The sequence below is a fragment of the Neobacillus niacini genome (assembly GCF_046591715.1).
Taxonomy (GTDB): domain Bacteria; phylum Bacillota; class Bacilli; order Bacillales; family Cytobacillaceae; genus Neobacillus; species Neobacillus niacini_L.
The window spans coordinates 1-57,671 of sequence record NZ_JAWVNQ010000016.1 but is presented as its reverse complement, the minus strand read 5'-3'; the positions used below and the strand labels follow the sequence as shown (position 1 = coordinate 57,671).

Annotated in this window: 49 protein-coding genes (1 of these 49 running past the window's edge); 13 read left to right on the top strand and 36 right to left on the bottom strand. The window is 39.0% G+C overall.

Annotated features, from left to right (window positions below):
* The 3 genes from SFC47_RS22930 to SFC47_RS22920 form a co-directional block, all read right to left on the bottom strand.
* Positions 1-443 carry the start of a carbohydrate ABC transporter permease gene (locus SFC47_RS22930; protein ID WP_411256906.1) on the bottom strand. The gene continues 469 nt to the left of window position 1, outside the view, so only the first 443 of its 912 coding nucleotides appear in the window; it begins with the start codon at positions 441-443; its stop codon lies off the left edge, out of view.
* Between the two features lie 63 nt (positions 444-506).
* Complete coding sequence (locus SFC47_RS22925; RefSeq protein WP_411256886.1) at positions 507-1,760, bottom strand: ABC transporter substrate-binding protein; 1,254 nt, start codon at positions 1,758-1,760, stop codon at positions 507-509.
* Position 1,761: 1 nt separating this feature from the next.
* Complete coding sequence (locus SFC47_RS22920; RefSeq protein ID WP_411256885.1) at positions 1,762-2,835, bottom strand: glycoside hydrolase family 43 protein; 1,074 nt, start codon at positions 2,833-2,835, stop codon at positions 1,762-1,764.
* Between the two features lie 235 nt (positions 2,836-3,070).
* On the opposite strand from SFC47_RS22920, the gene SFC47_RS22915 reads away from it, so the two are divergent.
* Positions 3,071-4,291 (top strand): ROK family transcriptional regulator, encoded by a 1,221-nt coding sequence (locus SFC47_RS22915; RefSeq protein WP_411256884.1) that lies wholly within the window; start codon positions 3,071-3,073, stop codon positions 4,289-4,291.
* Between the two features lie 78 nt (positions 4,292-4,369).
* Here the strand turns inward: SFC47_RS22915 and SFC47_RS22910 are convergent, their stop codons facing one another.
* The 8 genes from SFC47_RS22910 to SFC47_RS22875 form a co-directional block, all read right to left on the bottom strand.
* The gene (locus SFC47_RS22910) at positions 4,370-6,151 is read right to left on the bottom strand and encodes an ABC transporter ATP-binding protein (protein WP_411256883.1); all 1,782 of its coding nucleotides are present in this window, start codon (positions 6,149-6,151) and stop codon (positions 4,370-4,372) included.
* Positions 6,138-7,907 carry an ABC transporter ATP-binding protein gene (locus SFC47_RS22905; protein ID WP_411256905.1) on the bottom strand — a complete coding sequence of 590 codons (1,770 nt, stop codon included), beginning with the start codon at positions 7,905-7,907 and terminating at the stop codon, positions 6,138-6,140. The genes SFC47_RS22910 and SFC47_RS22905 overlap by 14 nt, the downstream gene beginning before the upstream one ends.
* Before the next feature lie 158 nt (positions 7,908-8,065).
* Positions 8,066-9,478: a sigma-54 interaction domain-containing protein gene (locus SFC47_RS22900; protein WP_411256882.1), complete on the bottom strand. Its 1,413-nt coding sequence runs from the start codon at positions 9,476-9,478 to the stop codon at positions 8,066-8,068.
* Between the two features lie 109 nt (positions 9,479-9,587).
* The gene (locus tag SFC47_RS22895; RefSeq protein WP_411256881.1) at positions 9,588-10,364 is read right to left on the bottom strand and encodes a 3-hydroxybutyrate dehydrogenase; all 777 of its coding nucleotides are present in this window, start codon (positions 10,362-10,364) and stop codon (positions 9,588-9,590) included.
* Between the two features lie 52 nt (positions 10,365-10,416).
* Positions 10,417-11,853, bottom strand: coding sequence for a GntP family permease (locus tag SFC47_RS22890; RefSeq protein ID WP_411256880.1), 1,437 nt, complete (start codon positions 11,851-11,853; stop codon positions 10,417-10,419).
* Positions 11,854-12,648: 795 nt separating this feature from the next.
* Entirely contained in the window at positions 12,649-14,121 is a 1,473-nt protein-coding gene (locus tag SFC47_RS22885; protein ID WP_411256879.1) for an ATP-binding protein, read from the bottom strand.
* 300 nt (positions 14,122-14,421) lie between these two features.
* A complete protein-coding gene (locus SFC47_RS22880; protein WP_411256878.1) occupies positions 14,422-16,530 on the bottom strand; it encodes an MMPL family transporter in 2,109 nt (702 codons plus the stop codon).
* A gap of 113 nt (positions 16,531-16,643) precedes the next feature.
* A complete protein-coding gene (locus SFC47_RS22875) occupies positions 16,644-17,213 on the bottom strand; it encodes a TetR/AcrR family transcriptional regulator (protein WP_411256877.1) in 570 nt (189 codons plus the stop codon).
* 147 nt (positions 17,214-17,360) lie between these two features.
* On the opposite strand from SFC47_RS22875, the gene SFC47_RS22870 reads away from it, so the two are divergent.
* From SFC47_RS22870 to SFC47_RS22860, 3 genes are read left to right on the top strand one after another with little or no spacing between them, the layout of a single operon-like run.
* Positions 17,361-18,083, top strand: a complete 723-nt coding sequence (locus tag SFC47_RS22870; RefSeq protein ID WP_411256876.1) for an ABC transporter ATP-binding protein — start codon at positions 17,361-17,363, stop codon at positions 18,081-18,083.
* Positions 18,080-19,180 carry an ABC transporter permease gene (locus SFC47_RS22865; RefSeq protein WP_411256875.1) on the top strand — a complete coding sequence of 367 codons (1,101 nt, stop codon included), beginning with the start codon at positions 18,080-18,082 and terminating at the stop codon, positions 19,178-19,180. The genes SFC47_RS22870 and SFC47_RS22865 overlap by 4 nt, the downstream gene beginning before the upstream one ends.
* A gap of 36 nt (positions 19,181-19,216) precedes the next feature.
* Positions 19,217-19,864: a TetR/AcrR family transcriptional regulator gene (locus tag SFC47_RS22860; RefSeq protein ID WP_411256874.1), complete on the top strand. Its 648-nt coding sequence runs from the start codon at positions 19,217-19,219 to the stop codon at positions 19,862-19,864.
* A gap of 47 nt (positions 19,865-19,911) precedes the next feature.
* Here the strand turns inward: SFC47_RS22860 and hflX are convergent, their stop codons facing one another.
* The 3 genes from hflX to SFC47_RS22845 all read right to left on the bottom strand — a co-directional run bounded on the left by hflX (position 19,912) and on the right by SFC47_RS22845 (position 23,600).
* On the bottom strand, positions 19,912-21,177 hold the full coding sequence (gene hflX, locus SFC47_RS22855) for a GTPase HflX (protein ID WP_411256873.1): 1,266 nt from the start codon (positions 21,175-21,177) through the stop codon (positions 19,912-19,914).
* Between the two features lie 432 nt (positions 21,178-21,609).
* Complete coding sequence (locus SFC47_RS22850) at positions 21,610-21,972, bottom strand: VOC family protein (protein WP_411256872.1); 363 nt, start codon at positions 21,970-21,972, stop codon at positions 21,610-21,612.
* A 245-nt stretch (positions 21,973-22,217) separates the two neighbouring features.
* On the bottom strand, positions 22,218-23,600 hold the full coding sequence (locus SFC47_RS22845; protein WP_411256871.1) for an L-cystine transporter: 1,383 nt from the start codon (positions 23,598-23,600) through the stop codon (positions 22,218-22,220).
* Between the two features lie 183 nt (positions 23,601-23,783).
* On the opposite strand from SFC47_RS22845, the gene SFC47_RS22840 reads away from it, so the two are divergent.
* Complete coding sequence (locus tag SFC47_RS22840; RefSeq protein WP_411256870.1) at positions 23,784-24,641, top strand: hypothetical protein; 858 nt, start codon at positions 23,784-23,786, stop codon at positions 24,639-24,641.
* Between the two features lie 128 nt (positions 24,642-24,769).
* Here SFC47_RS22840 and SFC47_RS22835 read toward each other — a convergent pair whose 3' ends face one another.
* On the bottom strand, positions 24,770-25,183 hold the full coding sequence (locus SFC47_RS22835; RefSeq protein ID WP_411256869.1) for a DUF1761 domain-containing protein: 414 nt from the start codon (positions 25,181-25,183) through the stop codon (positions 24,770-24,772).
* 288 nt (positions 25,184-25,471) lie between these two features.
* Between SFC47_RS22835 and SFC47_RS22830 the strand changes: the two genes are divergently transcribed.
* Entirely contained in the window at positions 25,472-26,668 is a 1,197-nt protein-coding gene (locus SFC47_RS22830; protein ID WP_411256868.1) for an MFS transporter, read from the top strand.
* A 38-nt stretch (positions 26,669-26,706) separates the two neighbouring features.
* Here SFC47_RS22830 and SFC47_RS22825 read toward each other — a convergent pair whose 3' ends face one another.
* Both SFC47_RS22825 and SFC47_RS22820 read right to left on the bottom strand, forming a co-directional pair.
* Positions 26,707-27,705, bottom strand: coding sequence for an HAAS signaling domain-containing protein (locus SFC47_RS22825; protein ID WP_411256867.1), 999 nt, complete (start codon positions 27,703-27,705; stop codon positions 26,707-26,709).
* Positions 27,692-28,039 (bottom strand): PadR family transcriptional regulator, encoded by a 348-nt coding sequence (locus SFC47_RS22820; protein ID WP_411256866.1) that lies wholly within the window; start codon positions 28,037-28,039, stop codon positions 27,692-27,694. The genes SFC47_RS22825 and SFC47_RS22820 overlap by 14 nt, the downstream gene beginning before the upstream one ends.
* A 183-nt stretch (positions 28,040-28,222) precedes the next feature.
* Between SFC47_RS22820 and SFC47_RS22815 the strand changes: the two genes are divergently transcribed.
* Positions 28,223-28,723, top strand: a complete 501-nt coding sequence (locus SFC47_RS22815) for a DinB family protein (protein ID WP_411256865.1) — start codon at positions 28,223-28,225, stop codon at positions 28,721-28,723.
* A 96-nt stretch (positions 28,724-28,819) separates the two neighbouring features.
* Here the strand turns inward: SFC47_RS22815 and SFC47_RS22810 are convergent, their stop codons facing one another.
* From SFC47_RS22810 to SFC47_RS22765, 10 genes are all read right to left on the bottom strand, one after another.
* A complete protein-coding gene (locus SFC47_RS22810; protein ID WP_411256864.1) occupies positions 28,820-30,436 on the bottom strand; it encodes a glycoside hydrolase family 43 protein in 1,617 nt (538 codons plus the stop codon).
* Positions 30,437-30,461: 25 nt separating this feature from the next.
* Positions 30,462-31,445: an aldo/keto reductase gene (locus tag SFC47_RS22805; protein ID WP_411256863.1), complete on the bottom strand. Its 984-nt coding sequence runs from the start codon at positions 31,443-31,445 to the stop codon at positions 30,462-30,464.
* A 49-nt stretch (positions 31,446-31,494) separates the two neighbouring features.
* Positions 31,495-32,112, bottom strand: a complete 618-nt coding sequence (locus SFC47_RS22800) for a YesL family protein (protein WP_411256862.1) — start codon at positions 32,110-32,112, stop codon at positions 31,495-31,497.
* A gap of 29 nt (positions 32,113-32,141) precedes the next feature.
* Positions 32,142-33,032, bottom strand: a complete 891-nt coding sequence (locus SFC47_RS22795; RefSeq protein ID WP_411256904.1) for a carbohydrate ABC transporter permease — start codon at positions 33,030-33,032, stop codon at positions 32,142-32,144.
* 17 nt (positions 33,033-33,049) lie between these two features.
* Complete coding sequence (locus SFC47_RS22790; RefSeq protein WP_411256861.1) at positions 33,050-33,925, bottom strand: carbohydrate ABC transporter permease; 876 nt, start codon at positions 33,923-33,925, stop codon at positions 33,050-33,052.
* A 77-nt stretch (positions 33,926-34,002) separates the two neighbouring features.
* Entirely contained in the window at positions 34,003-35,313 is a 1,311-nt protein-coding gene (locus SFC47_RS22785; protein WP_411256860.1) for an extracellular solute-binding protein, read from the bottom strand.
* Positions 35,314-35,412: 99 nt separating this feature from the next.
* Positions 35,413-36,204 carry a response regulator transcription factor gene (locus tag SFC47_RS22780; RefSeq protein ID WP_411256859.1) on the bottom strand — a complete coding sequence of 264 codons (792 nt, stop codon included), beginning with the start codon at positions 36,202-36,204 and terminating at the stop codon, positions 35,413-35,415.
* Positions 36,183-37,961 (bottom strand): sensor histidine kinase, encoded by a 1,779-nt coding sequence (locus SFC47_RS22775; RefSeq protein WP_411256858.1) that lies wholly within the window; start codon positions 37,959-37,961, stop codon positions 36,183-36,185. Before SFC47_RS22775 ends, SFC47_RS22780 begins: the two co-directional genes overlap by 22 nt.
* A gap of 117 nt (positions 37,962-38,078) precedes the next feature.
* Complete coding sequence (locus SFC47_RS22770) at positions 38,079-39,176, bottom strand: amidohydrolase (RefSeq protein WP_411256857.1); 1,098 nt, start codon at positions 39,174-39,176, stop codon at positions 38,079-38,081.
* 132 nt (positions 39,177-39,308) lie between these two features.
* Positions 39,309-40,736, bottom strand: coding sequence for an alanine/glycine:cation symporter family protein (locus tag SFC47_RS22765; protein ID WP_411256856.1), 1,428 nt, complete (start codon positions 40,734-40,736; stop codon positions 39,309-39,311).
* Positions 40,737-41,077: 341 nt separating this feature from the next.
* On the opposite strand from SFC47_RS22765, the gene SFC47_RS22760 reads away from it, so the two are divergent.
* Positions 41,078-41,614 carry a ribonuclease H-like YkuK family protein gene (locus SFC47_RS22760; RefSeq protein ID WP_411256855.1) on the top strand — a complete coding sequence of 179 codons (537 nt, stop codon included), beginning with the start codon at positions 41,078-41,080 and terminating at the stop codon, positions 41,612-41,614.
* A 59-nt stretch (positions 41,615-41,673) separates the two neighbouring features.
* Here the strand turns inward: SFC47_RS22760 and SFC47_RS22755 are convergent, their stop codons facing one another.
* Positions 41,674-42,768 (bottom strand): cytochrome-c peroxidase, encoded by a 1,095-nt coding sequence (locus SFC47_RS22755; RefSeq protein WP_411256854.1) that lies wholly within the window; start codon positions 42,766-42,768, stop codon positions 41,674-41,676.
* 189 nt (positions 42,769-42,957) lie between these two features.
* Positions 42,958-44,298, bottom strand: a complete 1,341-nt coding sequence (locus SFC47_RS22750) for an alkaline phosphatase (protein WP_411256853.1) — start codon at positions 44,296-44,298, stop codon at positions 42,958-42,960.
* A gap of 245 nt (positions 44,299-44,543) precedes the next feature.
* Between SFC47_RS22750 and SFC47_RS22745 the strand changes: the two genes are divergently transcribed.
* From SFC47_RS22745 to SFC47_RS22735, 3 genes are all read left to right on the top strand, one after another.
* On the top strand, positions 44,544-46,049 hold the full coding sequence (locus tag SFC47_RS22745) for a sodium-dependent transporter (protein ID WP_411256852.1): 1,506 nt from the start codon (positions 44,544-44,546) through the stop codon (positions 46,047-46,049).
* Between the two features lies 1 nt (position 46,050).
* The gene (locus SFC47_RS22740) at positions 46,051-46,158 is read left to right on the top strand and encodes a methionine/alanine import family NSS transporter small subunit (RefSeq protein WP_411256851.1); all 108 of its coding nucleotides are present in this window, start codon (positions 46,051-46,053) and stop codon (positions 46,156-46,158) included.
* A gap of 166 nt (positions 46,159-46,324) precedes the next feature.
* Positions 46,325-47,101 (top strand): GNAT family N-acetyltransferase, encoded by a 777-nt coding sequence (locus SFC47_RS22735; RefSeq protein ID WP_411256850.1) that lies wholly within the window; start codon positions 46,325-46,327, stop codon positions 47,099-47,101.
* Positions 47,102-47,441: 340 nt separating this feature from the next.
* Here SFC47_RS22735 and SFC47_RS22730 read toward each other — a convergent pair whose 3' ends face one another.
* Positions 47,442-49,817 carry a M14 family zinc carboxypeptidase gene (locus SFC47_RS22730; protein ID WP_411256849.1) on the bottom strand — a complete coding sequence of 792 codons (2,376 nt, stop codon included), beginning with the start codon at positions 49,815-49,817 and terminating at the stop codon, positions 47,442-47,444.
* Between the two features lie 482 nt (positions 49,818-50,299).
* Complete coding sequence (locus SFC47_RS22725; RefSeq protein WP_411256848.1) at positions 50,300-51,763, bottom strand: PAS domain-containing sensor histidine kinase; 1,464 nt, start codon at positions 51,761-51,763, stop codon at positions 50,300-50,302.
* Positions 51,764-52,006: 243 nt separating this feature from the next.
* Here SFC47_RS22725 and SFC47_RS22720 point away from each other — a divergent pair, with 243 nt between their 5' ends.
* A complete protein-coding gene (locus SFC47_RS22720; RefSeq protein ID WP_411256847.1) occupies positions 52,007-52,495 on the top strand; it encodes a hypothetical protein in 489 nt (162 codons plus the stop codon).
* Between the two features lie 63 nt (positions 52,496-52,558).
* On the opposite strand, the gene SFC47_RS22715 is transcribed toward SFC47_RS22720, so the two are convergent.
* From SFC47_RS22715 to SFC47_RS22695, 5 genes are read right to left on the bottom strand one after another with little or no spacing between them, the layout of a single operon-like run.
* Entirely contained in the window at positions 52,559-52,870 is a 312-nt protein-coding gene (locus SFC47_RS22715) for an antibiotic biosynthesis monooxygenase family protein (RefSeq protein WP_411256846.1), read from the bottom strand.
* A 50-nt stretch (positions 52,871-52,920) separates the two neighbouring features.
* Positions 52,921-53,877 (bottom strand): siderophore ABC transporter substrate-binding protein, encoded by a 957-nt coding sequence (locus SFC47_RS22710; protein ID WP_411256845.1) that lies wholly within the window; start codon positions 53,875-53,877, stop codon positions 52,921-52,923.
* A gap of 18 nt (positions 53,878-53,895) precedes the next feature.
* Positions 53,896-54,657 carry an iron ABC transporter ATP-binding protein gene (locus tag SFC47_RS22705; protein WP_411256844.1) on the bottom strand — a complete coding sequence of 254 codons (762 nt, stop codon included), beginning with the start codon at positions 54,655-54,657 and terminating at the stop codon, positions 53,896-53,898.
* On the bottom strand, positions 54,654-55,604 hold the full coding sequence (locus SFC47_RS22700) for an iron chelate uptake ABC transporter family permease subunit (RefSeq protein WP_411256843.1): 951 nt from the start codon (positions 55,602-55,604) through the stop codon (positions 54,654-54,656). Before SFC47_RS22700 ends, SFC47_RS22705 begins: the two co-directional genes overlap by 4 nt.
* A complete protein-coding gene (locus SFC47_RS22695; RefSeq protein WP_411256903.1) occupies positions 55,597-56,547 on the bottom strand; it encodes an ABC transporter permease in 951 nt (316 codons plus the stop codon). The genes SFC47_RS22700 and SFC47_RS22695 overlap by 8 nt, the downstream gene beginning before the upstream one ends.
* Positions 56,548-56,928: 381 nt before the next feature.
* Here SFC47_RS22695 and SFC47_RS22690 point away from each other — a divergent pair.
* Positions 56,929-57,671, top strand: a 743-nt coding sequence (locus SFC47_RS22690) for a C39 family peptidase (RefSeq protein ID WP_411256842.1), incomplete at its 3' end; no start/stop codon positions are given.

Genomic DNA, 57,671 nt, shown 5'->3' with positions numbered 1-57,671 from the left:
CCATAGGATACACTCAAAAGGAATTGCCAAATGATCATGACCGCTGAAATCGCAAATAAAGATGGTAAATAAAATAGCGATTGAAAAATTCGATTCATTCTTGGCTTTGCGGCTAACGCTGTTGAAATTAATAATGGGACAATAATACAAAAGGGAACGGATATTAGCACAAAAATAAACGTATTGCCTAATCCATTATAAAACTGAGTATAAAAACTGGAATCTTGATTAAAAAGCATGGTTTGGTAATTTTCCAAACCAACAAATTCAGGGGAAGAAAACAAGTCCCATTTTGTAAAGGATATGTAAATACCAAAAACAGATGGAATGAGGAAAAACAGAATAAATAAAAGTAGATGTGGTCCTACGAATAATAGGGGCCATAGATTTAGGAAGCTCCGTTTTTTCCCTGTATGATTTTCACTAAGCGGTTTTTCAACCATGGTTGCCATTTGCTTTCACCTCATTTTTAAAGAAGAAAAGGAGGAATAAATTCCTCCCCCATCTTATTGATTCATTTTGTCATTTACTGTTTGCTGAATCTTCTTCAGCTGCTCTTTTGTATCAACCTTACCTTGGATGATATCCCATGCAGCTGTGTCCACTTCACCGAAGATGTAAGAACTTCCTGGATCCGTGATAATCGTAACAGCTTGACGTGCCTCAGGAGTTTTCAATAGGAATGATTGCGGCATTTTTGTATATTCTTCATTTTCAAGCATTCCTAATGAAGTTGGGTTTGAACCTGATTTAACCCATTCTAAAGTATTGCCTTGAAGCCATTCAACGAAAGCTACAATACCCTTGATTTTATCCTCCGAACGCTCTTTGCTCTTAAACATTGCAAATTGGTCAGCACCGCTTCCTTGGATTACATTTGCAGCATCCCATTGTGGAGTAAATGTCTCTGCCCATTCGAAGTCAGTAATTTTGCTCATTTGTGATAGCATCCAAGTGCCTTCAGGTAAGAAGATTACCTTACCGTTATTGAACAACTTATTCATATCTTCGCCTTTTTTGTTCATATAACCAGCATCATGCAGCTTCTTGAATTGTTCAAATGTTTTTACAGCCGTTTCGTTATCAATGGTCGGTTTCCCATCCTCAGAGAATTTGCCGCCCATTTGTAAATATAGATTATTAAAGTTCTGCATTGGCCATGTGAAACCGTAAGCGTAAACACCGTCTGGTTTTGCAGCAGCCCCTGCTTTTTCAATTTCTTCGTACGTGATAATGTTATCATCAGCTGCACCTGGTACGTATTTGTCAACTAAATCTTTATTGTAATACATTACCCAGCTGCCCATTGTAGCAGGTAAACCATATTGACTGCCTTCAACGGTTCCAACTTTCCAAGCTTCTTCAATATAATTCTCGCCCTTAACTTCTGTACCCTCAATGTATTTATCCCAAGGCTCCAACATACCTTGTGAATGGTAAGTTGATACAGCTTCAGAAGCTATAAGTGCAATATCAGGAACACCTTTACCAGAACGAGTAACAGTGGCTAGTTTATTACCAAGTACGTCACCCTTCATAGCTACAATTTTCACCTTATAATCTGGATTAGTTGCATTGTACTGGTCAATATTTTTTTGAATAAGGTCAGCATCAGGACCGGTTGTACTGCTCCACAATAAGATTTCTTTATTACCCTTATCACCAGAAGCGTTTTCATTGCCCTCGTCTTTCCCGCCGCATGCACTTAATAACAAGGCTGCAATGATTGATAGAACGATTAGTAAATTATACTTTTTCAATTTATTTTCCCCCTAACATAATTTTTTGTTCTGTGTATGTTGGACCATCAATTTTCAACTTGCCATTTTCGAAGTATAACCGATCCATATTCATTAGCCTGTCCCCGCTTGGATCATCGGGATAGGTGTGTGTATGGTAGACGGTATATAATGTTTTTCCATCAAGACCAGTTGTTACACTATTGTGCCCTGGTCCTGAAATACCATTCGATAAATCCTTTGATAAAATGGGATTTTCATTCGCTTTTTTAAAAGGACCCATAGGATTGTCAGCTATAGCATATCCTACCCCATAATCTGAGCTGGCGTAGAAGTTGGAAGAATACATAAGGTAGTATTTACTCTCATGTTTCAATACGAAAGGGCCTTCATTCCATTGATAGTCTCCATTCAAACCTTCCCATTCCTGATCGGGCTCAAGCAGCAGCTGTGGTTGGCCAATCAAAGACGTTAGTTCATTATTCATTTTTTGAACGAATATCTGACTCACATGATACCCGTCAATAATATTTTCGGAGCAGTCCTTAACATAATAGAAATAAGAGGTTCCATCGTCTTCAAAGAATATGTGTCCGTCAATGTAAGATCCAGATTGTTTGATGATTTCAGTGCTGACATCCTTAAAAGGTCCCAAAGGTTCTTGACTAACAGCTACTGAAATTTGTAAATGACCTTCCTTGTTACGCGCACTGTAAGTCATATAATACTGGCCGTTGTGCTTAACTACTTCAGGAGCCCAGAAATCACCTGTTGCCCACTGATCTGTCTGCTGTTCAATATCGTAAACCAGTCCTTTTTCTTCCCAGTCCACCATGTTATCCGACTGCCAGGCTCTAAATCCTATTGTTGCAGCGGAAGTAGCATACATAAAGTATTGATCGCCATCCTTTAACACGAATGGGTCTCCTATATTCGTCATTCCACCGATAGGGTTTGTATAAGTGATTGATTTTTCTTCCTTCATTGAAATGAATAGCACCCCAATCCCTGCCAAAAGTATAGTAAAAACAAATGCTATAAGGATTTTTGTTTTTTTCGTGCCCTTTTCTAACAAGACCTCATCCCCTAATGCCATTTTGTTATTTGGTATCTCCTCCTAATTTTGGCAGTTTCCAACCCTTCAACTCACTTGTTCGCGCTTTCACTGAAATTTTTTAACACAATATGAATATATATCCAAAAATTTTTACTGTCAACGATTATTAATTAATTTAATTAATTAATGTTTTGTGTCTTTACTCTTGTGGGCATTTTAATGATATTATGATTGTAACTAATCTATAAATTTGAAAAAGTAACGGAGTGTGTGGATGATGAACGTTACCAAGACTGGCAGTTTTGAAAGAATGAAGTCACTAAATCAGTCAACGGTTTTAAATATGATACGTCTTAAAGAACCTATATCAAGAGCCGAAATAGCAAAACAAACTAACTTAACCCCGCCGACAGTAGGTTCCTTAGTCAGTGAATTGATAGATAAAAACTTACTCAAAGAAGAACAATCCACTATCTCAAAATCAGGCGGCAGAAAGCCTATCATGCTCCGAATAAATTATTCTGCTCATTATATTATCGGCGTATATGCTGCATCAGAGGTTGTTCGTGTCGTATTAACTACTATGGACGGAAAGATTATTGAGAATTATGTAAAGGATATCCAAGACCTCCCTACTAAAACTGAATTTATGCATCTGCTTATTGAGAGTATCGATTGGATATTAAAGAAAACGGATGTCCAAAAAGACTTAATTCTTGGAATCGGCTTTGCTATGCACGGATTGGTTGATTCAGAACAAGGTTTGGCTATTTTTTCTCCTCACTTACAACTTGATAATATACCAATCAAAGAATGTTTAGAAAAAGAATTCGATATTCCCGTTATTGTAGAAAATGATGTTCGTGCCTTGGCTTTAGCAGAAAGCTGGTTTGGGCAAGGACAAAATGTATCCGATTTTATTTGTATTAGTGTTGGACGGGGAATTGGTTCCGGTATCTTTATCAAAAATGAAATCTACAAAAGCTCCTTTCATTCAGCAGGTGAAATCGGACACACGATTGTAGATGTGAATGGGCCTAAATGTCAGTGTGGAAATCATGGTTGTTTAGAAGCCTACTCTTCTGAATCGGCTATTATCGATAAAGTCAAAAAGGAACTTAAAAACCAACCCAACACATTTAATCTCCAATGGTTGAAGGATAGCAAAAATGATCTTAATATCAAGGAGTTATTTAGAGCGGCCAGCGAAGGAGAGCCTTTAGTTGTATCAATCTTGGAAACGAGCGGCGAATCGCTTGGATTAGCTACAGCCAATATGGTAAACATTCTTAAGCCATCAAAAATCATATTAGAAGGAAGCATTTTCGAAGAAGGCGATTTTGTTTTAACACCGCTCATAAAAATGATAGAGAAATATAATTTTAATAATTCGAATGAGGAAATACAGATTGTTTGTTCACAATTAGGGAAAACAGGCATGGTTTTAGGAGCTGTTACTTTAGTACTAAGGAAATTGTTTAGCACAGAAGGCTAGGAGTATATATATAAAAAGAGGCTCCTAAAAAGTCTGTTTATCGGACCTTTTTAGACAGCCTCTTTTTTTATCTTTTAATTAACTCACTTCTAATGATTGATACTGTGATTGATGCAGTTTCCAATAGAAACCTTTTTGATTGATCAATTCGTTATGAGAACCTTCCTCGATAATTCTGCCTTTATCGATCACAAGGATCCGGTTTGCATTTTGGATGGTGGAAAGACGATGTGCAATAATAAAAGATGTTCTTCCTGCTAACAACGTTTCCAGCCCTTTTTGCAAAGCAATCTCCGTTTCTGTATCGATGGATGATGTGGCCTCATCAAGAATTAAGATCTTGGGATCTGCTAAAAGCGCTCTTGCAAAAGAAATCAGCTGTCTCTGCCCAGTAGAAAGTCTTGTGCCTCTTTCATTCACCTCTGTCTTATACCCCTCAGCCAAGCTCGAAATAAATGGATGAGCCTGCACAGCTTTGGCTGCTTCAATGACTTCTTCATCTGTCGCATCAAGCCGGCCATAACGGATATTATCCATAATCGTACCTGAGAAAATAAATGGGTCCTGAAGCATAACACCCATCTGCTTTCTAAGAGAGGCTATGGTTACAGATTGAATATCCACTCCATCTATTTCAATTTTGCCGCTAGTAACATCATAAAAACGGCTAAGAAGACTGACGATTGTGGTCTTTCCTGATCCCGTAGCTCCAACTAGGGCAATAGTTTCACCGGGATTTACATTTAGATTTATGTTTTTAAGGATTTTCTCCCCATCTTCATATCCAAACGTGACATCTTTAAACTCTACTTTCCCCTTTATTAAAGGCAGCTCTGACGCAATCGGGAGATCTTTGACGGTCGGTTTTTCATCAATCATTTCAAATATTCTCTCTAAATAGGCCGTGGCATTAATGATTGCATTATAAAAATTCCCTATATTCGCTATTGGCGCCCAGAACATTCCAATATACCCAACAAAGGCAACCAAAGCACCAACAGTTACTCCATCACCAAGGAGAGAGATTCCGACAACATAAATGAGTGAGGTGGTAAGGATTGAGATATTTTCAATTGAAGGCCATAGCAGGAACTGAATCCTCACTGCCCTCATCCATGATGTTCTATAACTATCAGATACTTCACTAAATATCCGTTTATTTTCTTCTTCTCTTGTAAAAGACTGTGTCACTTTAATGCCATTAATACTTTCATGTATATATGCATTCATGTTCGACTGCTTGTTACTTAAAATCTGCCACGCCTTCCGCTGGGCATTTTTAATAAGCAGAATCACACCTGCAAGGATTGGAAACCCAATCATTGCCATAAGCGTTAATTTTACGTCAATCGCTAACATAAACCCTAGAATCACGAGCAGACTGAAAAGGTCAGTAATCAGATTGATTAATCCATTCGATAGTAAATCACTCAGGGAGTTTACGTAGTTTACCACCCTAACCAAAATCTTCCCATGAGGTCTGCTGTCATAGAAGGTGAAGGATAACTTTTGTAAATGAGTAAACAAGTCTTCCCGAATCTGGAGAATAACACTTTGCCCTATTTGGGACATCATTCTGATTTTATATCTCATACAGATCCCAGTGATGATAATGGCAAATAAATAAATACCTGCAAGAACCATCAAGCCTGCTGCATCCTTGTCTGGGATTTTATCATCAATGGCCTTACTAATTAGATACGGTCCGATTAAACTTGCCCCGCTTGCAATTAACATGATCAATACAGTGGAGAAGATCTTTTTCTTGTAAGGCTTTAAATAAACCATCAGCCTCTTAAGCTGAATAAAACTAAATGGTGATTCCAGCTCTTCATCCACATCAAATTTATTGCGCGCCATTGAGATAATTCACCTCCTTTTGGTCATGCACTCCATCAAAGTTTCCAACTTGATTTCTAAACACTTTAAAGTAACTTCCTTTTTTGGCAAGCAGTTCTTTATGATTTCCTCTTTCAATGATTCTGCCATTTTCCATGACAAGTATTAAATCAGCATCTTTTACGGAAGAAATACGATGCGCAATTATAAAACAGGTCTTATCCTTAAGAAATGATTTTAAGGTCTTTTGGATGCGCATCTCTGTTTCCATATCCAACGCTGATGTTGTATCGTCCAAAATTAAGATCGATGGATTTTTTAATATTGCACGCGCTAAAGCAATCCGCTGCCGCTGTCCTCCGGAAAGACCTACTCCCCGTTCTCCAATAATCGTATCGTATCCTTCTGGCAGCTTGGCAATAAAGTCATCTGCTTCTGCCATTTTGGCAGCAGTTTGAACGTCCTGAAAGGAGGCATTTGGGTTTCCATACGCGATGTTTCCTTCAATCGTATCTGAGAATAGAAATATATCCTGCATTACGGCTGCCATACTATTTCTCAATTTATGAATATCCCAATCTTTCACATTAAGTCCATCTAATCTTACTTCTCCTTTGGAAACGTCATAAAACCTGCTCAGAAGATTTACAAGTGTCGATTTACCAGCACCAGTAGGCCCAATAATGCCCACTGTTTGCCCCTGCCTAATCTTGAAGCTTATATCATTCAATACCTGTTCGTCACCATAGCTAAACGATACTTGTTCAAATTCCACAACACCTTTGAAATTTTTAATATTGTACCTTTTGGTTTCATTCTTAATTTCTGGATTTGTATTCAGTAATTCCTCTACTTTTTCTGCTGAGGCTACAAATCTTTGAACATCATTAATCAACCATCCAGCCATTCGCATTGGATTATTTAAAGCCCAAATTAATGAATTGAACATGACCAGCTCACCCATTGTCAGAGACTGATTAATGACCATGTATCCACCAACGACAATCATGACTACTGTTAATACTCCTGCAAGTGAATCGAGAATTGGTAAATACTTTTCCCAGACTCTTGAAGACGCAAGATTCTTCTCCTTAAAGGCTTCATTTTCTTTTGAAAACTTTTCAATTTCGTACCCTTCCTTCGCAAAGGCCTTTACAACACGATTGCCGCTAATATTTTCCTGTACAACTGAATTTAATCTTGCAAATTGTCCCCTAATGGCTGAAAAAGTTGGTTTAACTGTAAAGGATAAACGCACAGCAAAAAAGCCAATAATCGGAGTAACCGCAAGCATTGCTAGTGCTAACGGCGGATGGATATAGAACATAAATCCAATAGCAAAGATCAGGATTGTCATATTCTCAAATATCATATAAATGGTCCACGCGGTAAAATGCCTGACCGCTTCCAAATCCCCCGTCATTCGCGCCATAATGTCTCCTGTTTTTGTCTGATCGAAAAACCTAAAATCTAACTGGTTAAGCCGGTCGTATAATTTTTCCCTAATGGTGAAAATGACACTTTGGGAAACTCGTTCGAACATAATCTGATAATTATAGCGGATAATCGTTTTAAACACGGTTATACCAATCATCGAACCTAAGAAAATCCATAATCGTTCATGCTCTTGACCATAAATAACCTTATCAACGATTCTCCCAGCAAAATAGGGGTTAAGCATATTTAAAACAGAAACCATTAATGCAAGAAAAAGGCCGCTAAATAACCTTATCCGAAAGTTCCTAATATACCCCCAAACCCAGCGCATGCTTTGCATCACTTCATCCCTCCCCGATGCTTAAAACATAAATACATACTATTATCGGAACTCCTGCTATATGTATTTATTTTTAACTTTAGGTCTCTTACCCTAGTAAAAAAATAAAACATTCATAAAAAGAAGGGCATCCTCCTAATAGGAAGACCCCCTTCTTTTTAATGTATTGAATAAATTTTACATTTCTCATAGAATTTAGATTTCCCAATTTCGAGCAATCTCGCTGCTTCGAGTTTATTACCATTCGTAATGGATAGAGCCTGTAACATTGCTTGTTTTTCCACCTGTGCCAGTGTTTCTTTTAGGGGCTGAACAGGCATGTCTTGGTCACTTACCAATCCGTTCACGTTTGACTTGCCAGGAATACTTATGGTCTCATCATCTCGCAGATACAATGGAAGGTGCGAAATTTCTATTGTATCCCCGTCTAAGACATTGATAGACCTTTCTAGAACATTTTCGAGTTCACGAATATTCCCTTGCCACTTATGTTGATTGAATCTCTCTACCACTTCACTTGAAAGCTTGATTCCTTTCCGATAAAATTCTCTTTCCAGCTTTTTTAATAGATTATTGGATATTAACTCGATATCGCCTATCCGCTTTCTTAGCGGCGGAATTTCAATTTTAATTACATTTAACCGGTAATATAAATCTTGACGGAAGGTCCCTTCTTCCACCATTTTCTCTAAATTCCGATGTGTAGCAGCAATAATCCGCACATCTACAGGAATAGATTTTTGACCGCCGACAGGCAGTATCTCCCTCTCCTGTAAGACTCTTAAAAGCTTGCCCTGCATGACGAGCGGCATGTCACCGATTTCATCAAGAAAAATAGTTCCATGATCAGCAATCTGAAATTGTCCTTTCTTTCCTCCCTTTTTAGCACCTGTAAAGGCACCCTCATCGTATCCAAATAATTCAGATTCAAGTAAATGCTCCGGAATCGATGCGCAGTTTATTGGAACAAATGGAAATGTTGAGCGTGTACTGTTGTTGTGAATAGCAGAAGCGAACAATTCCTTACCCGTCCCTGACTCTCCTAATAAAAGAACTGCAGATTGACTGGCCGAAACCCTTTCTGCTAACCTTTTGACACCCGTAAATGAAGGACTTTCACCCACTAGATGCTTAAAGTAATATTTGCTTTTAACGTTTTTCTCAGCTTTAGTTTTATAATAGTTTACTTCTTCAACGAGATGCTGGATTTTATTTTTGTATAACAGCCAATCCTCGGGATTACGAAACATAACGGTTCCCACTGCCCCTACTAATTCACCGTCAATCATAAGAGGATAGCGATTTGCAATCATATCACTGCCGTTGATGGGCTGAAGGGCGGCAAGCTCTTTTTGTCCGGTTTTCGCAACGATATGCATCCTAGAGTTCTCAATTACATCTTGAACAGGCTTTCCGATAGATTCTTCTACCGATGTGCCAAGAAACTCACAATAAGCAGAATTGATATAAAGAATAATGCCATCTCGGTCGACAACGACAATACGTTCTCCTGCAAGATTAATAATTTCTTCAATCCAATGATGCGGGATTTTCCCCGTTCCTAGTTTCATATCTTTTCACCCTGATAAGTTTTTGTTTATGTTCATTATATCAAAGAGGCTTGGTTAATCATCTATAATAAAAGAATCCTGTCCGGTAGAGCCGGGCAGGATTTCTTTCTTATTGGACAGTATAACCGCCATCAAGAATAACGGCTTGCCCTGTGATTCCTCTAGCCTTTTCACTGGCCAAGAAAGCAGCATAATCGGCAATTTCAGAAACAGCCAACAGCCTTTTTTGCGGTACAAGCGTGAGGAGTACGTCATCGATTACACGGTCTAGACTGACATTCCGAGTGACAGCCAAGTCTTTAAGCTGGTTTCTTACAAGCGGTGTATCCACATAGCCTGGACATAGGGCATTTACAGTAATTCCATGCTGTGCTCCCTCTAATGCAGCAACCTTTGTTAAACCAATGACTCCGTGCTTCGCACTATTATAGGCTGCTTTGCCTGCAAATCCAATCACACCGTTAATCGAAGCCATATTAATGACTCTTCCAAAGCCCTGCTGCTTCATGATCGGGAATACATGTTTAATCCCGATAAACGGAGCAGTGAGCATTACTTTTATTAGGAACTCAAATTTTTCAGTAGGGAATTCCTCGATAGGAGATACATATTGAAGTCCCGCATTATTTACTAAAATATCAATGCTGCCAAATCTGCTATGTGCTGCTTCTAAAGCATTCTTGAATGCTTCCTCATCCGTTACATCACAAGGAGCCGAAAAAGCTTCATACCCTTCTAGCTGCAGTTCTTCTGCAACCATGTCACTTTTTTCTTTATTTAAATCAGAGATAACTACCTTTGCTCCCTCTTGTGCAAAGGTCTTAGCGATTTCTAAACCTATTCCACTTGCAGAGCCAGTTATAAACGCTGTTTTTCCTGCTAACATGTTCATCCTCCTAAGAATATTGATTTAATACTCTATGCTCTAGTACTCTCTTTTAGACAAGTCCTAAGAAAGTATAGACAGCAATAATGAAGAATACAGCGACTGTTTTAATAATCGTAATCGCAAAAATATCACGGTAAGATTGTTTATGCGTCAAGCCTGTTACCGCTAAAAGGGTAATAACCGCACCATTGTGCGGAAGTGTATCCATACCGCCTGATGCCATGGCCACAACACGGTGCATAACTTCTGGCGGAATATTCGCTGCTGCAATAGCCTTATTGTATTGATCTGCCATCGCACCTAACGCAATTCCCATACCGCCTGATGCCGAACCTGTCACTCCTGCAAGAGTACTTGTTGTAACAGCTCCATTTACAAGCGGATTTGTGAATGTAGTAGAAATTCCATCGCTGATTTTTGCAAAACCAGGAAGTGCTGCAATAACTCCGCCAAATCCATACTCAGCACCGGTATTCATGGTAGCTAATAAGGAACCGCCAATACTTTGGTTAATCCCTTCTTTGAATTTATTTGATACTCGTTTCCAATCATATAAAAGAGAAGAAAGGATACCGACGACTAATGCCATTTCAATCGCCCAGATGGCAGCACTTGCTGAAACGTCGATTGTGTATGGCAAACCGATTGCTTCAAAATCAAAACCATTTGGATACCATTTCGGGATAAACGTAATAAAAAGTTTATTGGTAACACCTACTAGAATTAGCGGGACAAATGCAAGGATTTGTCTTAAAACAGATTGATTGGATGTTAAGTCAGGCACCACTTCATCCTTTTCAACTAACATTTCCTTTTCTAAAGCCGCTGCATTCTCAGCCCCGAAGCCATAATATCCTTCTCCGGCTTTTTCTGCCTTTTTCCTTCTCATTTCCAGGTACCATAATCCAAGGCTTAAAACAAAAATGGCCCCGATGATTCCTAGAATTGGTGCTGCATAAATGTCCGTCTTAAAGAAAGCAATTGGAATAACGTTTTGAATCTGCGGCGTTCCTGGTAGTGCATCCATGGTGAACGTAAATGCACCAAGTGCAATGGTACCAGGAATAAGTCTTTTAGGAATATTCGCTTCTCTAAACATTTGAGCGGCAAACGGATAGATTGCGAATACTGCTACGAATAAGCTGACTCCACTATAAGTTAAGATTGCTCCTAACAATACAATGGTTAACATGGCACGTTTAGCACCTAAAATACGAACGATAGTCTTCGCGATGGATTCTGCAATCCCAGACATTTCAACGACCTTACCGAAGATTGCTCCTAGTAAGAAAACTGGAAAGTAGGACTTAATGAATCCAACCATTTTTTCCATAAACACACCAGAGAAAAACGGCAAAACTTGACTCGGATCAATAAATAAAACAGCTAAAATGGCACATAATGGAGCGAATAAAATAACTGAAAAACCACGATAGGCGGCGAACATAAGCAGTCCTAACGCCAGAAGAATAACAATCAAATCCATTTAAATCCCCCTAATTCATTATTTTGCAAGCTTCAAACAAAATACCCCTTTGGTAAGCGCTTGCATTTAGTACCTACGCCTTATTTAATGCAAGTTCTATGCCAATAGTATTTAAATTCAAAATAATAGTAATATTCTTTACTATTATACTAGTTTACTATTAAATAATTTGTTTTCAATCTTTCGTGGTTTTTCCGTAAATACGGAATACTAGTGATTATTGATTCCGCTATTCCGGAATTTTTCCGCGTTTGCGGAATTGAATGCCTCTTTAGGAGGGCACTTCTAATGTAGCGCCTGGTCCAATTAATTATATGGGCTCTCATTGGGCTTATGAGTGACCACTTCCTCTCTTTATTTAAGCTTATGGGCTCTCATCGGGCTTATGAGTGACCGCATCCTCTCTTTATTTAAGCTTACGGGCTCTCATCGGGCTTATGAGTGACCGCTTCTGACCTTTTTATCAGCTTACGGGCTCTCATCACGCTCATGAGTGACCTCATTCTCCCTTTTTATAAGCTTCCGGGCTCTCATCACGCTCATGAGTGACCGCATCCTCTCTTTATTTAAGTTTCCGGGCTCTCATCACGCTCATGAGTGACCGCATTCTCCCTTTATTTAAGTTTACGGGCTCTCATCGGTCTCATGAGTGACCGCTTCTGACCTTTTTATCAGCTTACGGGCTCTCATCACGCTCATGAGTGACCACTTCCGTCCTTTTTATCAGCTTACGGGCTCTCATCAATCATAAAAAAAAGAGCACCTTCCCATTCAGGAAGCTGCTCCTCTGTTATCTTAACTAACCAATGGTAATATAATTTCAACCGTAGTCCCTTGCTGCGCTATACTTTGATAGGTAATACTTCCATGGTGTTGTTTAATAATCTTATTACAAATCATTAGTCCAAGTCCGGTTCCTTTTTCTTTTAAACTATAAAAAGGTTCACCTAAACGCGGCAGAAGCTCTTCTGGTATTCCACAGCCTTCATCCACAACCGTAAGTACACATTCACGTTCTTCCCCTTTTTGAAGATTAATATGAATGTTTCCTCCTTCAGGCATTGACTCTATTGCATTCTTCAGCACATTCAGGAATACCTGTTTTAACTGGTTTTTCTCTCCCGTAATAAAAAATGGTGATTCCTCCACACTTAGATTGAATTGAATATTTTCCAAATGTGCCTGCGGGGAAAGCAGTTCAAGAGTATTCTCTACCAGTTCTCTTAAATTCGTCCGATGAAGCTGAACAGCCTGTGGTTTCCCAAGCGTAAGCATTTCACTGGTTATCGTTTCAATACGTGCTAGTTCGCTTAGGAGCAAGTCATTTATTTCATCTGCTCCATTTTCCCATTTATAAAGTTGTACAAATCCCTTGATAGTTGTAAGGGGATTGCGAATTTCATGAGCAACTCCTGCAGCTAACTCACCAACAATCGATAGTTTCTCTGATTGCAAAAGAATTTCTTCTGCTTGTTTACGCTCAGATATATCTCGGCTGATGATAACTATATGCTCAATATCTTCATAGTCGCCCTTTACTGGCACACACCGAGACTCAAATTCAATCCAATGACCACTATTGTGGTGAAGACGAAATTCTATTAATTTCGATTCTTTAGTTTCAAACATCCTGTCTATCGTACTTTGAAATAATTTAACATCATCAGGATGAATAAACCTGCATAACTTTACATCCTCCAATTCACAGCATTTATATCCTAAAACCACTTCATGCGAAGGAGAAAAATAAGTGAGGGAATGTTCTTTGTCCATCACCATAATAAGGTCAGAAGTATTTTCGGCGATAAGCCTGTATTTGGATTCACTCTCTTCAACCATTCTATACATATCGGACAATGTATTGTTAAGTCTATGCAGTTTAACATATGACTCGATTAATAAGAACCCTAAAATAACGCCTAATATCACAAACAGAATATATTGGATATGAAAAAATGGCTGATCTCTAAACACATTAAAGAATATTGGTACAGTAATAATATAAATGAGGATATACGAACATGATAAAATAATAGATTTCAATAATGGTGAATATTTTTTAACCAAATAATAGATGATGGTAAACCCAATCATCATGGCAGTCCAGCCGCTAATAGCCGTGTCCCAATGACCGCCGGAGAACAATCTTGCAATCAGGCCAAAGGCCCCGGTTATAATCCCAGCTAGCGGACCTATATAGGAAAAAATCAGTATAACTGGTGCATATCGTATATCATAGGTATAACCCTGCTCATGTATTGATAGCATGATAAGGATGACTGAAACTATTCCTCCATAAACACCTATCCAAATACGAGCATGTTTGATGGGTTTATGATTAAAAAACGAGCGGATAACTAGAGGAGTACTAACCAAAAGCGAGAAAATTGAAAGATTTATAATATAATCTAATAAAAACAATGAACTCCCACCTAAAAAAATCATAGTTTTATTTAATATAATAAACTAGAAATTTATCTAATACCATATGTAATATTTTTATTTAGTTGGGAGTTATAACCAAAAAAGAAGTACCAAAGACCCGAGATCCTTGGTACTTCCTTCCTTTTATTGAACATCCTTCGATACTGCTGGATGATCTTTTTCAAAGAAAATAATTAATGCTGGCAGTAAGATTCCTCGGATAAGGAATGTATCTAATAAAATACCAACAGCAACGATAAAACCAAAAACGAACAATAATTGGATTGGCTGGGTCATCAATACGGCAAATGTAGCAGCAAGAATAATGCCGGCTGAAGAGATCACACCGCCAGTGGTTGATACGGCAATTTCCACAGCTTTCTTCACAGGATGTTTTTTTCTTTCTTCCATAAATCTTGAGATTAAAATGATATTGTAATCAATACCAAGTGCAACTAAAAAGACAAATGAATAGAGCGGAACACGATTACTGATAGTGTCGATATCAAAGAATAAATTACTTAAAAACATCCCTAACCCTACGGCCGCAAGGAAAGAAATTAATATCGTACCCATCATATAAATCGGCATTTTAAATGATTTTGTCAATACAATTAACATCGCAAAAATCAAAACAGATTCAAGCAAAACAATCACGATAAGATCTCTGTCATTTGTTGCACGATCATCCACTTTCTTAGCCGTTTCGCCTGCAAAGTGAAGTTCTCCTTCAAGATTACTTTCTGCTAACAGCTTATCAGCATTGTCTCTCATCTTTTCCAGAGCATCCATGGTCTCCACTGCATACGGGCTTTCCTTGAACGTGAGACTATATTGGACTACCTTTTGGTCTGATGTCGTACCATTTGGACGGACGTTTGAGACCAGCTCTTGGCCGCTAAGAGTTTCGAGTAATGCTGCCTGCTGTTCAGGGGTAATCTCTTCTTCCGCTTCAACCAATACAGTTGTTTCAGCGAGGTCACCTTTTTCAAACTTTTCTTCTAATATTTCATAGCCCTGCCTTGAAGGCATATCCTTCGGAAACGACTTCATTGTATCGAACTCATACTTTAAATTAAACATGTTAAGGGCAGATACTAATAGGATGACTCCAATTGCAGAGGCTGAAACCACTGGTTTCTTTACGACAAATTTTCCAATTCTACTCCATATAGAACTAGATTTAACACTTTCCTCGCCCACCTTTGGAATCTTAGGCCAAAATGATTTTCTTCCAAATAAAGTAAACAGGGCTGGAACAAGAGTAATCGAAGCAAGCATAATAACAAACATTGCCGCTGCGAAAACAGGTGCAAAGTTACGATAATCGCCAAACTGTGCAAAGAACAAGACAAGCATTGCGGCTAAGACAGTACCTCCTGAGAAGAAAACAGGTGTCCCTGTTTCTCTCATAGCTTGTTTCATCGCCTCAAATTTGCTATCGAATTTCTTCAACTCCTCACGGTAGCGTGAGAAGACAAATAGCGAATAATCTATAACTGCTGCAAACAGCAGAATCGTCATAATGGAAAAAGTTTGATTACTAATCAATAATCCTGCCTTTCCCATCAAACCAAGTACCTGATTCACAACCTGATAGACAAATGCTGCAGCAAACAGCGGAATCAATGCTAACAATGGAGAACGGTATATAACGATTAATAAGACTAAGATTAAACCTACCGTTGAAAATAATAAAACTAAATCAGCACGCGAAAAGAGATTTAGGGAATCCACTGCGATTCCTGCTGGACCGGTTGAGTAAATGCTTAGTTCTGTATTTTCCTTTACAATCTTCTCAATTTTCTCAAGTGACGTTCTTATTTCCTTTGATTCTAAAGATGATTCGAACGTTATTGGAAGAATCAGCGTACTTTGATCTTTTGAGAAGAAATTTGCAGTCGCCTGAGGCGGCATATTCGTTAATGGAACATATTCCTTTATTCCTTCTACTTGCTCAATATTTTCAAATAATGGGGTTAGGTCGGATAATTCTATGTTTTTGCCGTCTGATTGAAAGACTAATATTGCTGGTATCCCTTCATTACTTTCAAAATAGGTATCCACCTTATTTTGGGCAATAATAGACTTTGCATCTGCCGGAATACTGTCAATACTTGATACCTCGTATTCTTTCGCACTTGGGGCAAGAACTGACAACAATATCGTCACCAATAGCCAGATTCCAAGCGTTATCCACATACCCTTTTTTGAGGTAACTCGATCGGTTATAGGTCGTAAGAATGAATTCATACATTTTGAGCTCCTTTATAAGAATCTAAGTAACACTAATGTAACTTTTAATAAAAAAATAAATGACACATTAACAACTTCATTATCTTTCAAAGTTACACCTGTGTCAATTATCAAGTCGTGAATATTCCATGACCAATGATTTCCTTTATTGATTTAAGCCATTCGTCATGTGGAATTCCAAAATGGTTGGGAATAGCAACAGTTTGAAGGATAAGGCCAATAATAAGACTATCCGGAATATGGGACTTCAGTTTCCCCTCTTCCTTTCCTTTCAGGATAAAACTTTGTAAATACTTGTACATTTCTAATGGAAGCTTTTCCAGCTTTTCTTTATTTACATTTGAATCTGCGAGCCTTGCAATGACATGTAAAGCTGCCTTGATTAGGTGCTGTATTTCTGTTTTCTTAAAAATCAAATCCATCAAAAAATCGAATTGCTTGTCAAAGCCTTCAAGTTCTTCGATCGCTTTTAATTCATGGAGGAACTCTTCCATCTCGTAAATCATAAAGTCCGTTATGAGTTCTTCTTTATTTTCATAGTATTTATATAAGGCTGCCCTTGATACATCCATCCGATCAGCTAATAGGCTGAAGGTAAAGCCGTCATAACCATTTTCTAAAAGAAGCTGCTTTGCTTCATGGAATAACTCTACCGTATTAAATTTCCGCTCGCGTGCCAACACTTCACCCCCGATTTACTATCTGAGAATAGTATAACATAATGGCAAAAGTTTTTAGTAAAGTCCATTAGGATCCCTATTTACCTCAGGTATTTTTTTGTTATAATTAGAGTGAGTAATCACTCATTTTGGAGAGGGTTGATCAAAATGGCATCAACAATAGTTATTAATGAAGTGAGCAAAAGCTTTGGAAAAAAGGAAGTTCTCCATCAGATTAATTTAGCAGTGGGTTCAGGAGAAATCTTTGGGTTAATCGGTCCATCGGGTTCCGGCAAAACAACATTAGTAAAGATTATCGTGGGTATGGATCCGCCAAACCAAGGCAGCGTCCAGGTATTGAATACTGCAGTTCCTGATTTAAAGCTTTTACAGAGAATTGGGTATATGGCTCAAGCGGATGCGTTATATTCCGATTTAACAGGGGAAGAAAACCTTGCTTTCTTTGCATCACTTTTTAAGCTTAAAAAAGAAGAGCAAAAAAAGCGGATTGCTTATGCAGCAGATTTAGTTAACTTGAGGGATGATCTGAAAAAGAAGGTCCAGAATTATTCTGGAGGGATGAAGCGCCGGTTGTCTCTGGCCGTTGCCTTGATACAGGATCCCGAAATCCTTATTTTAGATGAGCCGACAGTTGGTATAGACCCAGAGTTAAGACAATCCATTTGGAATGAGCTGTATCGCTTAAAAGATAAAGGAAAAACAATCTTGGTGACAACTCACGTCATGGATGAAGCTGAAAAATGTGACAGGCTTGCTATGGTACGCGATGGTGAAATCATCACAAGCGGTTCTCCTGCAGAATTGAAGCAACAGTATGATATCACAAGCTTAGAAGAGGTATTTTTAAAGGCTGGAGGGAAGCAGCTATGAGTATAATCGCTATGGTTAAGAGAATATTTCGCCAAATGCTCCGTGATAAACGTGCTTTAGCTTTAATGATGGTGGCACCATTATTGATTCTCACACTCCTAAACTATCTCCTTGCTGGAAATACTGTCGACCCCAGACTTGGTGTGATGAATACAGATGACACGCTAGTTGAAAGATTAAAAGATAGTGACATTACTGTTCTTGCGGTTGATGAAAACTCAATCGATATCTTATTAGATAAAGATTTAGATGGAATTCTTGAAATGGGTGGAGAAGAAGTTTCATTAACTCTTACAAATGATCAGCCTAATGCGGCAAAGGCCTTACAAATAAAGGTGCAGCAGGCGATTGCAGCAGAGAAGGCTAAAGAACAATCTTTGAATTTTTCCACATTCATGAAAGATATTCAGAGTAAACTGCCAGAGAATCCACTAAAAATGGATATCGTCAAAACACCTGAACTAAAAACATCCTATATATATGGAAATAAAGACACCATCTTTTTTGATCAATTAAGTCCTATCCTTGTTGGATTCTTTGTCTTCTTCTTTGTGTTCTTAATTTCTGGGATTGCGTTATTACGTGAACGAACCACTGGCACCCTTGAACGCTTGCTGGCAACACCTATTCAAAGAAGGGATATTGTCTTTGGCTACTTACTCGGGTATGGACTATTTGCAGTCGTACAAACCATTATTGTAATTTCGTATGCGGTTAAAGTGTTAGATATTACACTCGCAGGTTCGTTCTGGCATGTGGCTGTCATTAATTTAACCCTTGCATTAGTGGCGCTGTCACTTGGTATTCTTCTTTCAGCTTTTGCTAATTCAGAGTTCCAAATGATGCAATTTATACCGATTGCCATCATCCCACAGGTCTTTTTTGCAGGTATTTTCCCATTTGAGTCGATGGCTGGATGGATGCAGGTACTAGCAAAATGCATGCCGATGTATTATGGGGGAAATGCCTTAGTAGAAGTTATGTATAAAGGGGCAGGATTTAATGCAATCAGTGACGAACTTTTGGTGCTGCTCGGCTTTGCTCTTGTCTTCATTGTTTTAAATATAGTAGCATTGAAGAAATATAGGAAAATATGATGTGCCTGATTTTGTTGTGAAAAGAAGGAGTTAACAATGACTGAAGAAGAATTAATGCTGCAGCAATTATTTGATGAAGATACATTAACGGAAAAGCAAAAGAAAATCATTGTCGCTGCAATTGAAACCTTTTCTGAAAAAGGATATGCTGCTTCCTCGACGAGCGAGATTGCAAAAAAAGCAGGGGTTGCCGAAGGAACCATCTTTCGGCATTACAAAACGAAAAAGGAATTGCTGGTTTCCATTGTTGCCCCGCTAATGACAAAATTTATTGCTCCTTTAGTGGTAAAGGATTTTAATAAAGTGCTTGAACGGGAGTACGAAACCGTCGAAGACTTTTTGAGAGCCACCATTGAGAATAGAAGAGATCTTCTCATCCGGATGCTGCCTGTCGTGAAAATTATGTTGCAAGAAATTCCCTTCCAGCCGGAATTACGTGAACAATTTTTCGAGCTTGTTGTGGAAACGATTTTTGAGCGGGTTGAAAAAGTAATTGTAGGCTATCAAGAAAAAGGGCTGCTCATTGATATGCCTCCAAAAACAATAGCACGGTTAACGATTACCAATATTCTTGGCTTTTTGGTTTCCCGTTATATCCTTTTTCCTCATTTGGACTGGGACGATGAGCTTGAAATTGATAGAACCATTCATTTTATTATGCATGGTCTTGGAAAAAAGGAATAGTTTTTAACCCCCTTCTGGTGGAATCGGCCATTGAAGGGGGTTTCTTTTTAGATGATATATTGTTTGTATTTTTCAAAATCATTGCTGTTACATTCGAGCGATAACAGAGTTCCGTTATATTCATATCTTGTGGAGAGCACATTGGCATTTTCATTAAGATAGGAGATTAATCGCCCATGATCAAAAGGAATAAGCATTTCACAATGGATAGGAGTTTTAAAAATCTGCTGGTTAATCTTTTCAACTAGTTCATTCAAACCTAGGTTTTGTTTGGCAGAAAGATAGACTCTATTGCCCCTGACTGCTGGATATTCCGCATCCGCCAAATCAGCCTTATTAAAGGCATAGATTGTCGGGATATTCTCAATTCCCATTTCTTTTAGTGTTTGATTAGTTACTTCTATCTGTTTTTGAAAATTTGAGCTTGAATAATCAACAACATGAATCAGTACATCGGCAGCTGCTGCTTCTTCGAGGGTGGACCGAAAGGCTTTCACTAGATGATGTGGAAGCTTATCTACAAAACCGACGGTATCAGATAGCAAAAATGGCTGGCAATTAGGAAGTTTTATTTTTCTAACTGAAGTATCAAGTGTTGCAAATAACATGTCTTTCTCAAACACCTGTTTATGATCGGAATGATTACTTTTCTTTAAGAGGGCGTTTAAAATGGTTGATTTCCCTGCATTTGTGTAACCTACTAAGGAAACGAGCGGAATCCCACTTTTCTTTCGCGAATTCCTCAAAGTTTCCCTTTTTGTAATCATTCCATCTAATTCCTTCTTTAAAGCTGTAATCTTTTCTTCAATCTTCCTGCGGTCGAGCTCTAACTTTGTTTCACCAGATCCTCTGTTTATTAAGCCCACGCCGCCGCCCTGCCGGCCTAGGGATTCACGTTGACCAGCGATACGAGGAAGCATGTATTGAAGGTTTGCCATTTCAACCTGGGCTTGAGCCTCATTTGTTTTGGCACGCTCTGCAAATATATCCAGAATCAACATCGTCCGATCTATCACTTTGCTATTGAGTTCTTTCTCAAGATTACGAATTTGCGAACCTGTTAATTCATCGTTAAAGATGACAACCTCAGCATCCAGCTGTTGAATGAGCTGAGTCGCTTCGTTTATCTTCCCTGTTCCGATATAATGAGCTTTATGAAATTTACTTAAGCTTTGGGTCAGCTCGCCAACAACTTCTAAATGACAGGCTCTTGCCAGGTTCTTCAATTCTTGCATGGAATAATGAAAGTCGTGTTGATGATTAATATTAACTCCGACTACTATCGCCTTTTCTCTCATCTTTTCTTCCTCCATTCCTTTTTGGGAAAAATAAAAAACACAGACTGCCCGCCTGTGCTTACGTAAATGGAAAAGACAATGCAAAGAGACCCGATAATTCCTTATCTGGCTTTGCTTTGGACTCCTGCTCCAAAAATACCCATACTAGTTAAGTAGAGATATATTTCGTATTCATCATTATTTTTAAAGACAGCAAAAAAGAGGGCAGACTTAGCCCCCTCTTTTTTACTTACCGTAAAATAAAGGTACCCTTAAAAATAAGGCAGACCAATCCCATTTACTCCGCACGCACTGGCAGAGCTTGAACGTTATTTAGTTAACGGTTCAAATCTTGGAATCTGAATCTGCGATACTTCATCTGGAAAACCTCCATTTCTTATAACTACATTCATCATAACACCAAAATTACTGGTAAACAATTACAATAATCACACAAATTACGACAATTTATCCCTTTAATAAAAACTCATTTCCGTCTTCATCACTGAACTGTACAAAGGTTCCCCATTGCATCGTATTGGGTTCTCCGTTGAAAGTCACTCCATTTGTTTTCATGTTTTCATATGTTTCCAGAACATTATCACAAGCAAACACAATCGATGCCATTCTGTTTTCATGGCCCTGCATCATTGATTTAGGATAAATAACCAGGTGTGATTCTGCATTTTGTGGACCTACCTCCAGCCAATGTGCATTAGGTCCCATTGGAAACTCTGCTTTTACTTCAAAGCCCACTACGTTTGTCCAAAAATCCTTTGCTTTCTGCTGATCCTCCACATAAACTGCTACAGTTGCGATATTTGTAATCATTAAAATAGCCTCCTTTTTCTTCACTTCCAAAATCATAACAAGCTACTCCCAATGCATCAGGGCTAGTTAATCAAACGTTTGATTAGTTTAGCAGCCGATCTAATCAAACGTTTGATTAGTATTTTAACCCAAAAAAACTGGATAGTCATCAAGACTATCCAGTAAATCCCAAAGTGTCCATACCACACGGACAGTGTCCACGTGTGGTGCCTGTCACCGGTGTTAAAACCGGTTTTAACTTCACCCTACGCTTCAACAATATTTGGCTGTTGGTATACTTCTTTATCAAATTCGCCTGTTGCTTTACTTGTTAGGACTCCAGATGTGATGGCTCCACTTACGTTTAGAGCTGTACGTCCCATGTCAATTAGTGGTTCTACGGAGATTAATAGACCCACGATGGCAATTGGAAGGTTCATAACAGATAATACGATTAGCGCTGCAAATGTCGCACCACCACCAACACCTGCTACTCCAAATGAGCTAATAGCTACTACAAGAATCAATGAAAGAATAAATCCTGGGCTAAGTGGATCAATACCTGCTGCTGGTGCAACCATAACTGCGAGCATCGCTGGGTATACCCCGGCACAACCGTTTTGACCAATTGTTAGTCCAAATGAACCTGCAAAGTTTGCAATACCTTCAGAAACTCCAAGGTCTTTTGTTTGCGTCTTAATCGTTAACGGCAGTGTTCCTGCACTTGAACGAGAAGTAAAGGCAAATGTTAGAGTTGGTAAAGCTTTTTTCACAAAGTTTACTGGGTTAATTTTTGCAATTGTTAATAACAATAAATGAACAATAAATACAAGAATAAGTGCTACATAAGATGCGATAACAAACTTACCTAATTTTACAATCGCGTCATAGTTACTTGTTGCTGCAACCTTTGTAATAATTGCTAAAATACCATATGGCGTTAAACGAAGGATTAATGTAACAACTCTCATCGTTACTGAATATAGAGAATCAATAATTTTCGCGAAAAGTTCAGCATGTTCTGGCTCTTTACGCTTTACTCCAAGGTAAGCTATTCCGATAAAAGCTGCAAAGATTACAACAGCAATCGTTGAAGTAGCACGAGCACCTGTTAAATCCGCGAATGGATTAGCTGGGAAAAACTCAAGAATTTGCTGCGGAATGGTCATCGATTCTACCGTAACAACTCTTTCTTCTAACGCTGCATTACGAGCTGCTTCTGCTTCACCTTCAGTTAGTTCGATACCATCAAGACCAAAGCTTAAAGATGTACCAATGCCAATTGCCGCAGAAATAGCAGTTGTTCCAAGTAATATACCTATTACAAGGATACTGATCTTACCGATATTCTTTGTTAATTTTAATTTTGTAAAAGCTCCTACGATGGAAATGAATACAAGCGGCATTACAACCATTTGTAGTAACTTAACGTAACCTGAACCGACAATATTAAACCAAGCAATTGATTCCGTTGTAACCTCAGAATCTGTACCGTAAATTAAATGAATAATAAAACCAAAAATAATACCTAAACCTAAACCAGTGAATACACGTTTTGAGAATGATACATGTTTCTTTGCCATGATGCGTAAACCGAACATGAGTAAAAGCAATACTGCAACATTCACAATAATTAGAAATGCATTCATCGCGTTCCCCCCCTTAAATTATATATATTTTTTTGTTTTGCAATTTAGTCTATGAAAATATTATTATATTTATTCCTATCAGTCAAGTCGGAATAATATGTTTTTGTATTCTAATAATTTGTATAAATTTCTCACTTTGATGAATACTACCTGCTAACACTCAAAACAGAAGGAGATCGAAATATGGATTTTAATTCTTACTGGTATCTGGGACTGGGTATCTTAAGTATTCTTCTGTTAATTTATGTCTGCATAAAAACAAGAAGCAGCAGGAATCTATTGCTTTTTGTCACCATGGTCGGGCTGGGTTATATCATAGAAGCAGTGATATATAACTTTGCTCATAGTTACCACTATTATCCCAAACTTATTAAGCACGATTCCTTTTATGATAGTAATATGGGGGCAATCGCCTCAAATGCATTAACACTGCCGGCTATTGCAACGCATATTGCAGCCCTTAGAAAGAATTGGACTACAATATTCCTTTTAATTGGTCTTATTGCAGGAATTGAATGGACATTTCTGAAGCTAAATATCTATTCTCATAATTGGTGGAAGATTGGTTTCACATCTCTTGGGCTGCTTGTCTACTTCCCGTTAGCAAAAGTGTTCCATCAGCTGTTATCGAATCCATTAAATGGGTTCCTGCATTCATTATTGCTGTTTTTAATTGTTGGTCCCTTCTCTGGATCTTTTCATATTATTCCTATTATGTTTTTGTCCAATAGATATTATGAACTTGGTTGGTTTGCCCATCATTCCCAAGATACCACTGCTTTTAGTGCCATCTTTTATTTAAGTGCCAGCCTTTTCTATATATGGATTGCCAAACGTCATTGGAAGTTAAGATGGTTAAAATATGTGTTAACGTCCCTTTTGATATATTGTGTGAACATTCTCCTGCAAAAAGCAGGCATCCTCCACAGCCTGGTCTGGTGGGACCTATGGTATTACGTCATACTATCAGTAATATTATTGAAATTAACACTCTTTTTTAGCAAGATACTTTCAAATGGCCCGCCACCCAAAAAAGCCTGACCCTAAATATTAGGATCAGGCTTTTTTGGGTGGCTGCTGTCCGCCTCAGGTGGACAGTGTCCACGAGCGGTGCCTGTCACCAAGGTGTCACCTTGGTGACAGGCACCAGCACATTGACACCAGCACTATTATCGCCACATTCCCAGTATTAACCCCATGATGGTGAAGGTTATTACGTGATAGCCGGCGTTGATTAGGTATAGTTTTAATGATTTTCTTTCAAATAGGTAGGTGATTCCCATTGCAGCTGCTACCCAGAAGAGTCCTGCCATGAGTCCCGCAGACGCTCCAAAGATGGCGTCTCTTTCAGGACCTAGAAACATGACGAGTATGAAGGAAATGATGAAGGATAATACAAAGGAACCTCCAAATATCATTGCCATATTGCTATTCCTTAATTTTTCTTCCGTAAACCCGTTTTCTTCCATCCATGGTTTTGCAAATAATACTGAATACCAAAGTCCTCCAATTACGAAAGCGGATAATGCGGCGGTTAATACTGCCAAATAATTAATTGAATCCATTGCCTGTTGAAAATCCACTTGCTTTCCCCCACTCGAATACAGATATCTTACACCCATTATAGGCAGGTATTTCCAGTATATTCAAGGTAAATAAGGGATGGATACTAATTTAGTGTAATGATCCCTGTATTCCATTACCATTCGTTCTTGATAGTTTGAAGTTTATAAGACAATGGTGAAAACTTGGTGAAAGTCTGGCTTCGATATAAATTAATTTTTTAAAAAAGTATTTATACCAATCTTTTACCTTTTGAATTATGATAGTGGATGTTAGATGTTACTATTACAAGATTGAGAGGCCAGCTTATGTGGAAGAACAGAAATGTTTGGATTATTTTAACGGGGGAATTTATTGCCGGCCTTGGTTTATGGCTTGGGATTATCGGAAACCTAGAATTCATGCAAGAAAAAATACCTTCGGATTTCTTAAAATCTCTTCTAATGGCTGCAGGCCTTCTGGCAGGAATTGCCGTTGGACCGTATGCAGGCAGAATCACTGACCAGATCAGTAAGAAAACCGTCATGTTATGGTCGGGAGTATTACGAACAATCAGTGTCATATTTATGCTAATCGCAATTGCAACTGGTTCAGTATGGTGGATGCTTGTCTTTTTTGTTTCAATTCAAATTTCTGCTGCCTTCTATTTTCCGGCACTGCAAGCAACGATTCCACTAATTGTTAAAGATAAGGATCTGCTTCAATTAAATGGGGTACATATGAATGTATCCACTCTTTCCCGGATTGTTGGTACAGCGCTCGGGGGGATTCTCTTGGTACTCCTACCCTTATCGATGCTCTATATCGGTTCTCTCGCTGCCTACCTGGGATTACTCATTTTAACTTGGTTCCTAGACTTTGAGGAAAATAATGTGCCTTCTTCAACAAAGAAAAAGACCAATGAAAAAACTAGTTTTAAAGATGTATTACCTGTTATTAAGGGTCTTCCAATTGTTTTCATGACTCTATTGATGACACTCGTCCCGTTATTGTTTCTAGGCGGGTTCAACCTTTTGGTGATTAACATTAGTGAACTCCAGGATAGTACCGCCATCAAAGGCTGGATATATGCAGCTGAAGGCGTTTCCTTTATGATCGGTGCTCTCTTCATTAAAAAGATCAGTGACAAACTATCTTCTAACACCATTTTATTTAGCAGTTCCATACTCGTCGGTCTGTCTCAGCTTCTGCTTTACTTTGCAGATGTAACACTTATAACCATTGGAGCTTTTCTGGTTTTTGGTTTTTCTGTTGGCTGCTTCTATCCAACAGCATCAACCATTTTCCAAACCAAGGTACCAAAGGATTTCCACGGAAGATTCTTCTCATTCCGAAATATGCTTGATAGGATTGGCTTCCAAATCGTACTGCTTTTAACTGGATTCTTCCTAGATTTTATTGGTCTACAGCAAATGTGTGTCCTATATGGCGGCCTGACCATTCTCATCACGATCATCTTTTATTTAAAAAATAATCAGCTTCAGCCTGTAAAACAGGGAAATTAAATGATGAAGGCACCATCCTATATGGATGATGCCTTTTGTTATTTCTTGATACTGGCTTTTCGGAAGCCTTGATAAATATCTATGGCAGCGAATAATAGAACAGTAAAAATTGAACCCCAGATAAACCAGTTTCCAACATCACCAGTTATACTAAATAGGTCAGCCATATAGGTAACAAAGGCTGGGTTAAATAATTGATTGTTGCTAATGATGATAATAAATACAACAGAGGAGAAACCTTGCATGACCGTATTAAGAGCTGCAATCCTCTTAGTCCATTGACCTTTCATCAATTTATACAGATCTAAGGCAATCTCCAGCCCAATAACAGCAACCACCAATGGCCAATAGGACAACAGAACCTCCTGATTGAATGTTGGCATTACAAATTCGAGACCATTACTTCCTTTTTCATAGACTCCTACAAGACTAGAGGCATTAAAATAAACACTTGCCCAGATTGCCGTCCATAGTAGGCCAAGAAATACCTCAACCTTTGAAATAGCCTTTTCCTTTGGAATATAAGGAATATTATTTAAATCATCTGGCGTCCACTCCTTAAAACAAGCCGTTAAAGGTGTCTGACTTTTCTTATGATCTGTTCGCTCTATAATCGAAAACACGACCGTTAACCAGAAAAACACTTGAATACACGTGCTCAGGATTTTCCAAATCCCTAATCCTATTACGTCTAATAAGACATTTAAAACAGCTTCCTCTCCAGAATAGGAAACTATCGTATTCGCTATCAATGAAATCAGGGAAATGACTGCAGCAATGGGGAGAATTATTTTTAGCAGATTGATATAGACATCATAATAACGCGGGCCAATTAAATGCATGGGACGATCCAGGTACCCGCTCGCAAGGATTGCCGGATTTCCCATTTTTTCAAGGACAAGCTTTACATCTTCCTCGGTATAATCATCCGGTAGCATATCCTCTATTGTAGAACGCAGCTCAAGGGCAATATCCTCTCGGCTTTTTTCTGGCAGCCTGCGGGTAACCTCTTGAATATATAAATCAATCATTCTCATCACTTTCATCTCCTTTTAATAATAAGGATAGTTCTTGGGAAGTTTTTTCCCATTCTTTCTTTAATTGCTGAAAAATCTCATTGCCATATTCCGTTAACACATAATATCTTCGCGGTCTGCTTTCCGTTGTATCCCAGCTGCTTGTAACTAACTCTTGCTTTTCCAGCCGGCGGAGCAGCGGATATAGTGTACTCTGCTCAATTGATATTCCACATTGTTCTAATAATTGGACAAGAGAATAACCATATTGCGGTGTCCGCAGCTGACTTAACACCGCCAATGTCAAGGTCCCTCGTCTTAACTCTGTTGTTAATGAGTTTAATAAAGTACTCATCTTGCCACCTCCTTTGTTCATGCTGTACGTCATACACTATACTTTATACTATGCATCATACACTATTGTGGTTCACATAACAATTCAATTTCAATAATATTTTCCAAAAATTAGTTTTAAGGCATATTTTTAAATAAGGCGAATATAAACAATATGGAATGCTTATTGAAGGAGGGGGTTGTTATGCACCTAGATGTAGTGGAGAATCTAACTGCAACGAGGAAGAAGTTGTTACATGAGATCTCTGGTTTAAGTGATGAAAAACTGAATAAAAAGCTTGACGAGGACACATGGAGTCTTGCCCAGGTTTGCCACCATTTGTACCTTTCGGAAAGTGTTTTCACCCAAGCCATCATTTATGGGCTTAGTAAGAGTAATGGGAGAAAGGCAGAGCCTGTACCCGTTCAGCTGGCAGCCGACCGCTCCCAGAAGGCTAAAGCTCCAGAAATAGTGGCACCTGGCGACGATCACCTGGATTATCAGCAGATCAAAGAGCTCTTAAATAAATCAAGAAACCTATTTTTAGAGTTTTATAATCAGCTAGAAGATAAGTCAATCTTGGCCGAAAAATCAACCAAGCACCCAATCTTCGGTTATATGCCGTTAGACCAATGGGTCGAACTAATCTATCTCCATGAAGAACGGCATATCAAGCAAATTAAAGAAATTAAATCCCAATTATAAAGCGAAAAGAGCTGACCATTGTCAGCTCTTCTTCACTGTCCACCCCAGGCGTACAATTGTACATTAGCGGTGCCTGTCACCATCACTTTTTCACCATCACTTGTCATCATTACTCTTATAAATAAAGTAATCAAAGTCGGCGTGCAGGTTTTGTCCGGATGTGTCTTGGCATTGCATGCCGACGAATGCACCTGTGAAGAAGCCGCCGCCTTGGATATAGTCGTCAGATAGTTTATGTGATTGGAATTTCACTGGGACCTTCAGCCATTTTGTTCCATCAAAGGAATAAGAGTATTGGTAGACTTCATTTCTTACTTCCACTCGCAGGTAAACGTACTCCACCTCACTCGGGACCAATATTTCCTCTCCTTGAAGGGGCTGGTTAAAGGTGAAGTTATCACAGGTTACTAGTTCAAGGATCCTGCCTTTTTCTTCATTCCATGAAATCTGGCACGATGTCCAGTTTTGTGTATTGTAGTAATTTACTAGACCCGCAGATTGCTGAAAGGAAGATGGGTTAAAGGCCACTTTTGTTTCTGCTGTAAAGGTAAAATGCTGCCAGCGTCTAGCAACGAAGGCCTGAGTAAATTTTGATGTTAAGGATTCCTTTCCATACAGCCTTAAGTGTCCAGGATTATCTTTCAAGGAAACAACATTTTCTCCTAATGGAATCCTTAAGTTTTGAAAATGGAGGTTAAGCGTTTCGGAATCGAAATCATCTTTCTCTGGAAAATCTCTATCCCACTTAACTTCTTCTATATTTGGACCTACAATTTCAAGGGAAGGCTGATTACTGCCCACTACATAGGGCCAATCATTTTTCCACTCTAATCGCTGAATGGCTGTTTCTCTTCCGAGCGGACAATAGCCGCGTGGGTCTAATAAAGGCTGACCCTCTCTTGATAATGGACGGCCTGTCAAATGCACTAAGAACCATTCATCTGTGTGCGTGTGTACGATGGACGCATGTCCTGCTTTTTGGAGTGGATTTCTAGGTGCATGAAAGGAAGTAATCAGCGGGTTCTCTGGATGGACTTCATAAGGACCTCTCAGCTCCTTCGACCGGGCAATTGTGGCCTGGTGATCATACTTCGTTCCGCCTTCTGCTGTTAATAAATAATAATAGCCATTTATTTTATAAAGGTGAGGGGCTTCTGTTAGTTTAATGTCCGTTCCCTTAAAGATCACTTCTCTATTCCCTATTAGCTTTTGTTGTTCTACACTATATTCCTGTAAGGCTATTCCATAAAAATTATGATGGTTTACGCGCTGGTCCCAAATCATATTCACCAAATATTTCTTTCCGTCTTCATCATGGAATAAAGATGGATCAAAGCCTGAACTATTTAAATAGATAGGGTCTGACCATTCGCCATCGATTGTTTCGCACGTTGTCAGGTAATTATGGCAATCCTTCCATTGCCCTTCGACCACTTTCACATCTGTATAAATAAGCCAAAATTGTCCGTCATGATAGGAAAGGGCAGGTGCCCATACACCGCCCGAATCCGGATTACCCATCATATTTAATTGGCTTACCCGATTTAAAGGTCTAGCACTTAATCTCCAATTTTTCAAATCCTTGGAATGGTAAATCCCTACACCAGGAAACCACTCAAATGTAGATACAGCAATATAATAATCTTCCCCGACACGGCAAATACTTGGATCGGGATTAAAACCTGTTAAAATTGGATTTCGAATGACAGCCATTTTCCCACTCCCTTTATCTATAAAATTAATAAGGTCCTCTAATATATTGTTTTACCTGTTCTTCATAGAAAACTTGCAGTTTATCTTTCTCCTCTTCGGAAAAAGGTTTAGTGGTTAATGCTTCAAGGTTTCCGGTAATCTGGCTGGTATTTTTAAAGCCAGGAATAATACAGGTTACTTCTTTTTGGTCGAGAATCCAGCGAAGTGCAGCACTTGCCATCGATGGTCTTCCGTCTGCCATCCACCTTACCTGATTTGATAATTCCACACCTTTTTTGAATCCAAGTCCGGCAAAGGTCTCGCCCACATTAAACGCTTCCCCATTTTCGTTAAATGAGCGATGATCGTCTTCTTCAAATACATGGTCCAGTGTATATTTGCCAGTAAGCAAACCGCTTGCCAGCGGCAATCTTACTAGAATTCCTACACCGCTTTCATAGGCTTTAGGGAAGAGAACCTCTAATGGCTTCTGACGGAATAGATTAAAAATTACCTGCAGGCTTTTTACATTTGGATTTTCCAGGCAAATCAAACCTTCTTCAACGCTTTCCACACTAACGCCATAGTGACGGATTTTGCCTTCTTGCTGCAGCCGGTTGAGCACATCAAATACCTGGCCATCCTTTAGAATTTCGGTTGCCGGGCAATGAATCTGATACAAATCAATTGCTTCACGGCCCAGCCGGCGCAGACTGTCTTCACAATAAGAGGAGACGGCCTCGTAAGAATAATTATCTGGTGAAAAAATATCACCCTTACGGCAAAACTTTGTCGCAATATAAATTTGATCTTCCCTGCCTTTTGTTGCTTTTGCTAATAACTCTTCACTATGGCCATCTCCATAGACATCAGCGGTATCGAAAAAATTTACACCTTGGTCAATCGCATATTCCAGTGCTTTTAGGGACTCACTGTCACTTGTTTTCCCCCAGGAACCGCCAATCGCCCACGTTCCAAAACTTACCTCACTAAGCATCAACCCTGTATTTCCTAGTTCACGATAATTCAAATTCCAGCCTCCTTCGTGATTACACCCACCATATGTTCTCCATAAAATATTAATTTGTATTCAATTCTCTTTGCCTTTCTTCAATACGTTTAAAGCTATACAAACCGCCAAACATCAAGGTCCATGCAACGGAAACCATACTGAAAAATATGATTAATCCCGGCTGGTAAAAACTCAAGAATACGATTGCCCCTACAGCTCCCAGCATCAATAATGTCATATGAATATTTAGGATTCCCAAAAAACACGCATTTTTTAGATAGTCCATTATTTTTAAATCATAGTGAACATAGACCGGAATAATAAACAGCATCGTGATGATATAAAGACTTGAAATAATTAGTAAAGGTGCAAACAATGCTGCATGAAGGGTTCCCTCTATCGTTCTCAAAAAGAGAAAATCAAGAATGAGAAAAGCTCCGATTAGAATGAGACATAACCCCAGCTTATTAGATTTCTTAAATTCCTGTTTGTAAACGGTAAGGAACGTCCTCCAAATTGGGATCTCCGTTTCTTTCATCTGCCATTTTCGTACGATTGTAAACAGTGCGATGGTTGCAGGCGTGATACCAAAGATAACGAAACCTAAAATGGTAAAGAGGAACCATAATAGATTGACATAGGCTAGCAGCATGACCCACTCGCATACCGTAAATAGTTTCCCCATTGTTTTTTGCAAAGTCTAATCACCCTTCCCTAGCCTTTCACTGAACCCGAGGCAATTCCTTCGACAATACGGTTACTCAATATTAAGAAGGCCAGTAATATTGGGAGAATACTAATGACAAGTGTTGCCCCAATCGCACCCCAATCGGTTGTATACTGCCCAATAAAATTCTGAATTCCAACGGTGAGTGTTTTAAAGGAATCAGAGCTGATAAACGTATTCACAAATACAAATTCATTCCAGTTATAAATCATATTAATAATGGCTGCTGTGGCCATTACGGGAGCCGTCATCGGCAGTGTAATTTTGAAAAAGATATGATGAATACTTGCACCATCTATTACAGCTGCTTCTTCAACCTCACGCGGAAGTGTCTCATAGAAACCTAACAGGATCATAATTGTTATCGGAAGATTAAAGGCGGTGTAAGACAAAATGACCGATAGCGGATTATCAATTAAGTTTATTTTTGTAAAAGTACTGAAAAGTGGAATCAGCGTAGAATGGACTGGTATCATTAACCCTACCATAAATAATCCCAATACAAGCTTAGCGCCTCTCCAATGCATTCTAGTAATCGCGAAGGTCACCATACTAGCTAACACAACGGTTAAGATAACGGCTGCGATTGTATAAGTCACACTGTTAAAAAAGTAAAGGCTAATATTTCCCTCCGTCCAAACCTTTGCATAGTTCTCCCATTTAGGATTTTGCGGCAGCGCAAAAGGAGACATATTGAATACTTCCTGATTGTTTTTCAGTGAAAAAAGAAATAACCAGATGATCGGAAATAGTTGAAAAATAGCCACAATAATAAGGAATAAATACATAATCCCATAGGCAATCCTGTTCACAAGAGACTTCCCGCCAAACGCGGTCTTTACAAGCATCGGTGATTCTGTTGCTTTTACCGTGTCCATCATAATCCCCCTTTCTATTAATAGATATCGTTATTGGTTACCGTAAGTTTGCGGATGATGTAGGTTACAACCAGACAGATGATTAGAAGGAAGAACCCAATCGCACTTGCATATCCAAAGTCAAATCCCTTAAAAGCTTTTTGGTACATATATGAAGCCATAACCTCACTAGCACCATTTGGTCCCCCGCCTGTCATGACATAGATCAAATCAAAGTATTTTAGTGATCCTACCACAGCTAGAACAATCGTTACTTTAATCACATTCATGATTAATGGCAGCTTTATCTTGAGTGCGATTTGCACATGAGAAGCACCATCGATCCTCGCTGCCTCAATTAACGATTCAGGAATGTTTTTAAGTGCAGCATAATAAATCAAAATATAGAAGCCAGCATATTGCCAGATGATCGGAACAATGATGGCGTAGAGTGCTAAGTTCGCATCTGCGAGCCATGCTGGCGGGTTTTCGACTCCAAGAAGAGTGAGAATGGTATTTAAAATTCCATTTGTCGGATGATAAATTTTTAACCAAAGCTGTGCAATCGCAACGGAAGCAAGCAGCATTGGGATTAAGTAAATTTTTCTTAATAAATCTGCGCCCTTAATTTTACCGGCAAGAATGATTGAAATGAACAAATAACCGATCAAACTAACTGCTGAAAATAATGCTAGCAAAAATGAGTGAAGTGCACTTTTCCAAAAAACAGGATCATTAATGAGGTTAGAATAATTTTTTAAACCAATAAATTCCATTTCCTCAATCCCGTTCCATTTCATTAAGCCAAAATAACCTGTTTGTACAATGGGGACGTATATCAAGGCAAGTACTAAAAAGAGGGCAGGTGCAATGTAAAGGGCAATTACTTTTTTATTAGACATGACTTTATTCATCTTGTTTCAACTCCTTTCAAAAGAAAAGGACATACCCACTTTGATTAAGATATGTCCCTTTTTCCTGAGTACCTAGATTATTTTCCTTCATCCGCCTCAAGTGCTTCTTCATGCTGCTTAGCGTAATCCTCTGGTTTCACTTCATTGCCAAATAATGATTGAATAAGATTTAAGTGTGTCTCCGCAACAGATGCACTCATTTGAACATCTGCAAATAATGTTAGATTGCTCGCTTTATTTAATTCTGTTAATACATCAATATATAAATCTGGCAGATCAACCTTTTCTGTATCTACCTTTGTTGCCGGTATTACACCTGCTTTTTCTACCGATTGCTCGCCCCATTTTTCAACAAAGAACTTAACAAAATCTTTTGCTTCGTCTTTCACCTTTGAATTTTCAGCCACGAACAACCCTACACCAGGTCCGCCAACCCAGCTGTCAATATTCCCTTTTCCACCTTCAACAGTAGGGAATTTAAAGAAGCCAACACTATCACGGAACTCTTTTGGAATTTCTTCGTTCGTTGTGAAGTTAGGCAATTCCCATGTTCCCATTAGGTACATCGCAGCTTTGCCATTTAAGAATTCAGATTTTCCTTCATCGTTTGAAAGTCCGTTAAAACCTTTATTGAATCCGTTTGCATTTACAAGCTTTTGAATTTCCTCAGCAGCAGCAATAAGTGCTGGGTCCTCAAAGGAACCTGAACGGTCAATCGCTTTGTTTAAGACATCTGAACCACCGAAGCGATCGGCTAAGTACATATACCATAGCGAACCTGTCCATCGGTCCTTGTTACCAAGTGCGATTGGAGCCACTCCTTTACTAGCCAGTGTTTTGACAACCTCTGTGAAATCACTATAGGTTTCAGGTACTTCAAGATTATACTCTTCGAAAATTTGTTTATTGTAATAAATTGGAGCAATGTTCAATTCTAGCGGTAAACCATATGTTTTTCCGTCTAGAGCGTAAGCTTCAGTTGTGCCGCTGACGAATGAATCCTTCAAACCGTCATTCAAAACATCATCCAATTCCGCAAACAATTTTCCTTTAACAAAAGGTGTCATATATCCGGCTGCCCAAGTAAAACCAACATCTGGCAGTTCATTTGAGGAAGACAATACTTTAATCTTGTTTTTGTATTGTTCGTTTTCTAATACTTCAACTTCAACCTTTACACCCTTGTTTTTTTCTTCGTATTGTTTAATGATGTCAGTTACAATTAAGTTTTGCTGTTTAGAGCTTCCTGCCGGCCAAAGGTGCATGAATTTAATCGTTTTCTTGGAATCACTTTCACTCCCAGCTTTGTCAGTTCCGCTGCAGGCAGCAAGTGCAGCTGTCAGAAGCAGTACTAGTACGAGCATAAGTGTATGCGCTTTCTTAAACATTTTCTAACCCCCCAATAGATTTATCTCTTACATGTAAAATACTAACATCATTGAAAAATCGCGGTAAGGTAACCGCGATTGGGGAAAATTCCACTATTTTTAGATTGTAGCTTCATCTAGTTCTGATAGCTTCCTATACTTGCTTGGGGTTATACCCTCGTAATCTTTAAAGATCTTAATGAAATATTTAGCTGTTTGATACCCTGCCTGTTGGGCAATTTCTTCAATTGGAACATTAGTGGTTAACAATAGATTTTTTGCTATTTGCAGCCTATTCCTTGTTACATATTCACTAAATGTCAGTTTTGTCTGCTCTTTAAAAAGCACACTGAGGTAACTAGCATTTAAATGAACCGCCTCTGCGACTTCTCTCAATGTAATGGGTTTTGTTACATGATCATTCACATAAGCAATGGCATCTTTTATAGCCGAATTTGACTGTCTCCCAGATGCTTCAAGATTTAATAGTTTTTTATCTGCCACCTTTTCCAAATGATCAGCTCTCTCCATACTAGCTTCAGCCTCTAGCGCCTTTTCTACGGCTTCAATCAACTTTTGCTTGCTTAAAGGTTTAAGGAGATAATTGATGACCCCTAAACGAATTGCTTCTTGGGCATATTCAAAATCAGGGTACCCAGAAATAATGATTACAACGGGTTTATAACCTTTTTCCTTTATTCCCTTTAATAGGTTTAAGCCATTCATTTCCGGCATGCAAATGTCAGTAATCAATAAATGAATTTTGGATTGGCTAAATAACTCATTCGCCTCTTGTCCGTCTGCTGCACTAAGAATTTGATATTTGCCCTCAGACCATTTCTCTAACGTTTTTGTCAATCCACGTCTGGTTGTCTGCTCATCATCGACTATCAGAATTGTTTTTCTGTCCATCCTAAAGCCTCTCCCTTGCCCGGAATTTGAAATACTACACACGTTCCACAGCCTATTTCACTGTTTAGATAAAGGCCTTTCAAGGTGATGTCTTCATAATAGAGTCTGAGCCTTTTATTTACATTCGTAAGAGCCATTCCCATCCCTTTAAAGGAGGAAACATTATTATTTTTAATTGCATCATTTAATTTTTTTAGTGTTTCACTTTCGATCCCCGGGCCATTATCATTCACCATTATTTCGATATTTGATGAGTTGTCCACTTTCTCCGCAATGATTGAAACACAGCCTTGTATTCTATGATTTTCAATTCCGTGTAGAATTGCATTCTCAACCAGCGGCTGAATTATCAGTTTAGGAATTTTTACATGCTTGAGTCCTTCTGGTACGGAGATTTCCCATATTAACCGGTCGCCCAGTCTCATCTTCATTAGCTGTAAATAACGTTCGATATGTTCTAATTCATCTTGAAGTGTTACCCACTCTTCATTCTCGCTGTTTTCAATCGTATAGCGGAACAGCTCCGACATCGCGATAACAATCTCTGCCAGCTCCTCCTCTCCTTTGTCTTCTAATGACCAGTAGAGTGCATTTAAAGTATTATAAAGAAAATGCGGGTCAATTTGCGCCTGAAGCGCTTTTAACTCTGTCCTGCTGCGGAGAAGCTCTTTTTCATAAACTTCTTGTATTAAATGGTTAGTATTTTCGACCATTTTATTATAAGTTTTATTTAATTCAATAAATTCTTTTGAAGAATAGCTTTGTGGATTCGGCTTTAACTCATCCATCTTCGCATTTTTCATCGTCTTCGTGAGTTTTTTTATAGGTCTAGTAATTGCAGTTGAGAGGATTATAGCAGAAACCGAAAACAGGATGAATCCAATCAATCCCGAAAAAAGAATGGCCGACCTTAGTGGTGATACTCTTTCACTCAAAAAACTTATTGGTTTTAAGATCACAAGGGTCCAGCCCGTAACCTTAGATGTCTCTTTTATGATCATATAATCCTTGTTATTTATCCTGACAGTTTCACTGCTGCTCGACAGAACCTTCTGAATATTTATGCCGTAATCAGAAGTGATTGGAGTCTGGTCAGAATTCAGCAGCATCATATAATCCTTTTCGCCATTAACGAGAGTGTTTTCTTTTACCTCAAAGTATTTATTTGAGATTCTCACAACCAGGTAGCCGCCATTCGAAAACCAGCGGTCCATAAGACTAACACGTCTTATCGCATAGGAGTAATCTTTATTTTTAGGATCTTTTCCCACCCAAACTAATCTTCCTTTTTCCCGATTAGCGACATTTATGAATTTCTCATTAATAACATTGGACAATTTTTTATTGTCAAAAGGATAGATTCGATTACCGCTTGTCGTGTATAGTTCAAAGGCGGAAATCCCATCAGAATAGGCCTGAAAATTATTAATGACTCTAATCAGTGTTTGTTTGCCCTCAAAATTAAGACTGCTTCCCTCATACATTTCAAGCAGCAATTGCTGAATATTACTATTTGTCACCAGTTGATTTGACAGAGTATCAATTTGTTTATAAAGCGTTTCCATTCTTCCGTTTGCTTCTACGGCCGTTTGCTGAACCTGTTTCTCAGCATGACTTCTCATCATTTTCCCAGCCTGAATGTACACAATGACCGATACGATAGACAGTACCAGCATCATAACGATTAAAAAAACCGCTAAAATCTGATTCCGTAACGTATTCATTTTTACTAATTTTGATTTGATGATGGTAATCACCCATTCTGTAAAACAGAGTTATGTAATTCCTATTCTATCAAACTACTATTATACTTGGCATTTATCTTTTTTATTTATATGAAAAAAGCGGTGTTCATTTCTACACCGCTTACCTTATTATGCTTTCACCATTGCCTCTGCTAGAATACGCGCCCCAAGGTCAAGAACGGATGTGTTAAAGGTCATTTTAGGATGGTGTAAACCGGGCAAAAGATCGGCACCAACACCAATCATGGATGCTTTCAAATCTGGATTCTTAATGGTGTAGAAATGAAAATCATCACTGCCGGATGTTATAACCGGTGATGCAAGCACCTCACGTCCCGTAATCGCAACAATGGCATCTTGTGCAATCGTCTCTGCCTCTTTTGATACCTCAGCACCTGGTGTGAAATCACTCCACTTCCATTCAATATCAACACCGTAAAGGGTTTTTAAGCTGTTAAGGCCATGCTCAATTTTGTCCTTCAGGCTGCCTAGGACTTCATTTTTTTGAGCACGCACATCGATACCAAATTCAGCTGTACCTGGGATAATATTTAAGCTCTCTCCGCCAGCAATCACTTTCGTAAGTTTGGCAGAGTAGGATTCGAAGGGTGACAGGTAGATCGATTTTATGAACTGATGGAGTCCAACAATCACATCCAGGGCATTGTTGCCTTGGTGCGGTCTTGCCCCATGTGCATCTGATCCGATAATTTTCCCTTCTAAAAAGATTGCAGCACCGTGATGGATTGAAGGAGATACTTTACCTAATGGAAGTTCTTCAACCGGGCGCAGGTGTACCCCGAATAAGTGGCTCACCTTATCGATGGCCCCTCTTTCAATCATTGCCAGTGACCCGTTTCCTTTTTCTTCAGCAGGCTGAAAAATAAAACGAAGCTTTTTCGTCAGGGTTCTATCTTTGGTATAAAGAAGGGCACCTAATACCATAGAAATAATCGCATCATGACCACAGCTGTGGTTCCCCTGCCATACTCCGTCCACTTCCTGCCATAAAGCATCCATTTCCGCTCGGGCAGCTATTACCTCATCGCCTTCCCCAATTTCTGCAATAACCCCAGTCACATCAGGAAAAGTACGGTATGTAACACCCAGTTCTTCTAAAATACCAGCAATGGTTTGGGTTGTCCGAAACTCCTTCCAGCTCACCTCTGGGTTTCGATGAAAATCAAGAAACCAGTCCAAAATCTGTTTTTCATAAACTACATTCAATGTAAAGCACCCCTATCCCCTAAAAACTATTATTCAAATAGTACAACAACAAAGCCTATCCTTACAATGATTTTTAAAAAGGCAGGCAGTTATAAAAAGGTGACAGGCACCGAAGTACCTGTCACTCAGCAGTTAGCCTAATTTTCTTTTCGAATCCATTTGTTTTGGTGCATCTTCCCATGCATCAAGGTTATTTAAGCCCTCGATATTGGTTGAGTAGAATACTGGGTTCTTCCCCTCGGCCTTTTGTTTTTTATAATCTGCAAGTGCTGCATAGGCAAACTTCCCTAATAACGCGATGGCAATCAGATTTATAATCGCCATTAAAGCCATAAATAAATCTGCAAGATTCCAAACAAAGCTCAATTCCGCGATTGCACCGAACGCTACCATTCCGACCACTAATGCACGGAAGATGTTTAGGAACACTTTATTATTCTTAATAAATTCAATATTCGATTCAGCATAATAGTAATTCCCTACAATTGAACTGAAGGCAAATAAAAATACGATGAATGCAAGGAAAGTTCCTGCCCAAGACCCTAATGAACCTTCAAGCGCATTTTGGGTCAGAACAATTCCGTTCGCTTCCTCTGATGTATAGAGACCTGATAAAAGAATGATAAATGCCGTTGAGCTGCAAATCACGAGCGTGTCCACAAATACGCTAAGCGACTGAACGAGCCCTTGTTTAACAGGGTGGCTGACGTCTGCCGCTGCAGCAGCATTTGGTGCACTACCCATTCCAGCCTCGTTTGAGAACAAGCCGCGTTTGATCCCGTTCATCATCGCGGCACCAAGAGCCCCGCCTGCTACTTCATTAAAACCAAAAGCACTGTTAAAAATCAATGCAATAACACCAGGTATTTCAGTAAAATTCGTTACTATAATATAAAGAGCGATTAATACATACGCCCCTGCCATAATTGGAACCATCCATTCAGACACTTTGGCTACTCTTTTAATACCGCCAAAAATAATGACTGCTGTAATCACAGCAAGTATAACTGCAACGATTGTCTTATCGATTCCAAAGGAATTATTTAATGAACTTGTTATGGTATTCGCTTGAACAGAGTTAAAAGCTAGACCAAAAGTGATGGAGATTAATACTGCGAATGTAACGCCCATCCAGCGAGCTTTTAATGCCTTTTCCATATAGTAAGCTGGTCCGCCTCGGAAGGTATCGCCCTCTTTTACTTTATAGATCTGCGCAAGGGTACTTTCCACAAAGGCAGAAGCTGATCCGATTAATGCGATAAGCCACATCCAAAAAACGGCTCCTGGACCACCTGTTGTAATCGCTATCGCGACACCCGCAAGATTTCCTGTCCCTACTCGAGATGCGGTACTGATACAAAATGCTTGAAACGACGAAACTCCCTTTTTACCAGAAGTTGCACCTTCACCCATTAACCGAAACATTTCCCCAATCATTCGAAATTGGACAAACTTTGTACGGAATGTAAAATACAGACCCAGGCCAACCAGCATGATAATTAAAACATATGACCAAAGTAATGTATTTGCTCCATTCATAAAATTCTCTATCAACTTCATATAAAAATTCCCTCCCTAAACCATAAATTTCTCTCCACCCAAAGATTTAATTTAGCAAAAACTCATAAAATTGACAATGTATGATCCTTCCAAATCCATTAGGCTGGTTGTTTACTAGATTACAGACGGCTTATGGAGTGCCGTTTTTACTTATTTACAAAAATTTAATGTCCTTCTATTTTTAAAACCAAAAATCTAGATGGATCTAGTGATTCCCTTTTGGACAAATTTGTTTCGAGCATGTCCGTTTCTTGGTGCACAAGAATAATTTTTATTCCATAAAATAATATTAAGAATTGTAGGAGTAATTATCTCTAGAAAGGAAAGATGTGGTGTCTTAAATGAAAAATTATCAAGTTTTTGATTATTCGTTTCAAAATCTTCGTGAAAAAAGCATGTCGTTTGAAGAGGTATTCGCAAACATTGTAAAGTTCATGAACATAGCGCCAAGTGGAAATTATCGGTTAATGGTTGGTACGGACTCACAGGTTCATAAAAGACATACCATTTTTATTACGGGTATTGTAATCCAAAATGAGGGTAAAGGTGCTTGGGCTTGCATCCGGAAGATTGTGATTCCTAGAAAAATGACGCAGCTCCATGAGAGGATTTCCTTTGAACTTTCATTAACAGAGGACATTGTTGCATTGTTTACAGAGGAAAGAAAAGACCGTTTAATCAATATTGTCCTTCCCTTTATTTATCAAGGAGCAACATTTACGATGGAAGGTCATATTGATATCGGAGCCGGAAAAAGAAACAAAACGAGGGAATTTGTAAAAGAAATGGTATCGCGCATGGAATCCATGGGTGTGGAGCCTAAAATAAAGCCAAACGCCTTTGTTGCCTCTAGCTATGCCAATCGCTACACAAAATAGGGACCTGAGCCATATTGCGTTCACCAAAAAACGCACTAGGGCTCAGGTCTCTACTTGTATTATGGCAATTCTGGCTTCGTGAAAATCGGCGGTTCTCCTCCCAAGGTTTTAAGAAAAGCTAATAAATCTGCCTTCTCTTGGTCACTTAAGCCAAGTGGACTCATAAATTTTTGCATAAAAAAGCTCTTATTAGGGTGGTCATCCCCGCCGCGGTCGTAATAATCAATGACCTCTTCTAGAGTAGCAAGACTGCCGTCACGCATATATGGTGCAGTATGGGTTATTCCATATAAACCAGGTGTCCGAATTCTGCCTAGATCTTCTTCCTGATTGGTTACAGCCTGCCGGCCTTTATCATCCGTATCGAGCCCAATATTGTAGAAATTGTTATCAGATAGATTGGGTCCATTATGACAGGTAACACAAAAAGCTTTTCCTGTGAACAATCGAAGGCCGCTGGCTTCTTGTTTTGATAAAGCTTTTGTATCCCCTTTTAGGAACTTGTCGTAAAGGGTATCTTTTACAACAATTTGCCTTTGGAAAGCCGCAAGGGCCTTTGCAATATTTTGTTCTGTGACACCTTCGTTAAAGGCTGCTTGGAAAAGTTCTTGATAGCCTTTTATGGCTGATAATTCTTGAATCAAATCATCAAGCTGCTGATTCATCTCGTCTGGATTTTGAATAGGACCCAGCGCTTGTTCTTCTAGAGAGGCTGCACGGCCATCCCAAAAATTCGACGTGTAATAACCGGAATTAATAACCGTCGGGGAGTTCCTTGCTCCATTGCCGCCCGTATATTTATCAAAGGTTGGTTTGCTGTCTCCATAACCCGCTTTCGGATCATGACAAGTGGCACAGCTAACCTGATTATTACCCGAAAGCCGCGGATCAAAAAATAACGCCTGCCCAAGTTCTAGTACTTCCGGTTTCATTGGATTATCCTCTGGAACGGGTACATCTCCAAGAGGCACCAACGTCGTATGATTACGAAGGCTTTCTAGAAGCTCCTCTAGATTTATTTCACTTGCCTGCGCTGTCTCCTGTTTCTCTAATGGCAGATTAGTTGGAGCTATTACCTTATCCTTCTCTCCACATGCCGACAATCCAAGACAAAAAAATAACATTAAAATGGTGCCCTTCACTATTCTTTTCATAATTAAAGTGCTCCTCTGTTTATATATCTTATCACCATTATAAAATTGGTTTTATTAAAAATGAGCACTCGAATGTGAAGAAATCAGCAAACAATTGCAGACATAACAAAACAACTGTCCGCCTGAGGCGGACAGTGTCCACGAGCGGTGCCTGTCACCACAAAAGTGGTGACAGGCACCCAAAAGCTATCATTTGAGGATATCGAAGATGATTTTGGCATGGTCGGTGTTGTCGATTTGCCCTCTAAAGCGTTCGCTTCCTGGACCGTACGCATAAACATTTACGTCTTCTCCTGTGTGTCCTCTTGTTGTCCAGCCTGTATAGGATCGGGTATTGATGATTTCTTCTATTGCATCATCAATGTTTTTGACTTTCTGGGTCCTGGCTGCTCTTTCTACTAATTTTATTTCGTTTCTGGTTAAAGGAATGTCTATATATTTCGCTAAGGTACCTTTAACATCTGCCCCCTTAGCTATTTTTACCGCGATATAATCCGGCGTCCGCTTCACGGCTTTAATCACGGAACTAAACCAGTTATATTGGCCCCCGGCACCGATCGTGTATCCCCCTGTTGAATGGTCAGCTGTGGCAATTACTAATGTGTGTCCATCATTTTTAGCAAAGTCTATGGCCGCTTTAAATGCCTTCTCGAAGTCTTCCATTTCACTCATTGCACCTACTATGTCATTGTCATGTGCTGCCCAATCGATTTGACTGCCTTCAATCATTAGAAAAAAACCATTTTCATTCTTATTTAGTCTGTCAATCGCTGAAACTGCCATTTCTGCCAGGGAAGGGACGCCCTTTGGCCGATCAATCATTTTCGGAAGACCACTCTTAGCAAATAGTCCTATCACTTGGTTACTTTCGTCTCGTTTCAACTCCTCCACGTTTCTTACATAGCTGTAGCCGTCTTTAACAAACTCTTCTACCAGGTTCCTATCCTGACGAATAAACCACTCTGACCCCCCGCCTAACAAAACGTCTATTTTATGGGATCCATTTACTAAATCTTGATAATAATCATCCGCTATTGCACTCATGCTTTTTCTCTGTGCTACATGGGCACCAAATGCTGCTGGAGTCCCATGGGTAATCGGCGCCGTCGCAACCAGTCCTGTACCCTTCCCTTTTTCTTTAGCAGCTTCAATGACAGATTTCAATTTAGAGTGATCATTTCCAATGCCAATTGCACCATTATAGGTTTTAACACCCGTAGCCATTGCAGTTGCTGAGGCTGCAGAATCGGTTACATTATGCCTTGGGTCATTGGGAAAAGTCGTCTGCTGGCCAACGAGGTATGGGCCAAATTCGGTTGCTTCTAATTCCTTGGTGGCTGGATTGTCTTTAAAATAACGATATCCGGATGTGTAGGAAACCCCCATACCATCACCAATTAAGAAAATAATATTTTTTATTTCACCACTTGTATTCACGTTACCCGTTGCTTCACCAGTCTCTTCATTACCTAATAATAAGAGTGAGATGAAGACAGTCATTAATACTGTCCATTTACCTAAAGAGTACATGCATCATTCCCCCTTAAAGTGGTATTTCCAAATGTATTTATTATTGTTGAAGTATGAAAATATTATCCATTTTTTTCAATTCCTCCAGCAAACCGTTTCCCTCCATAACAAAATTCAAACAACCAGGCGGATTAAAAATAACTATTTGACATTTGCAAAAACAACAGGTATATTAATATAACAAATTAGTTATCTGAATTTTTACAAAACATAGAAAAATTTGGAATTACCTAGGGGGTTACACCATGGAAAAACGTCAACAATGGGGATCAAGATATGGCTTTATTATGGCAGCAGTTGGTTCCGCAGTTGGTTTAGGAAATATCTGGAGGTTTCCAGCAGTAGCATATGAAAACGGCGGGGGAGCATTTTTCTTACCTTATCTGTTCGCCATTTTAACAGCTGGAATTCCCATTTTAATTATGGAGTTCACGATTGGACATAAATATAGAGGCTCTGCACCACTTTCTCTTTTTCGTTTTAATAAAAAAGCTGAATGGCTTGGCTGGTGGCAGTTATTAATCTCCTTTGTCATCTGTACGTATTATGCCGTTATCGTAGCTTGGGCGATAAAATATACAATTTATTCGTTTGGTACACAATGGGGATCAGACCCTGGCAGCTTCTTATTCGGTGACGTCTTAAAAATTGCCGAAAAACCTGGGCAAATCGGAGGATTAGTTCCTGGCATAGTAATACCATTGCTCTTCATATGGGCAGTTGCTATTTTCGTCCTTTATCGTGGTGTTTCAAAGGGAATTGAAAAACTAAATAAGATATTCCTTCCTACTTTAGTAGTTATGTTTCTAATTATCGTTATTCGCGCTTTAACATTAGATGGCGCAGTACAAGGTTTAGACGCCTTTTTTAAACCAAATTGGAGTATGATTTTAGATGGTAAGGTCTGGATTGCAGCTTATGGGCAAATTTTCTTCTCACTATCGATTGGATTTGCAATCATGCTGACGTATTCTAGCTATCTTCCAAAAAAATCTGATATCAATAATAATGCATTCATTACAGCTTTCGCTAATTCAGGGTTTGAATTACTAGCTGGAATTGGGGTATTTGCAGCACTTGGGTTTATGGCTAATCAACAAGGGGTAGCAGTTGATGAAGTAGTCAGCAGCGGAATTGGCCTTGCATTTGTTGTCTTCCCAAGCATCATTAATGAATTTCCAGGAATGAACGGATTCTTTGGAGTATTGTTCTTCTTATCTCTTGTTTTTGCTGGAATGACCTCATTGATTTCAATTGTAGAAACGTTTGTAGCTGGTATTCAAGAGAAATTTAATGTCTCTCGTACAAAAGCAGTACTAACAAGTGGTTTCGCAGCAACAATCATTTCATTGCTATTTGCAACAAATGGAGGATTATACTTCCTTGATGTCGTAGATTATTTCATCAATAACTTTGGTGTAGTAACTGCCGGATTAGTAGAAGTAGTATTAATTGCATGGTTCTTCAAAGGACTTGGGGGCTTACAATCCCATACAAATGCCATCTCTGACCTTCGTGTTGGAGGCTGGTGGAAAATTTGCTTAAGTGTTGTTACACCAATTGTTCTAGGGTATATGATGTTTGACAACATCCGTCAAAATCTAAAGGAAAATTATGAAGGCTATCCTACCGAACTAATCATGTATGCAGGATTACTTGTAGTAGTGGTAACGATAGCAGGTGGAATTCTCCTATCACGTAAAGGATGGAAATCCAATGTAAAAGATGATCTAAACAAGGAGGTTGCTTAACATGTCAGCAAGTGCACTCACAATGATGATTGTCGGAATGGTCATACTCTGGGGAGGTTTAGCAGCCAGCATATACAACATGGTTAGAGTAGCAAAGAAATCATCCTAACAAAAAGGATTGGGCGAATAACAATGCCCAATCCTTTTTTTCTATGAACCTTTCTAGATTTCGACTATGATCATAAATATATAGATAGTCGAAATTATCTATTAACATTGGAAAAATTGTTATATGCTAAATCTGTTCTCTTTGGAATAATTAGAGGAGGTTTATTATGGATAGAGAAACAATACTAGATCTTTTTAACCAGCATTTACGAATTGGAATAATTGACCCCCATTCTCGCATCGAGAAAACCGAAACGGTAGTTAGAATGATTTCTTTATCGAAGGAACCGGGGTTTATTTCCTACTCAAAAATAGATGGAAATAATGCCGATACTGTTATAGACGAACAAATTACTTACTTTAAAGGATTAAAACAGCAATTTGAGTGGAAGGTTTTTGATTACGACCAGCCTTTAGATTTAAAAGAACGATTGCAAAGTAAAGGGTTTACCCTTGAAGAGCCTGAGGCTCTGATGATTTCTGACCTATCTGAAACTAATCAGCTGCTTAATCCCCGTATTCTTCCAGAAGTAAAAAGACTAACAACTGAACAGGAAATATGGGACATTATTAAACTAGAGGAAGAAGTTTGGAATGATGATTATCAAGATTTAGGTCAGCGGCTTGTTCGAGATTTCAGTGACCCTTCCGCCCGCCTTTCCCTTTACGGAGCCTATGAAGATGGGAAAATAGTCAGTGCAGCCTGGATGTACCTTCATGAAGGCACACCATTTGCAAGCCTATGGGGAGGCTCCACCCTGGCAGATTATCGAAAAAAAGGCTATTACTCTTCACTTCTAGCAATTCGTGCCCGTGAGGCGGACCAAAATGGTTATCCATTACTTCTTGTCGATGCCAGCCAAATGAGCAGGCCCATTCTTGAGAAGCATGGATTCCACTGTTATGGATATTCAACACCCTGTATGTCACCAAAGTATGTTTAATTTGAACTCTTATCACTTTACAGTTTTAGGCCCTATTGTTGATTTTCGTGCCGGTTGAGTGTGATAGGCGGAGAATTTCCGTCTATTGTATCTAGATGATGATTTTGAGGCAAAATAAGCGGAGATATTCCTGTTAACTGCTTTAAATAAGACAAAATCGAAGGATTTGGGTGCAATAAGCGGAAAAACTCCGCTTATTATAAAGGAAATATAGGTATTTCCCAAAATAAGCGGAAAAGTTCCGCTTATTTTCTAAACACACGAACATTCAGCATTAACACAGCCTAGTTTCAAAAAAACAAGCCTGGTTCATAGTGGAACCAGGCTTTGCTCATCCTTACTATTCAAATATTGCATTGGATAGAAGCCTAAACAAGTAGTCGGTGTGGTCTCGGAAACCTGCCTCTAAACCAATTAGCGTGACGTCTTTATCTTCCTCTTTTACGATTACGGCTTGACCTTTGGCTGGCAATTTATCAGTTCTCCAATGGCCTGCAACAAAGAAGTCATCTGAATTAGCTAAAGTGGCAGCAACTTCATCATTTCCAGTATTCGTATACCAAGCTGGACGGTAAACAAAGCCGATATCGTCCTGTTCATAGCCTGCAGTTAATCCCGTACCTTCATAATTTACCTTCACAATACCATTACTGTTTGACCCGCCGGTATTAATTACGTTATTGGTCAAACCAAGTGTTTTAGTTGCTCTGGATGCACCGGCACCTATAGCAATGTATTTTCCGCCATTATCAACAAAACTTGTTACATTGCTCTTAAAAGTTGAAAATTGGTCAGCAGTTTGGAACCCGAATTCTTTGTTTGCAGCAGATAGATTGGTAGAAATTAAACTTTCAGACCCACTGTAAACAAATACATCAAAGCCCTCTAAACCATTCACTGCTACATCCACAGGTGTCACCTCTGAAACAGCAAATCCAAGTCTCTTCAGTGCAAGCTTTGTCCCGCTGTGAGACTGAACTTTCCCCATACCGCCATCCTTCAGAATGGCTACCTGCAAGCTGGATACTTCACTTACATCCTCCGGCACTGATGCTGCTGATTCAATCTGCAAACCAGATTCTTTCACAGCAGCTGATATTTTATTCGCATCAGCTTTTGTATAAAAGTTCCCCTCTGCATCACGTGAAATAGCCACTCCCTGATTGAGCAAGGTATTTACCAATTCCACACTCTTTACAGAACTGTTTGGAATCACATATGGACCTTTACCGGTAACAGAACCTTGAAGGGTCACCTGATTCACCTGTTTTGCTGTAACGTTTACAGGACTGTATGTCTCAAGTGCTTCAAAGCCCCAAAGCTCCGGCAGACTCCATGCGGAAATATCATACATAGCTGGAGTATCGTTTGAGATATCTTCTCCATCCCATAGCATTGTGTTGGCTAAACCTGCCTTGGCTTGGTCCATCTGAACAAGATAGGTTCCCTTCGGATAGGATTTGCCATCAACCGTAAATGCCTTCGCTGCTTCTGTCACCTCAATATCATTCTTAAGTAAATGGCTGACAGCCTTTTTTGTTACGGTAGGATCTTTTTCATCCACTGGCAAAATATAAGCATTCGGGAAGAATCCTTCCTTATGGGTAGGGTGATCAAAGTTAATGCCGCGTTTAAACATTTCAATTTGATCTTTAATCATATCTTGTTTATTTTCAGTAGCAAAATTCAAGGCACCCATAATCGCATTATACATCCAGCGTACCCCATCCAAGTCATTTGTTGGAGCTTCTAACGTATGACCGTAAGCGCCATGGTACATTGCATACATTGGTGTGAAAATTGGCGGATAATCATCCCAGCCAGCTGCGTCATCACGCTGTGGTACGTATACACCCTCCATACTTTTATATAAACTGCCTGTAAAACTGGCCTTGTCATCCATAATTTCTGCTTCCATTGCCTTTGCCTGTTCTACTGCCCATTTATTATAAAGGTCATACTCATAGTTAGGATTATGAGGAGGTGTACATGGTTCAATTAATCCCTGCAGGTTAGGTCCATAACTCTTCACATAACCATGGGTATCAAGGAATACCATCGGATTCCACTCTTTGATTAATTCTACCGTTTCTTGGGTTTCAGGCTGAGACTGAGTGATAAAGTCACGATTCAAATCAATGCCTTCCCCGTTAAAGCGCGTAGCATCTATACGGCCATCAGGATTTTGCACAACGTTAAATATAAGAATATTATTCTCTAAAATATTTTTCGTCTCTGCATCATCTTGTGTTGCAAAGCGTTCGATTAACTGGATAACAGCGTCACTTCCCACGAACTCGGTACCATGAATCGAGCCATTAATCATAATCGGCACTTTAAAATCAGGATTATTACTAATCCAATCTTGAGCCTTTCCAGGATTCTTGAACATTTGTTTTCTTAGGGATTGGAATTTTCCAAACTTACCTTGTGTAGATGGATCGGCAATGGTAACAACATAAAGAGGATGACCATCAGCAGATGTCCCGCGCACTTCTACTTTTACACGATTGGATTGTTTTTCAATCGCTGCTAGTTTAGCCCCTACTTGTGAGAATTTCAGAAAGTCATAGTTTTCACTATTAAACTTGCTAGCATCTTGCTCTTCATATACATTTACATTTGTCCATTTCGGCCCTTCTGCAAACCCTGTAGAAAAGGGAACAGCACTTAGCAAACTAACTGCTAATAGGCCGGCAATTTTTTTCTTCTTCATAAAACAGCCCCCACAACCATATGTATTTTTATTAACAATTATGTATTTTTATAACATAAAGTTATTTTAATATTGCTGGAAACAAATTACTATCCAACCATTTTCCTGAAAAAGTAAATAAATACTGCCCGCCATAGGAATAAAGTTATACATTACACCATGACCATTAACTGTCCAATATTAAAAAAGTTCCTAGAGATTTTTCTCTAGGAACTTTTGATTCTAGTTATTTAAGTCTGCAGTTTTTGCAAACTTTGATGGTTTGGTTGTTTTCTGTTTTGCACGGATATAATAACTTAATCCTTGTCCTGCCGCACAAAGGACATGTCCCGCGGCCTCTCGACGGCAGATAGTTAATCGTTTTCCCTCTGTTCCTCTTCGCCATATTCAATCCATCCTATCCATAATTATTCTTGTCTCTTTATCTAATGATGGACTGGCATAAAGATTGATAGGCATTTAATTGTTTTTTGAACGAAATATTACATACATTCTAATTCCACTTTTACAGTTGTTCCTTTTCCTTCTTGACTGTCTATTTTCAATGTCCCATTGTGTTCTTGAATGATTTTATTGCTTACTGTTAATCCCAGCCCGATTCCCTTGTCTTTTGTTGTATAAAATGGAGTTCCCAAATACTTTAAGAGCTCTTTATCAATCCCAGGACCTTCATCCTTAAAAGAAATAACCACTCGTTTATTCTTTAGTTTCCGCAGATTAATCGATACATTCCCTCCATGCGGCATTGATTCAATGGCATTTTTCAACACATTTACAAAGACTTGTTTAAGTTGATTTGGAGAGCATAGTAGTTCAAGCTTTTCTTCTTTAGGATATTTAAATGTAAATTGGACATTATCCAGCATGGCTTGTGGACGTAAAACATTAATGGTACTCTCTATGATTGAAATTAAATTTCCCTGCTCAAATTGAATAGCCTGAGGTTTGGCCAATGACATAAACTCATTAACAATCATATCTATACGATCTAACTCATCTGAGATAATAGATAAGTATTCCTTTTGTTTATCAGAAGTAGTTGACGATTTCAATAGTTTTGAAAACCCCTTCAGTGAAGTTAAGGGATTTCTGATTTCATGCGCAACACCTGCAGCTAATTGACCAATAATCGATAGACGGTCTAGATTACGAAGTGCCTTATCATTTTCAATTCGTTCAGTGATATTTCGGCCAACCGTAACATAAGAGTCAATCTCCATATTCTCATTGTAGACTGGCGAAACCGTTGTCTCTGAATAAAAAGCTTTATTATCCTTTGTTTTCAATTTTAGTTTTAATAGCTGAGGTTCTCCCGAATCATGAAGTATTTTCGACATCCCCATTAATGGCTCATGTTCCTCTTTTAGAATCACATTTAGCACATGCTCGCCTATCAGCTCTTCTGTAGAAAAACCTAATACCCTTTCATGCGATGGAGAAGCATAGATAATCCTCTTATCCTTTGAATAAACCTTAATTAAATCTGAAGCGTTTTCAGTAATCAATTTATATAACTCACGCGTTCTTTTTAATTCTCTTTCCATATTTAGTTCTTTAGTGACATCACGAAATATAGCAATTGTCCCAATAATCACTCCCGTACGTGTTCGGAATGGTGAATAAGAAACAGCAATGTCAAGGAGGTGCCCATTCTTGTGGTGAAATTGGGTAATCAGATTAGGGAAGTCCTGTCCTTCCTTAACTTTCGACATAACCTCACTTAGGAAATCTGGATTAGGAAACTCATCAAACTTTCTTCCCATTAGTTCATCTTCGGTATACCCAAAAATCTTTGTATACATCTGGTTAATTCGAATAAACCGATTCTCTATATCAATAATACAAATTCCATCTACCGTACATCTAAGAAATAAGTCCAGCAGCTCCTCCGAACTATACAAATTTTCCGTATCAGTACCGTAAAAAATCGGGTAACATTTCGCCATAACAATCTCTCCAAACAGATCATAATCCTTTAATACTATTTTACAGAATTGTGAGACAAATGAAAGATTTTTTTGAAAAACGGTTACATCGGTGACATTACTTCGATGACATTACTTCGGTGACAGGCACCACTCGTGGACACTGTCCACCTCAGGCGGACAGTTAAAATGATTTTATTTGGATTTTGTTCATACATAGTGGACTTCCATTTGTTCATATAATGGTCAGGTGGAGGTGGGGTTATGCTGAAAAAGCGAGTGCTGGCTGTGGCGCTGTTTGGTCTTTTTCTTGTTTTAGCTGGGTGCGGCGGTCCTGTTCAGGATGACATTTTGAATTATATAAATGAGGAGATGAAGACTGCGCAGGAGCTCGAGGATAAAGCTGTTGCTGCTTATGAAGGTGTTGCCGGGGCCAATTATAAGGATGATCAAACGATGTACGATGCCTTGGTCAACGTGGTATTACCCAATTACACTGATTTAATTACTGAACTTGAGAATGTATCGATTGAAACAGATGAATTGAAAGAGATTCATGACATTTACCTTTCTGGTGCTAATCTTCAATTAAGCGCCTTTGAGAAAATTATTGAAGCTCTTGAAAAACAAGATTCTAGTTTGGTTGATGAAGCCAACCAGCTTCTAGAAGAAGGCCGCCTGCAAATTGAAGACTATAATGATAAACTCGACGAACTAGCAAAAGAAAATAACGTGGAAATCGAAAAAAAATAAAGAAAAGAGGCTGATTCAATAGAGATTACAACTGTAATCCTAACGATCAGCCTCTTCTAGGTTTTATCCTTTTACATAATAAAGATCGTGACTTGTTTCAATAATGTAGTCAGGTTTTTCAGAACCCGCGGCGCGCTTCGCTTTATGACCGGCGATATGCTCTGGGCTCTTCTCCCAATTCTTCCAATCCTCTTCAGATTCCCATTGAACCATAACCATAACTTCCTCTTCGCCGCGGCGAACCTTCTTAACCAAAATCTGTCTCCCAATATAACCAGGACGCTGTGCCAAGAGGCCGCCTCTGTTTGAAAAGTTCTCGACAACTTGGCCACTAAACCCTTCTTTTACAGTAATTCTTCTAACTTGATAAAACATACAATTTCCTCCTTATAAAGAAAGCCAGGAATGAACCCTGGCCTGTGCTTTTATAGTGCTTCTTCGATTTCTTCCGCCATAAGCTTAACAGACTTTAATCCGCCGCCGCTTAAGTACCAAGTATCTGGATTTAAGTATATGATTTTATTTTCTTTGAAGGCTGTTGTCTTTTTAACCAGTTCATTTTCAATCACTTTCTCTGCACCCGCTTCGCCGCCTACAGCAGAGTTACGGTCGATGACAAACAATACGTCTGGATTTGTTTCCATAATGTATTCCATGGTAATGCTTTGGCCATGTGTGGATACTTCAATTTTCTCATCCGCTGCATCAAAACCATATACGTCATGGATGATACCAAAACGAGAGCTTGGACCATACGCACTCACTTTTCCTTCATTCGCTAAGACGATTAACCCCTTTTTACCATTTTCAGAAGCCTTTTTATTCGTCTCCTCAACTGTTGAGTTGATTTCCTCTAATGCACTAGCTACTTCTTCTTTCTTGTCAAAAATTTCACCTACAAGCTCCATGTTTTTCTCAAAGGTCTCCATGTATTTTGCATAATCTAGTTCTACATAAACTGTCGGAGCAATCTCTGCAAACTGTTCATATAATTCTGCCTGACGTCCACTGATAAAAATGACATCCGGCTGCATAGCATGAATCGCTTCAAAATCAGGCTCTTTTAAGCTTCCGACATTCGTATATCCTTCACCTGCATATTTCTCTAAGTACGATGGGACTGCTGTTTGCGGAACACCAGTTACCTCCACACCTAATTCATCCAATGTGTCTAAAATTCCAAAGTCAAAAACAACTACTTTCTTTGGATTCTTTTCAAGAACAGCTTCCCCATATTTATGTTCGATCGTCAGCTTCTCTGCTGCCGCCGTTTTTGCTTCGGTTGATTCAGGTTTGCTTTCTTCCTTAGCTTCCTTAGATCCACACGCTGCTAATAATAAAAACATTGAAACCATTAAAACTAAAAAACTCCACTTTTTCATCTTAAACTCTCTCCTTTTTTATGAGCTAAAATATACGCAAATTCTGCAGCCATCCATTTTTTGAATGGGAATATCCATATCGTAAATCTCTTTCAATGCGGCTGATTCGATAATCTCTTCTGTCGGCCCATCTTTTACTACCTTGCCATCCTTCATCGCTACAATCCGATCAGAGTAAACGGACGCAAAGTTAATATCATGCAGCACGATGACAACGGTTTTTCCAAGTTCATCAACCAGCCGGCGCAGTATTTTCATAATTTGAACAGAATGCTTCATATCTAAATTATTCAATGGTTCATCAAGCAAAATGTACTCTGTATCCTGTGCAATTACCATTGCGATGAACGCCCGCTGCCTCTGACCGCCTGATAACTCATCTAAGAAGTTATCCTGCATATCGGTCAGGTGCATATATTCAAGCGATTGATCAACAATCTTTTCATCCTCTTCAGTTAATCGGCCCTTCGAATAAGGAAAGCGTCCGAATGACACCAGCTCACGAATCGTCAAGCGCACATTCATGTAATTGGACTGTTTTAAGATTGACACCTTCTTGGCAAAGTCATTAGACTTCATCTTTTTTACATCGGATTTGTCAATTAGCACTTCACCTGTATCCGAATCAAGAAGGCGGCTTACCATTGATAATAACGTCGATTTACCGGCTCCATTCGGTCCAATAAAGCTCGTGATTTTCCGCGGCTGAATATCTACGGTTACATCCTCAACGACCGACTTTTTACCATATAACTTTGACAAGGCTCGGACTTGTATCATGCAGCTTTCCTCTCCTTTAGCAGTAAATAGATGAAGTACACTCCACCGATAAAGTTAATAATGACACTTAATGTGGTTGAGAAAGTAAAGACTCTTTCCACCACCCATTGCCCGCCAACAAGGGCAATGATACTCATGAGAATCGCACCTGATATCAGGACGGTGTGTTTGTAGGTATTAAAAAATTGATAAGACAAATTGGCAACAATTAAGCCAAAAAAGGTAATCGGTCCGACTAAGCCAGTCGAGATTGATATGAAGACTGCAACAATCACGAGCATTTGTTTGACAATCGAATCATATGGAACCCCTAAATTAATGGCTGTATCACGTCCTAAGGACAGGACGTCTAGATACTTTAAATACCTCCACGCATAAATCATAACTAGACAGACAATCGCAATGGCCAGCCAGACTAAGTCTGAATTAACATTATTAAAACTCGCAAACATGCGGTCTTGTACAATCTGAAATTCGTTTGGATCAATCAATACTTGAAAAAAGGTAGAAATACTTGAGAAAAATGTACCGACAATGATTCCTACAAGTAGTAAAAAGTAGATCGGCTGACTGCCCTTTTTAAATAGAAACTTATATAAAAGGAGTGCAAAAATGATCATTGCGACCACTGAGATTATAAAATTCACTTGCTTATTAACGATCATCATGTGGCCGGAGCCTAAAAAGAAGATGATCAATGTTTGCAGAAGCATATAAAGTGAATCCAGCCCCATGATGCTTGGTGTTAAGATTCTATTATGTGTAATGGTTTGAAAAACAACGGTAGCATAAGCAATCGTGACACCTGTCAAAACCATTGCCAGCACTTTTATCATTCGTTTTGGCAGGGCGTAACCAAAGCTGCCGTTTAAGTCATGAAATAAATAAATGGCGCAGACTCCCGCAGCGATCAATGCGAGGATAATCAATTTTATTAAGTTACGCATAAGCCTTCCTCCGGAACAGTAAGAATAAGAAAATTCCGCTTCCGATTACCCCAACCATGAGACTGATCGAAATCTCATAGGGATAAATGAGCACCCGGCCCAATATATCGCAAATCAGAAGGAAAATGGCTCCAAGGAGTGCGGTATGCGGCAATGTTTTTTGCAAATGGTCGCCTTTAAAAATCGAAACGATATTCGGAATAATCAGCCCTAAGAATGGAATGATTCCTACCGTCAAAACAACCGTGGTTGTCACTAGAGCAACCAGCACCAAACCGATATTTACGACCCGGCGGTAGGCAAGCCCTAGATTTTTTGAAAAATCCTCACCCATCCCAGCTACTGTAAAGCGGTTAGCATAGAAATAGGCAATGATTAAGATCGGAAGACTTATGTAAAGGAGTTCATACCTGCCCTTCATAATCATGGAAAAATCACCCTGAAGCCAGGCTGACATATTTTGAATGACGTCAGCACGATAAGCGAAAAAGGTTGTTACAGAGGACAGAATATTTCCAAACATTAACCCGACAAGCGGGATGAAAATAGCATCTTTAAACTTAATTCGGTCTAGAATTTGCATAAATAAGAAAGTACCAGCAAGAGCGAAAAGGAAGGCTACTGCCATTTTTTCGAGCATGGTTGCATTTGCAAACAATAGCATAGAAACAAGGATCCCAAGCCGGGTAGCGTCTAAAGTTCCCGCCGTCGTTGGCGAGACAAATTTGTTTCGGCTGAGCTGCTGCATTATCAAACCCGCAATACTCATCCCCGCTCCTGCTAAGAGAATTGCTACAAGTCTTGGCAGCCGGCTGATGAGGAATATCTGGGTCTCCTCAGATTGCACATCTAACAAATCCATTGGTGATATACTGCTGACCCCTACAAACAAGGAAACAGCAGATAGGAGTATTAATCCTAGTAGTAAATATCTTTTCTTCATCATGGCAGTCCCCAACATTTCTATTATTCTTTCATTCTCAATCTAATTGAGAATCTTTATCAACTAGAAACAAAAAATAATGACATTGAAAATCATTATCAACGCCTTATACCTTTGATTATAAACAGTTAAAATTTTCAAGTCAACACGTTAGTGAGAACTATTTTCACTGATTTCTGAATATTTTATGACATAAAGATGATGTTAACGTCGTAAATCTTCAATAAGATGCCTTTAAATCTCGTTACTTTAAAGGGATAAAACATTTTAGGAGGAGAAATCCCTTTCAATGGGGAATTAGTAACTTATAGGTAATAAGTAGTAGATTATCTGCTGCCCTATATGCAAGAATCCTAGATAGTTAGAAAAGGAGCTCCTTACATGAAAAATCATCATCCTAAAAAAATTACAATGGTAAGCCTCCTATTAATCTTTCCCATCTACTATGCTTCTATTTCGCCGATCACAACGAGCGCCGAATATAAGTCGGATATTCACATAGATCGGAGTGTAGTTGTCTATCAAAAGGAGACCTTTATGAAAGAAAGCATACAATTATCCGTTCCTGTAGTAATGCAATTTCCTGAACTTCCCCGCGGCTGTGAAGTAACCAGCCTGGCCATGTTATTAAACTTTGCAGGAGTCTCTGTTGACAAGCTGACTCTTGCAGATGAAATTCCAAAGGTTCCCTATCACAGTAATGGCGTTTATGGGAATCCTCACCAAGGTTTTGTAGGTAATATGTATACCTATAATGAACCAGGCTTAGGAGTTTATCATGAAGTCATAGAAACCCTGGCAAATGAGTACCTGCCAAACCAAATAGATAATATAACGGGAGAACCTTTTTCTGCTGTGCAAAAAAAGCTAAATGAGGGAAAACCGGTTTGGGTAATTGTCAGCAGTACTTTTGCCTTTGTACCTGAGGATCAATGGGAAACTTGGAATACGAGCCAAGGTGAAATTAAAATTACTCGAAGATTACATTCTGTTCTAGTCACAGGCTATGATGAAAACAACGTATATTTTAATGATCCTTTTTATCCTGACCAGAATAATTCAGCCAAAATCCAAGACTTTGTCACTAGCTGGACCCAATTCGGAAGCCAGGCTATATCGTATTG

What these genes read in the sequence shown, in the direction of transcription:
- SFC47_RS22900 (WP_411256882.1), bottom strand. Translation starts at nt 9,478, where the DNA reads ATGAAACTAGGAACGGGGAAAATCCCGCATCATTGGATTGAAGAAATT.
- SFC47_RS22895 (WP_411256881.1), bottom strand. Translation starts at nt 10,364, where the DNA reads ATGTTAGCAGGAAAAACAGCGTTTATAACTGGCTCTGCAAGTGGAATA.
- SFC47_RS22830 (WP_411256868.1), top strand. Translation starts at nt 25,472, where the DNA reads ATGTGGAAGAACAGAAATGTTTGGATTATTTTAACGGGGGAATTTATT.
- SFC47_RS22735 (WP_411256850.1), top strand. Translation starts at nt 46,325, where the DNA reads ATGGATAGAGAAACAATACTAGATCTTTTTAACCAGCATTTACGAATT.
- SFC47_RS22740 (WP_411256851.1), top strand. Translation starts at nt 46,051, where the DNA reads ATGTCAGCAAGTGCACTCACAATGATGATTGTCGGAATGGTCATACTC.
- SFC47_RS22910 (WP_411256883.1), bottom strand. Translation starts at nt 6,151, where the DNA reads ATGGCGCGCAATAAATTTGATGTGGATGAAGAGCTGGAATCACCATTT.
- SFC47_RS22915 (WP_411256884.1), top strand. Translation starts at nt 3,071, where the DNA reads ATGATGAACGTTACCAAGACTGGCAGTTTTGAAAGAATGAAGTCACTA.
- SFC47_RS22845 (WP_411256871.1), bottom strand. Translation starts at nt 23,600, where the DNA reads ATGAATGCATTTCTAATTATTGTGAATGTTGCAGTATTGCTTTTACTC.
- SFC47_RS22715 (WP_411256846.1), bottom strand. Translation starts at nt 52,870, where the DNA reads ATGTTTTATCAAGTTAGAAGAATTACTGTAAAAGAAGGGTTTAGTGGC.
- SFC47_RS22820 (WP_411256866.1), bottom strand. Translation starts at nt 28,039, where the DNA reads ATGAGTACTTTATTAAACTCATTAACAACAGAGTTAAGACGAGGGACC.
- SFC47_RS22725 (WP_411256848.1), bottom strand. Translation starts at nt 51,763, where the DNA reads ATGGCGAAATGTTACCCGATTTTTTACGGTACTGATACGGAAAATTTG.
- SFC47_RS22790 (WP_411256861.1), bottom strand. Translation starts at nt 33,925, where the DNA reads ATGAATAAAGTCATGTCTAATAAAAAAGTAATTGCCCTTTACATTGCA.
- SFC47_RS22880 (WP_411256878.1), bottom strand. Translation starts at nt 16,530, where the DNA reads ATGAATTCATTCTTACGACCTATAACCGATCGAGTTACCTCAAAAAAG.
- SFC47_RS22850 (WP_411256872.1), bottom strand. Translation starts at nt 21,972, where the DNA reads ATGATTACAAATATCGCAACTGTAGCAGTTTATGTGGAGGATCAGCAG.
- SFC47_RS22905 (WP_411256905.1), bottom strand. Translation starts at nt 7,907, where the DNA reads ATGCAAAGCATGCGCTGGGTTTGGGGGTATATTAGGAACTTTCGGATA.
- SFC47_RS22795 (WP_411256904.1), bottom strand. Translation starts at nt 33,032, where the DNA reads ATGGACACGGTAAAAGCAACAGAATCACCGATGCTTGTAAAGACCGCG.
- SFC47_RS22695 (WP_411256903.1), bottom strand. Translation starts at nt 56,547, where the DNA reads ATGAAGAAAAGATATTTACTACTAGGATTAATACTCCTATCTGCTGTT.
- SFC47_RS22800 (WP_411256862.1), bottom strand. Translation starts at nt 32,112, where the DNA reads ATGGGGAAACTATTTACGGTATGCGAGTGGGTCATGCTGCTAGCCTAT.
- SFC47_RS22825 (WP_411256867.1), bottom strand. Translation starts at nt 27,705, where the DNA reads ATGAGAATGATTGATTTATATATTCAAGAGGTTACCCGCAGGCTGCCA.
- SFC47_RS22885 (WP_411256879.1), bottom strand. Translation starts at nt 14,121, where the DNA reads ATGCTATCAATACATGAGCAGGGTTATACCTATGATATACGATATGCA.
- SFC47_RS22785 (WP_411256860.1), bottom strand. Translation starts at nt 35,313, where the DNA reads ATGTTTAAGAAAGCGCATACACTTATGCTCGTACTAGTACTGCTTCTG.
- SFC47_RS22890 (WP_411256880.1), bottom strand. Translation starts at nt 11,853, where the DNA reads ATGGATTTGATTGTTATTCTTCTGGCGTTAGGACTGCTTATGTTCGCC.
- SFC47_RS22765 (WP_411256856.1), bottom strand. Translation starts at nt 40,736, where the DNA reads ATGAAGTTGATAGAGAATTTTATGAATGGAGCAAATACATTACTTTGG.
- SFC47_RS22720 (WP_411256847.1), top strand. Translation starts at nt 52,007, where the DNA reads ATGCTGAAAAAGCGAGTGCTGGCTGTGGCGCTGTTTGGTCTTTTTCTT.
- SFC47_RS22730 (WP_411256849.1), bottom strand. Translation starts at nt 49,817, where the DNA reads ATGAAGAAGAAAAAAATTGCCGGCCTATTAGCAGTTAGTTTGCTAAGT.
- SFC47_RS22865 (WP_411256875.1), top strand. Translation starts at nt 18,080, where the DNA reads ATGAGTATAATCGCTATGGTTAAGAGAATATTTCGCCAAATGCTCCGT.
- SFC47_RS22700 (WP_411256843.1), bottom strand. Translation starts at nt 55,604, where the DNA reads ATGCGTAACTTAATAAAATTGATTATCCTCGCATTGATCGCTGCGGGA.
- SFC47_RS22840 (WP_411256870.1), top strand. Translation starts at nt 23,784, where the DNA reads ATGGATTTTAATTCTTACTGGTATCTGGGACTGGGTATCTTAAGTATT.
- SFC47_RS22760 (WP_411256855.1), top strand. Translation starts at nt 41,078, where the DNA reads ATGAAAAATTATCAAGTTTTTGATTATTCGTTTCAAAATCTTCGTGAA.
- hflX (WP_411256873.1), bottom strand. Translation starts at nt 21,177, where the DNA reads ATGGAGGAAGAAAAGATGAGAGAAAAGGCGATAGTAGTCGGAGTTAAT.
- SFC47_RS22705 (WP_411256844.1), bottom strand. Translation starts at nt 54,657, where the DNA reads ATGATACAAGTCCGAGCCTTGTCAAAGTTATATGGTAAAAAGTCGGTC.
- SFC47_RS22815 (WP_411256865.1), top strand. Translation starts at nt 28,223, where the DNA reads ATGCACCTAGATGTAGTGGAGAATCTAACTGCAACGAGGAAGAAGTTG.
- SFC47_RS22710 (WP_411256845.1), bottom strand. Translation starts at nt 53,877, where the DNA reads ATGAAAAAGTGGAGTTTTTTAGTTTTAATGGTTTCAATGTTTTTATTA.
- SFC47_RS22745 (WP_411256852.1), top strand. Translation starts at nt 44,544, where the DNA reads ATGGAAAAACGTCAACAATGGGGATCAAGATATGGCTTTATTATGGCA.
- SFC47_RS22750 (WP_411256853.1), bottom strand. Translation starts at nt 44,298, where the DNA reads ATGTACTCTTTAGGTAAATGGACAGTATTAATGACTGTCTTCATCTCA.
- SFC47_RS22920 (WP_411256885.1), bottom strand. Translation starts at nt 2,835, where the DNA reads ATGGCATTAGGGGATGAGGTCTTGTTAGAAAAGGGCACGAAAAAAACA.
- SFC47_RS22860 (WP_411256874.1), top strand. Translation starts at nt 19,217, where the DNA reads ATGACTGAAGAAGAATTAATGCTGCAGCAATTATTTGATGAAGATACA.
- SFC47_RS22870 (WP_411256876.1), top strand. Translation starts at nt 17,361, where the DNA reads ATGGCATCAACAATAGTTATTAATGAAGTGAGCAAAAGCTTTGGAAAA.
- SFC47_RS22755 (WP_411256854.1), bottom strand. Translation starts at nt 42,768, where the DNA reads ATGAAAAGAATAGTGAAGGGCACCATTTTAATGTTATTTTTTTGTCTT.
- SFC47_RS22780 (WP_411256859.1), bottom strand. Translation starts at nt 36,204, where the DNA reads ATGGACAGAAAAACAATTCTGATAGTCGATGATGAGCAGACAACCAGA.
- SFC47_RS22810 (WP_411256864.1), bottom strand. Translation starts at nt 30,436, where the DNA reads ATGGCTGTCATTCGAAATCCAATTTTAACAGGTTTTAATCCCGATCCA.